Origin of the sequence: Tropicimonas omnivorans, assembly GCF_031846565.1 — a bacterium.
GTDB lineage: Bacteria > Pseudomonadota > Alphaproteobacteria > Rhodobacterales > Rhodobacteraceae > Tropicimonas_B > Tropicimonas_B omnivorans.
This window is the reverse complement of the sequence record NZ_JAVRHL010000007.1, coordinates 1-53,926: the sequence shown is the minus strand read 5'-3', so window position 1 is coordinate 53,926 and position 53,926 is coordinate 1. Positions and strand designations below refer to the sequence as shown.

Genomic DNA, 53,926 nt, shown 5'->3' with positions numbered 1-53,926 from the left:
GACGACACTGCACGCTGAGACGCCGCAACTGGCGATGCAAAGACTCGCCATTGCTGCCCTGAAAACAAACGTCCCGATGACCTACGCCGACATGGTGCGTTACATCGAAAACTCTATCGACGTGGTAATTCAGACAGGCCGTCTCGAAGGCGACCGGGGTATCACCGAATTTTTCCTGCCGGGCGCGGAAGAAAAGGAGGGCCAAGGCCATGATGAAGTTTGAGCATGAGGTCGATACCATCGACTTGCGGAAAAAGACGAAGGAAATGCCGGCTACTCTCGCGCGGCGGAGTGCAGAAGGCTGGGAGCTGGTATCGGTCGCGACGGCCGGGCCGACTGATCTGCACCTCTTCTTCAAGCGGCCGATGGCGGCTGAGCCAAAGGCGGTGGCATGATGGGACGCCACCTTGCCGCCCTTATGATGGCGGGCCTCATGGCTGGACCTGTGGCTGCGCAGGACTCGTTCATGCTGCCCGATCTAAACGAAGAGCCGGAGAACCCGGATTGCCCGGATGCGCCTGCGCGCCCGGAATGGGTCGCGAACCCCTCCAATGAGGGCCTGACGCGCTCGGAGCTGGCGACGGAACTGTATCAGCAGGAAGGCTATCGCAATGTGGTCGAAGCCGGGGAATGCACCTGCGAGCTGCGCTTCCCGTCCTGGGACGACGTGACAGAGGCGATGGAAACCGAATTTGCCGGAATCTCGCGCTTCGAGTTTCTGGAAGTCATCCCCGACATTCGGAAAGCGACGAAGACCTACAGGAATGAAGGTCGGCCGATCTGTAGAGACGCCGGGCTCTGGTAGAGCAGGAGAACGAAAATGGGCGTCGTAACGTTCTTTGTCGAGACGACTGACGGGTTTCTCAATGATGCGGCTGAGACGCAATTCGGAATGGTTGCGGCGACGGTCGGCACTATTGGGACGGTAGCCTGCACATTGGTCGTGATCCTCGTCTTCCTGAACCTCATATTCGGATTTCGGGACATGGACGGTCGGATGGCGTTTTGGCTCGTGGTCAAGATGGTGCTGATCTCGATCTTCGCGCAGAGCTGGACGCAGTTCGATCAATTCTCGTCGGCGCTTCTCAACGGCATCGACTCCATCGCGGGATCACTTGTCGCCTCGGTCGGCGGCGGCGGCGAAATCGGGCCTTCGGGCACCTTCGCGGAAGAGTTCGACGGTCTCATCGAGAACATGACGGAATATCTGGACGCGATTGCAGACAGCATGAATTGGATGCAGGGCGCGATCACGAACGGCATCGGCCTCGTTCTTCTCAGCCTTCTCGGCGGGATCGCCGCCTTCATCGTGGTTTTCTCGCGCGTGATCCTCACACTCATGCTGGCCCTTGCGCCGATCATGATCTTCCTGACCCTCTTCGACGCGACGAAAGACTACTTTCTCCGCTGGGTCAGCTCGACGGCCTCTTTCGCCCTCTATCCTGTGGTCATCGCGGGCATCTTCGCGACAATCATCGGTGTGGGTGGTTCCCTCATGGCAACCCTTGGCGATCCGGGCTCGGCCGAGAATATCGGGGCACTGATCCCTTTCTTCATGCTGGTTCTCATGTCCAAAGCCTTCATCTTGGCCACGCCGTTTCTCGTGCGCTCGATCTCCGGCAATGTGGTGATGCCGGCGATGCAGGCGGTCAGCCCCGAAGGCATTCGCTCCTTCACGGCGGGGGCCGCGAACACAAGCGGCTCGCAGGCTCGGGCGCAACGCGGGATGCGAAGCGGAACGGAGCTGGCCGGGTCGGCGTCGAGGTCGGCCGCCCTGGGCGCTGGCGCGCGAGTCCAAAGGATGATGCAGCGCAACAAGAGACTGTCCGAGACATAGAAAAATGCCCGCTTCAGCTGGCTTTTTTGGGGTCCATTGCAGGACGGTGTGAAATCCTACGGTAAGGCATCTGTCGAGAGGCACCGGAGGATCGCTTGGGATAGCCGACGTTCGCTGGACCACGAGTGAGCGGCGACTGTGCGGACTTTTTGGTCATTTGGCGACCAACCGATGCAGTTGCAGCATGACGATGGAGTTGCTCGCAGCCGCAGCAAGCGGGGTTCTGCGCCACAGCGCACATCACGTAAGCGGTCGTTCAAGGCTGCACCAGATCCAGAAACCGAAACCCACCATTCGCTGCGCCTCGCCGCAGCGCCGCCGATGTCGGACTTTCCGGGCCTTCGATGCAACTGCGCGGTGTGGAAATGCGCAGCGGCTTGACGGCGATCCTCGTGCCCTCAGGCAGCCTCGTAGCTTGAAAAGATTTCCGTGCTTCCATTCTTGCGGATCAGGAACACATCGTAGGCTTCTCGTTGGTCTTCCGGTCCCATGCCAGGTGATCCGTAAGGCATGCCGGGCACGGCGAGACCGACGGCATCGGGGCGCTCGGAAAGCAGTCTTCGAATGTCGCTCGCCGGCACGTGTCCCTCGATCATGTAGCCCTCGACCTCGCCGGTATGACAGGAGGTCATGTTCTGGGGGATGCCGTTCTCGAGCTTGTGCCGGATCAGGAGGGTGCCGAAGCTGCGCTCCGTGGTGACGGAAAAGCCGTCCTCCTTCAGGATCTCGATCCAGGCGGTGCAGCACCCACAGTTCGGATCTTTCAGGACGTGGATCGAGAGAGGCACCTGGGTCAGACCGGCGGTCGGCGCTGTCGCGGCAAAGCTCGCGGCGGAGGCTATCATGGCGCGGCGGGTGAGGATCATCCGTGTCTCCTTGTCAGGTCGTCGCGGCTGAGTGATCGGAGCGTGGCTCCTCAGTGGTAGGACTGACGCGTTCCTTGGATTCAGGCGCGCCGCTCGGCCGGAAGAACAACAGCCGGAGCGCGTTCATCGTGACCAGCACCGTGGCGCCGGTATCGGCGAGGATCGCGATCCAGAGGCCGGTGATCCCGAGCACGGTAGTTACGAGGAAGACTGCCTTGAGCCCGAGCGCAATCGCGATGTTCTGGTGGATATTGCTCATGGTCGCGCGCGCGAGGCGGATCTTGGCAGGCACGTCCGTCACCCGGTTGCGCAGGATCGCCGCGTCCGCCGTCTCCAGCGCGACATCGGTGCCCGAGCCCATGGCAACGCCGACATGCGCGGCGGCGAGCGCGGGCGCATCGTTGATCCCGTCGCCGATCATCATCACGCGGGCATCCGCCGTCAGGTCGCGGATCGCCGTCACCTTGTCTTCCGGCATGAGCTCCGAGCGATGCTCGATCCCGAGCCCTTCGGCGATGGCCTGGGCCGTGCGTGGGTTGTCCCCAGTCAGCATGACTGAAGTGATGCCAAGCTTACGCAGCTGCGTGACTGCGTCCGCCGCATCGGCGCGCGGCTCGTCCCGCAGCGCGATGAGGCCCATGGGCACGTCATCGCAGAGCACGATGACCACCGTCTTGCCGTCGGCTTCCAGCGCCGACACGCGAGTCCGGAGGTCGTCCTTGAGCGCACCGCGCTCGTCCGCCAGCCGCGGCGAGCCCACGCAGACGGTCGCGCCCTCGATGGACGCCTCCGCACCTTTGCCGGGGAGCGCGCGGCCGCCGGTCGCCGCCGCCGCGTCGACGCCTCGCCGCTCGGCCTCGGCGCAGATCGCCTGGCCGAGCGGGTGGCTCGCGCCGCTCTCGACGCCGGCGGCGAGCGCCAAGAGGTCTTCTTCGCGTCCGCTCAGCACTGCGACATCCGTCACGCGAGGCTTGCCGTGCGTGAGCGTTCCGGTCTTGTCGAAGGCGACACGGGTGGTGCGGGCGGTCGCCTCGATCACCGCCCCGCCCTTCATCAGCAGGCCGTTGCGCGCACCGGTGGAAAGCGCCGAGGTGATGGATGCGGGCACCGAGATGACCAGCGCACAGGGACAGCCGATCAGCAGCAGCGCCAGCGCGCGGTAGACCCATTCGCCCCATGCGAGGCCGAAGGCCAGAGGCGGGACGACTGCCACCAGGAGCGCGGCCCCCACGACGGCGGGCATGTAGATGCGGCTGAACCGGTCGATGAAGCGCTCCGTCGGCGCGCGGGCGCTCTCGGCCTCTTCCACGAGACGGACAATGCGGGCGATGGTGTTGTCCTCGGCCGTCTTCGTGACCCGCACGCGCAGGAGCGCTTCGGCATTGATCGACCCCGCGAAGACCTCCGCGCCCGGCTCCTTGAGGCTCGGGACACTCTCGCCCGTTACAGGGCTCTCGTCGACACCGGACGTGCCACTCATCACCTCGCCGTCGCAGGGCACGCGGTCGCCGGGGCGGACCTGCACGATCTGGCCAACCTGGAGTTCCTCTGCCGCGACTTCACGCGTTTTGCTGCCCACTTCGAGCCGCGCCGTCTTGGGCACGAGCTTCGAGAGCGCCCGGATGCTGTCGCGCGCCTTGCCCGCCGACACACCTTCGAGAAGCTCTCCCACGGCGAAGAGGAAGACGACCAGCGCGGCCTCTTCCGGCTCACCGATTATCAGCGCTCCGCCAGCGGCGATGGTCATCAGCATCTCGATGGTGAAGGGCATGCCGGCCCGCGTCATGGCGAAGGCGCGCTGCGCCACGGGCAATATCCCGACCAGCGTTGCCAGGACGAACGCCCAGTGGGCGATCTCTGCCGGGAGGACGAGACGGGACGCCCAAGCCGCCGCGAGCAATGCGCCGGTGCCGAGCACCAGACGACCCTTGGAGGATTTCATCCAAGAACTCGGCGCGTCGTCGGCCGGCTCGTCCATGTCCCCCGTCTCGCTGTCTGTCTCCGAGCTCTCCGCAGCATCTGGAAACGCGCCATCCGGCAGGACGAAACCGCCCTTGGGCTTTTCCGGTCGCGCGCCTTTGGGCGCGATGCCGAAGCCGACGCCGCGCACGGCCTCCTCGATGCTCTCGGGCGGTGTCTGCGTCTCATCGAGCGTCAGTCGCAGCCGCTCGGCCATGAGAGCCACATCGACATCCTCGACGCCAGGCAGGCGCTCGACCGCGCCGCGTACCTTGGCGGCGCATGATCCGCAATCCATGCCCGTCACGCGCCACTCGCGGTGGCCTGCGCTTACGTCTGCCATGATGGCTCTCCGTGGTGAGTCCTCGATCGGAACTCGATATACGACCTACAGCCGCTGTAGGTTCAAGGGCAAATAGCAATTTCACTAAACTCGAACGATTTCCGAGCTTTATCTGGAGCGGCGGTCTTATCTATCCCATCGCTGCACTCGCCAAGATTGCCGGTTGCTTCGCCATCTGGGCGTGGTGCCTCAAACCTCTGGCTATTACCGGGACTTGCAAGCCTTGCTGCGTTCGGCTGGCTGCTCGCGCAGGTCGACACCGATCTTGCCGGTCGGGCCTATACTGCCTATGACAGCGTCTATCTCGCCGCCTACGACCCATACCGTCGGCCCAAAGGTCTGCGGCGGCCAGACGCGACGGTCGGGTCTTGCAATGGACCATGTGACGGCAATCAACGTCAGTGCGAATGCCCGACATGTTCGTTAGCCGTGCCGTGCCCATAGAGATCGGCATCCTCATGGGCACAATCCTCATGCTCGAACTCGAGACTCGAATGAGCAATGCCGAAGCGATCCTGTAGCGTGTCCTTGATGCGCTTCTTGGTTGACTCGATGTTCTCCCAGCCTTTCCCCGTCAGGACGACATGGCAATCGAGTGCGACTTGGTGCTCTTGCATCTGCCACAGATGGACGTGGTGGACGTCGGCCACCCCCTCTGTGCCGCGCATTGTGTCTATGACACTCTCGCAATCGAGGTCAGGCGGGCTGCCCAGCATCAGCGTTCGGATCGGGCCGCCTATCTCGGTGAAGGCTAGATATAGAATGTAGAGAGCGATCCCGATCGTGATCGCCGGGTCGACCCAACGCAGGTCATAGAGAATGATGAGCGATCCGCCGACGATCACAGCGACCGACGCGAGCGCATCGGAGAGGTTGTGCAGGAACAAGGCGCGAATGTTCACGCTGCCCTTTTGCATGGAATAGGTCAGCAGCGCGGTAAGGGTGTCCACGACCAGTGCGACACCGCCCAGGATCACGACCGTCCAGCCTTGAACCTCTGGTGGGTCGATCATCCGCATGCCGCCCTCGTAGATCAGGTAGAAACCTATCAGAATAAGCGTGGTGTAGTTGATCAGCGCGGCGACGATCTCGATCCGGCCGTAGCCAAAGGTCATGCGCTCATCCGCCGGTCGCCGCGCGATTTTGCGCGCGGCGAAGGCGATCACAAGCGACGCCATGTCCGAGAAATTGTGTAGCGCGTCAGCGATCAGCGCCAGGCTGCCCGAAAGGATCCCGCCGACGATCTGCGCGACGGTCAGAAGTCCGTTGGCCCAGATCGCGACAGACACGCGGCGATCGCCGGATTTTGGGTCGATATGAGCATGGCTATGATCGTGCGGCACGGAAAGCTCCTCGAATCGGTCGAGGAGCAATTTAGTTGCTATAGTGGCTGTAGCTTCAATGCCTTTAACTACTTTCGACCGAGACCTTGGGCCTTCGGCTATCCGATGCTGCCAAGGACCGGGAAGGTTTCGAGCAACCAAAAGGCCAGACGGTTGATCTGACCGGTCATCACTCCGATCCCCATCAGCACCATCAGCCCGCCCGCGATGCGATAGAGCCACCGGCCTGTCGCGCCGATCCGTTTGAGTTTGCCCGCGATTTCATTGGTAAAGAGCGCGATCAGCAGGAACGGCACGCCCAGACCCACGGAATAGATGGCTAGAAGCGCCACGCCATCCGCGTCCGATGTCGCGCTCACCGCGAGGATCGAGCCGAGCACTGGCCCGATGCAGGGCGTCCAACCAAAGGCAAAGGCGAGGCCCAGAAGATACGCCCCCACCGCGTTGCCGCCTTTCGTTGCGACATCGGGCCTTGTGTCGCGCATCATCGCGGGGACCCGGATCGCCCCCATCATCACCAGCCCGAAAAGTACGATTAGAGCGCCCCCCGCAAGACCCAGTTCGTATTTCCAGCGCAGCAGCATTCCGCCCAAAAGGCTTGCCCCGGCCCCGAGCGCCACGAAGACCGTGGAGAACCCGAGCACGAACCAGAGGCTCAGGATCACACTGCGCACCCGGTCGCCGATGGCTGTCGCCGTTCCCGATGCCGGAGCAGGTTGCCCCGCGATATAGGATATATATCCTGGAGCCAGTGGCAGAACGCAGGGTGACAGAAACGAGACCGTCCCGCCCAAAAAGGCTGCGATGACTCCCACACCGGAGATTTCGAACATTCAGTTACCGCCTTTCCTGCACCTCAGTCGAACGGGCTTTGAAGGGCTACGACGGGTTTAGCTTCAGGAGAAGCTCCTAGACCTGGCGCGGCGCCGCCAGGATGATCGCTGCCCCGACAAGGCAGATTGCGGTGCCGATCACATCCCACCTGTCTGGCCGCTGTCCTTCGATCAGCCACATCCAGAGAACCGAAGCCGCGATATAGACGCCCCCGTAGGCCGCAAAAGCGCGCCCCGCCGCGGTGGCCTCGACTTGGGCGAGTAACCACCCGAAGAGCGCAAGCGCAATAAGACCCGGGGCCAACCAGAGCGGCGAGGTCCCGAGGCGCCACCATGCCCAGATGGCGAAGCAACCGGCGATCTCGGCCAACGCGGCCAGAGGATAGACGATCGCCGCGCCCATGCCTCACGCCCCGATCTCGTCGTGGTCGGTCAGGCATGCGGAGTGATCCCGCAGAACCTCGAGCACGCGGCAATCGGCCGTCCGCCCGCCGCTGCATTCGTGCACCATCCGATTCAGCTCCGTGCGCAGCGCCTCGAGCCGAGCGATCCGCCGCTCCACCTGCTTCAATTGCCGCCGCGCGATCGCATCGGCCTCATGGCAGGGCCGGTTGGGATGGTCGCCGAGGTCCAGCAGTTCCCGAATGGCATCGAGCGAAAAGCCAAGCTGGCGCGAATGGCGGATGAAGGACAGCCGGTCGAGCTCGGCATCGCCATAGCGCCGCTGCCCGCCTTCGGTCCGGCCCGGCTCGGGCATGAGTTCGATCTGCTCGTAGTAGCGGATGGTCTGCACCTTGGTGCCGGTCTTCTTCGCCAAGCTGCCGATCGTGAGCATCTACGCCTCCATAAAACGTACAGTCGTGGTAGATTTGATGGGCCGCTTTGGCAACGACGACATGGCTTTCACATGCATGTGACAAAGTGCGGCAGCCGCGACGAAAGTAGTTGAACCTCCAGTGGCTAGAGGATGTATCCGCGCCGTTATCAAAAACGGCAGGCAGGCGGTTTACGTGACGCTGACACTCCTTCGAAAAGTGCTTTGGGCGTCGGTGGGCGTTGCAGCCTTGGCATTGGTCTGGCTTCTTCTCTGGGCGGATTATCGTGCCGATCGTGCGCGCACCGAGACGGAACCCGTTTTCCGAGCGGATTTCGAGCTGACCGACCACAGGGGGATGGTCCGCACCCAGGAGGATTTTGCGGGCGAGTGGATGCTGATCTTCTTCGGTTTCGCCAATTGCCCGGATATCTGCCCGACCACCCTTTCCGAGGTTGCCGCGGTCATGGACGGTCTGGGGGAGAACGCGGAGCAGGTTCAGCCGCTCTTCATCTCGATCGACCCCGAGCGCGATACGCCGGAGAACCTTGCCGACTATGTGCCGGTTTTTAATGCTGGCATTCTCGGCCTGACCGGAACGTCCGACCAGATCGAACGAACGGCCGAGAACTTCCCCATCTTCTACGAGAAAATCGAGGAGGCCTCCGCGCCGGGCGGTTACACGATGAGCCACACGTCACACCTGTTTCTGTTCGGTCCAGATGCGGGCCTCGTCACGACCTGGAGCTATGGGACGCCAGCCGAGGAGATCCTCGCCGATCTGCGGAAACGGATCACCAGATGAAACCGAGAGTTTCCGCCGATACAGCACTCACCGCTGCATGGATCGTGGCGCTGGCTGCATCGCTCGCCGTCCTGTTCATCGGCGAGGTGCTGGGTCAGATGCCGTGCCTTCTGTGTTGGTACCAGCGCGCGTTCATGTTCCCGCTGGCCGTCGTTCTGGGTCTCGGGCTGTGGTGGCAGGACCGCCGCGTCGGGCGTTACGGCGTGGCTCTCGGCCTTGGCGGAGCAGCGATCGCGCTCTGGCACTCGGGTCTCTACGTCGGTCTCGTTCCCGAACCGATCCAGCCCTGCACAGCGATCGGTCCTTCGTGTACCGACGTCAACCAGTTGGTTCTCGGCATCCCGATCCCGTTTCTGTCGCTCATCGCCTTCGTGCTGGTCGTCGGGCTGTCGACGCTTTCCTTGAAGGAATCACATTCATGAACCGAAAAGCACTCGTCCTGTCAGTCCTGGTGCTTGCCCTCGCCGGCTTCGCGCTCGCTGCCTGGTTCGCCACTCGTCCCGCGCCAGTAGCGCAGACCGCGTCGGTTCCGGCGGAACAGGCGGAGGCCCTATTGCGCCCCTATTCGCCGATCCTGGGACCGGAACAGGCGCCGGTCACCATCGTCGAGTTCTTCGATCCGGCCTGCGAGGCCTGCCGTGCCTTCTATCCCGTGGTGAAGGACATCATGGCTGAGCATGGCGATGCCGTCCGTCTCGCGATCCGCTACACCCCGTTCCACGGGGAAGCCTCCGAAGAGGCCATTCGCGTCCTGGAAGCCGCCCGGATGCAGGATGTCTATGAGCCCGTTTTGGAGGCCATCCTGCGCGAGCAACCCCGCTGGGCGTCGCATGGCGCGCCGGAACCGGGGCTGATCCTCGAGGTCGCCGCCACGGCGGGTCTAGATGCTGAAGCCGCAGAGACGCAGATGATGGCTCCTGACGTCATCGGCATACTCAACCAGGACCGAGCAGACGTCGAGACCGTCGGCGTGAGCGGGACGCCGACCTTCTTCGTCAACGGCAAGCCGCTTGATCCATTCGGAGAGGCGCAACTCCGGGCGCTGGTCGCGTCGGAAGTCGCGGCCGCCGGAAGCTGATCCGACGGGCGCGCAATCGAGAATCGAGAAGGAGCTGCAATGAAATACACCATCCACGCCGCGTGCTCAGTCCTGATGCTGCCGTTCATGCTTGCGACGTCGGCAATGGCCGGCTCCGCCGATGTCGTCGTCGAGAACGCCTGGGCGCGGGCCTCGATCGGCACCTCCCGCCCCGGCGCAGCTTATATGGAAGTCCACAATGCGGGTGACGAGCCGGTCACGTTGACCGGGCTCCGGACAGACCTCGCCATGCTGCCCGAAGTTCACCGGACCGCGACGGACGAGCAGGGTGTGAGCTCGATGTCTCCGGCGGGCCAGATTGTCATTGCACCTGGCGAGACCGTCGCGTTCGAGCCCGGCGGCCTGCATGCCATGCTGATGCAGCTTCAGCGCCCGATGGAAGAGGGCGAGACCTTTCCGTTGACGCTGACATTCTCCGATGGCGGAGAGACGACGGTCGAGGTGCCGATCCTCGGGATCGCAGCGCGCGGGCCGGAGGATTGATGCAGAGCAGATCAGTTCTCGGCTACGGTGCCGCGGCGCTCGGTGTGCTCGGGCTCGCTCTATTCGTCGGCTGGTGGCAGGTCGACGGCCCCGGAGCGCCTGTACCGGACGACGGACGGCCGTTGCCGCTCACCGCGATGGAGTTCGACCTCACCGATCACGAAGGACGTCCGGTTGGACCGGATACGCTGGTCGGGTCGCCCTCAATGGTCTTCTTCGGCTTTACTTACTGTCCGGATGTGTGCCCGACGACGCTTGCAGACATTTCCGGTTGGCTGGACGCCTTGGGAAGGGATGCTGAACAACTGAACGTTGTCTTCATCACCGTCGATCCGGAGCGGGACAATGTCGATGCGATGGCGGAGTACGTCGGCTATTTCCACCCGGCGATCCGTGGCTGGACCGGTCCGGAGGAGCAGATTGCTCTGGCGGTCGAGGGTTTCCGCGCGACCTACGAAAAGGTCCCGACTGACAGCGGCGACTACACCATGAACCACACGGCGAGCGTCTTCCTGTTCGACGCCGAGGGACGCTTCGTGACCACTATCGACTACCACGAACCGAGAGAATTCGCGTTGCCGAAGATCCGCCGCGCAATGAACGAAAAAGACGCAGAGGGGGCAACATGAGGTTGAGATATTGGGCGGCCGCATTGGCGATGGCGGGCGGCGTCTCGGTAACGGCTCTTGCCTTGTCCAGTGCGGCGGTAAACGAGCCGGTGCCACCGGGTTTGACCGAGGCTGGCCGCTGGCGCCCCGAGCCTTTCACATCGCCTGTGGAGGCGAACCTGGTGGTGCCCCACGCTGTGTCCGCGGTTTCAGCTTCGCCTACCAGTGCTTCAGCTCCGGCTCTCCCGACCGCACCGGCGGCGAATGCTCCCTTGCCTGTGATCAAGCCGCCCCTCGCCGTATGGTCTCGTGAAATCGCCTCTGGGGATACGCTCGACGGCCTACTCGCCGAAGCCGGCCTCACCAGGCCGGACCGTGCGGAGACGTCGCTGGCGCTCGGCGCAGAATACGATCTGCGTCGCCTGCGTCCTGGGCACGTTCTGACAGTCGAGATGTCTGCCAATGGCAGTCCACGCCGCGTGGCGCTCGATGTGGACGAGGGCGTGCGGGTCGAAGCGACGTTTGGCGATACGCTCTCGACCCGCGTCGTGTCCCCCGAGCCCGAGATCGTGGTGTTGGCCGGAACGACCAAGATAGAGAGTTCGATCTTCGCCGCGCTAGAAGACTCCGGGATACCGCCGCGTTTCGCGGTCGATCTGGCGCAGATGTTGGGGGGTACGGTGGATTTCCGCCGTGACCTCGGCGGGGGCGAGACCCTTCGCCTTCTGTGGCGCGAGGCGCGTGTCGAAGGCGATACCATAGGACAACCCAAGATCGCCTTCGCTTCGCTCGATTTGGGGGACGCACTCTACGAGGTTGTCTGGCCCGAGGACGGCACGGGTCGCGCCACGATGTACCTCAACGGCGAAGTGGTTCGCGTCTTCGCTGAGCCCGTGAAGGGGGCTCGGCTTAGCTCCGTCTTTGGTCGGCGAAAGCACCCTATCTACGGCAATGTGCGCATGCATACCGGCGTCGATTTCGCGGCACCGCGCGGAACGTCGGTGCGCGCGACGGCGCCGGGGCGCATCGCCTTTATCGGGCGTCGGGGCGGCTACGGGCGCGTCGTCGAGATCGCTCACGGGACGGAAACCATGACACGCTATGCACATCTGAGCGCCGTTCCCGATAGCCTCGCTGAAGGTCAGCGGATCGCGGCGGGCGACACGATCGGCCGGGTTGGTGCGACTGGAACGGCGACGGGGCCGAATTTGCACTACGAGGTGCGCGTGGACGGCCGCCCGACCGATCCACTTTCTGACAAGCGCCTGTCGGAAGCCATCGAGGGCGAAGCGCAGGGCGACGCAGGCCTGGACCGGCTAACTGAGGCGCGTGCGCGCTTGGAGGACGCGCTCGCCAGCGATCTTGCATCCAACACTACGGAAAGGCTCTGACCCATGAGAAAGCTGCTCACCGCGGTGACAACCGCCATCGCCCTTCTTCCTGCCGTCGAGGTTTTGGCAAAAGCGACCCCAATTGACGTGCGCAAGACCAACGGCTGTGGCTGCTGCATCGCCTGGATGGAGCATCTGAAAGAGAACGGCTTCGCGCCGACCGGGCAGGACATGTTCGGAGGCGCGCTCGTGCGCTTCAAGCTCGACAACGCCGTGCCGCAACCGTTGGTATCCTGCCACACGGCGCTCGTCGACGGCTACGTGATCGAGGGACACGTGCCGGGGAGCGACATTCGCCGCCTTCTGGAGGAACGTCCCGAAGCCGTCGGCCTGGCCGTACCGGAGATGCCTCTCGGTTCCCCCGGCATGGATTTCGGCCAGCGACGCGAAGCCTACGACGTCTTTCTTATCCGCGATGACGGCTCGACTGAGGTCTTCGCAAGCTACAATGGAAACTGATCAATGCCGCAAGCGCACACCACCGGCAAGGTAACCCTTCTGTTCGCGGGCCTGCTTGTGCTCGGAGCCTGCACCGTTCCGGTGGTCCAGACTGCCGAACCGGAGGCAGCGATCTCGGAGGACGTGATGGCTCAATTGAGCGCCATGGCCGCCCCATATCAGAATGTGCAAACCGTAGTACTTCGGCCAGAGGACGGCTGTTACTGGTACCGCCATGTCGGGCCGGTCGAGACAACGATGCTGCCGCTCCGAACGCCGGAAGGGGGCCCGATCTGCACTGCGCGTACGGCGCAGGCTACGAGCTGACGGCATGTGCTTAACACCCTCATGGCACGCGACCTTAAATGGCCGTTGGTGCCTTCAGCCCCCGTGGACTGGGAGGTGCGTGGGAGACAGTGGCAGCCTAGCGCAACCGCCTTTCGCGAAAAGCGGTGCGTGTGGGCGCGCGAGGCGATCAGCTATGCGCCGTCACGGGGCCGTCGTTTTCAGCCGGATAGAGGACGGCTGTCACGCCGGTTTCGACCTGCTCGTAGAGGTCGTTGATGTGGGGCATCACCATGCGCACGCACCCCGAGCTCGCGCGGGAGCCGATCGAGCGCGGGTGGGGTGTGCCGTGGATCCGAAGGTAGGTGTCGCGCTCACCGACATAGAGATAGAGCGCGCGCGACCCGAGCGCGTTCTCGGGGCCAGGTTCCATCCCGTCCTCATACTGCGCGTAGGCTTCCGGCTCTCGGCGGATCATGTTCTGCGTCGGCGTCCAGTGCGGCCACCTCACCTTCCGGCGGATCGTGTAGGTGCCCGGCTCGTAGAGCCCACCCTCACCGATGGCCACGCCGTACCGCATCGCCGTACCGCCGGGCTCGATATGGTAGAGATAGCGTGCGGTGGCATCGACATGGATGTCGCCGGGCACGAGACCGGGCCGCGCCTCGACTCGCTGCGGCAGCAGTCGCGGGTGCAGACCCCAGGGGTTCGTCGTGGCCGGGTCGTAGTTCGCCGGCGTCACCTGCGCGTCCCAGGCGGCCTTCTGCGCCTCCGTCGGCCAAGTGCTTGCAAGAAGGGGGCCAGCGACCGGTGCGGAGAACATCGCGGCGGTCGTTGTGATGAAATGGCGTCTGCTCAGCATTGCGAAAGGTCGCTCCCGGGAGTCTTTGGTTGTTCAGAGCTTCCTGGGAAGCCGTTGGTGAGAATAGACAAGATGCCACTGAATGTCTTGTTCGGTCACATGGGTGTGACATCGCAGCAGGTCACAGCCGAGCATCGCTTCACGGACTGTTCCGCCGCGCAGGGATTGCGGGGCCGCGGGATGCGCGACTTGCCACCTCATTCGATTTCAGTGTTTTTTCAGGAGCGACCATGATCGAGCTGTCCCCGATCGCGCTCGGCTTCCTTGGCAGCCTCGCCGCCGGTCTAATGACCGCTGTCGGGGCGGTCCCGGTGCTTTTCGGCCAAATCCCGTCGCGTGCCACGCGGGACATGGCGCTCGGCTTTGCAGCTGGCGTGATGCTGGCGGCGTCGTTCTTCTCACTGATCATTCCTGCGCTCGATGCGGCCGAGCCGATGTTCGAGGGTGGCGCCATGCCGGCGCTGATCGTCTGCACCTCGATCCTGCTCGGCATGGGGGCGGTTGCGCTGATGAACGAGCGCTTGCCGCACGAGCACTTCAGGACGGGGCGAGAGGGACCAGAAGCCGCGTCGCTCAGGCGCGTCTGGCTTTTCATCATCGCGATCACAATCCACAATTTCCCTGAAGGCCTTGCCGTCGGAGTGGGCTTCGGTGCGGACGGTCTATCCGGCGGCCTGCCGCTCGCGATCGGCATCGGGCTGCAGAACGCGCCCGAGGGTCTGGCGGTTGCCGTGTCGCTCCTCGGCGAGGGTTACCCGAAGTTCCGTGCATGGGGCATCGCCGCCCTGACTGGTCTCGTCGAGCCGATCGGCGGGCTTCTCGGCGCCGGAATCATCACGTTGTCACAACCGCTCCTGCCTTGGGGTCTCGCCTTCGCCGCGGGTGCGATGCTCTACGTCATCAGCCACGAGATCATTCCCGAAACGCATCGCAGCGGGCATCAGAACCGTGCGACGCTTGGCTTGGCCGTTGGTCTGGTCCTGATGCTGTTCCTCGACGTCTGGCTGGGATGAGAGCAATGAAGCGTCCCACCTTTGCCTCAGCTGTTGCAGGCTGCATCGCTGTTGCGGCATTCGTAACCGATCAGGCAACGAAGGCGCTGGCCAGCGCCAATGCCGAAGCCCTTGCCGGCGGTCTCGGCGTCTTCCCCGGCTTCAACCTCGTCCTTCATCGCAACTCCGGTGTCAGCTTCGGCATGCTCAGCGACGTGTCCCCCTTCATACTGGTGGCGCTCGCCTTGGTCATCGCCGCGTGGCTTGCGGTCCTCGCATTCCGGACTGAACGGTCAAGTGATGCCGTGGGATACGGGCTCATCCTCGGCGGCGCGATTGGCAACGTGGCGGATAGGGTGCGGTTCGGCGGCGTGACAGACTTTCTCGACTTCTACATCGGTGAGTCGCACTGGCCCGCCTTCAACCTCGCCGATACCGCAATCTTCTTCGGCGTGGTGGTGCTTCTGTTCTGGCCCCGTCGCCACCTCCGGGGACAGAACGAGGCCACTTGATCAAACGTCTCATGCGGGTTGGTTCAAAACACATCATCCGTCATTCGGTTCTGCCACATGGCGTCGGGGCTTTCATGGCGGGTGCTGCAGCGGTTTTGACGCTACCTCCCTTTTCGATCCTCGCACTCGGTCCCGCCGCCTACGGCGCATTGTTTTTGCTAGTGCGGGACCGCATCCCGTTGGTAGCCGGTGCGATCGGATGGCTTTTCGGCCTGGGCTATTTCGGCTTCGGGCTGTCATGGATCGCCGAAAGCTTCCAGATAGAAGCCGAACGTTTCGGCGCGCTCGCGATCCCCGCCGTTGCCGGGCTCAGCGCGCTCCTTGCGCTCTTTCCGGCCCTAGCTATGACCCTGTTCGTCCTCCTTCGTCGACGTCGGCTTGTTGGCGGCGTGGTCGCGGCATTCCTGTTTGCGGCGTGCTGGGCCGGTGCGGAATGGCTACGCGGGCACGTCTTGACGGGCTTTCCGTGGAACCTTGCAGCCTATGCGCTGGCGGATTTCGATGCGCTCCGCCAACCCGCCGCGTGGCTTGGCAGCTATGGTCTGAGCTTTCTCGTTATTCTCGCCAGCGTGCTTCCGGCACAGGCGATCCTCGCGAGAGGTGCATCCCGCTGGCTGACGCCCCTGTTCTTCGCGCTCGTTGTCGGTGGCCTCTGGGTCTCGGGTCAGGCTCGCATTTCTCGGCCGATGCCGGAATCCACCGGCATCTCGCTGCGCATCGTGCAGGGCAACGTGCCGCAGGGAGCCAAGTGGGCGCCGGGGAGCGCCCCTGCCACGCTTACGAGATACCTCCGGCTTTCCGCGCAAGGCGACCCCGTCGACGTCCTGCTATGGCCGGAGACGGCCTATCCGGGTTTTCTGGACGAGAACGAGGATGCGAAACGCCGCATAGCAGAAGCTCTTCGAGGCGGAAGGGTTCTGCTCACCGGCGCCCCCGACCGGACCGCACGGGGGGCGGAGCCGCGCTACTTCAACACGATCCAGGCTTACGACGGGTCTGGCACAATCCTCACAGGCTACGCCAAACATCACCTCGTGCCCTTTGGCGAATATGTTCCGCTCGGGGACTGGTTGCCGATGGACCGCCTGACCGCGGGGCTTGGTGACTTCACGCCCGGACCCGGGCCGCGAACACTCGCGGTCCCCGGTTTGCCGGTCTTGGCTGCCGCAATCTGCTACGAAATCATCTTTCCCGGCCATGTCGTCGATGATGAGATCCGGCCGGACTGGATCTTCAACGCCACCAACGATGCCTGGTTCGGGACGTCCATCGGCCCCGAGCAGCACCTCGCGTCGGCTCGGATGCGCGCCGTCGAGGAAGGGCTGCCGGTGATCCGCGCGGCGAATACAGGCATCTCGGCGGTGATCGACGCGAACGGGACCATCATCCGGGCACTCGGGCTGGAAAAGACGGGGATCATCGATGCCAGCTTGCCTGCGGCTTTGCCTGCCACGCTCTACGCCCGCGCGGGTGACTGGGTGCTTCCGCCTCTCGGCATCGCCGTATGGCTGCTTGCGCTCGGACTGGATCGGCGTGTGTCACGCCGAAACGATTCTCACCGTCTCATCTCAAGGAGGTCCGAATGATCGTGATCGCAGCATTCGTCGGTGGTGCCGGATGGGGCGCCCGACTGGCAAAGAAACGTGGTGGAAACCGGCTGGACATCGCACACTACGCCACGGGTTTCGCCGTGGCCTTCGGGCTGCTCGCGCTCATCGGGACGGTCTTTCTCGAACGTATCGCCGCATGAACGCGCGACGCCTTACCGATGCCGCCATCATTTGGCGCGGGCGGCTTACCTTGCAAGGCGTGGCTCATCGTGGTGCCACACCATCGACTAAAGCAAGCAACAGAAGGGCGACTTTCGACAATGCCCGAGACCGAGGCCGACAACATGCCGATGCCGCGCGCGTCGATCCGCCCGCCAGCTATGGCGCGTCGATGGTCACTGCTCCAAGCTCGACCGCCTGCCACCAATCGGCAAGGCTAAATCCAGGCCTATGTCCGAGGCGCTCCGCCGCAGTGACCCGAGCCGTGCCGGTGCGCCGATGGTGTCGCGCAGGAACGACAAGGCTCCGGTGATGCGTAGATGACGAACATGCTCTCCTTCGATCCCCTCGGGGCGCAGCTTTCTCCGGTGTCGCTTTTCGTGATCGCCGCGCTGGCTGGGCTATACATGCGAGGTCTCGCGCGGCCGAGGCGCCTTCGCCCGCAACCTGCTCCCTGGCAAGCCGGGCTCTTCTTCGCCGGTCTCGGGTGCCTGCTGCTGGCCTTCAATGCGCCGCTTTCGCCACTCGGTCACTCGCTCTTTTCCGTCCATCAGATCAATCACCTTCTTGTGCGCCTTCTCGGGCCTCTGCTGATCGTTGTCGCGCAGCCATGGGGCGTCTGGACTGCGGGAGTGCCGCGGAATTTGCGACAGCAGATCGACGCTCTGTCGCGCCAACCGCTCGTGCGCGCCTTGCGAAGCCCATGGAGCGCAGCCGCTCTGCTCGTCGCTACCCTCTACGTCTGGCAAGTGCCGGTTGTATTCGGTCTTGCGCAGCGGGTCCCGTCCGTCGAGTTGACGGCGCATCTCGGCATGGCCGCGGCGGGGCTCTGGTTCTTCACGTTGCTGCTCGATCCGCGCGATCCCCCCGAGGGGATGCGACGTGGCGCGCGACTGCTCTGCGGGATCGTCGTCATCGTCTCGAATATCCTGCTGGGGTCGCTGATGACACTGAAAGAAGTCGTGCTCTACGGCGCGACAGACCCGGGCGCCGGCTTCACACCGCTGACAGATGAGACCATCGGGGGCTACACAATCTGGGTGCCGTCCTCGATGATCATGATCGTCGCCATCGTTCTGGTGTTCAACGGCTGGAACCGGGCCGAGGAACGCCGCTGGAACGCGCGTCATACGTTGATGCAGCAGTCGAACTCGGCCGCTCTCGAATTTCCCGAAACTGCCCAAGAACTTCGGCTCAAGGTCACGCGGCCCAACCGTGACCTAGGCCGTACGCTGGCCGTGGCGGCGCTTTCGATGTTCGTCGTCGTCATGGTGACGGCGATCACCGTGGTGTCACTTGGGTGAAGGCATGAAGGCTTGCCGCGCCTCGCGAGCCAACCGTCACTTGCCCCCCGGATGATGGAATGCCGGCGCGTCCGCTACACATTCGCCGACGTCAGTGGCCATGCGCCAGCACGCCCTCGGCCATTCGCCCGCCCATTTTTTCCCTACCTTTCGGTGTCGGGGCCTCCGACGTCGCGCGAAACTGGGCGAAGCGATCCCGCGCGAGGCCGGTCGATCCGAAACGCGTTCTTCTCGCAGACAGCGGCCGTGGGGCGGTTCGTGCATACCTGCCAGGCATCAGATCAACCAGCGCTGCCACCGCCGAACAAGGGGTTCCGACGCCAAATCATCCTCGACGAAACGGAAGACGCGGTCCGGCTTGAATGACCCTTCCGACCGCGTTGCGGTTGCTGCTCCCGAAGATTTTGCTGCGCCAAGCACGAACGACCGCATTTGTGACTGCGGCGGGGCGTGGAAAGCTGCCGCAGCACAGCAGACATACTTCTGCGAGCGCGCGCAGCGAGAACTTGGCATTTCCGCAACGGGCTCACTGCCGACCTTGGGTGCGGCTCTACCGAGCGTCGGCACTGCGGGACGAAGGGGCCGTTCAGAGGTCTGAATTCAACGGCCTCTTCAGATACCGACCTTTCGCTGATTTCTTAAGAATCTAGACAGTAAGTATGGCTCGGGTCTGCGAAGCCGCGGCCAAGCCTCCCCCATCGTTCGGCATTGTGATCGGCGACGGTTTGCTTCATATCAGCGGTTGCTGATACCTTATTCCTTCCAAGCATTGATGGCAGGCTATGAGTTCGAAGGATAACCAAGAACAGCGGCGCCGGAGCGGACGGCCGCTCATGATTTTGCCTATTCTTCTGTTTGGGTTGCTGGGCGTAGTCTTCTACTGGGGCCTCTGGAACAACGACGACCGGTTGCCCTCGACGCTGATCGGAAGACCAATCCCGGAATTCGCGCTCCCGCCCATCGAAGGGCGGCAGGACGGCCTAGCCTCGGCGAACCTGCTAGACCAGGTTTCTCTCGTCAACGTCTGGGCGTCGTGGTGCGTCCCCTGCCGCACGGAGAACCCGCTTCTCGTCGATCTTGCCGAAGCGGGCACCGTTCCGATCTACGGTATCAACTACAAGGACAATGCCGAGGAGGCGCTGGGTTTCCTCGAAGAGCTCGGCGATCCCTTCACCCGCATCGGCGCGGACCGATCAGGCCGCGTTGCGATAGACTGGGGCGTCTATGGAGTGCCGGAAACATACATAATCGACGCCGAGGGGCGCATTGCATACAAGCATGTCGGCCCCTTTGATCAGGCCTCGCTTGAGGAGGACATTCTGCCGGTCGTGCGCCGGTTGCAGGCTGAGAGCGACCCGTGAGGCGACGTGACGTCCTTGCCGGAGTCTTGGCGCTTGCGGCAAGCCCTGCCTCCGCCCGACCACCGATCCCTAATCACGGGACTCCGCGTGATCTCCTGTCGCCGCCTTTCGTGGATGGAGATGGACGGAATCTGACGCTGGCGGACTTCGAGGGACGTGTCGTGCTTCTGAACATTTGGGCGACCTGGTGCCCGCCTTGTCGCGAGGAGATGCCGACGCTCGACGCGCTGCAAGCGCGCCTCGGCGGATCGGATTTTCATGTTCTGCCGCTGTCGATCGATCGGGCCGGTCTCGAACCTGTGCGCCGCTTCTACCGAGAGACCGGCATTCGCAACCTCGATCTCTATATCGCGGAGGATACGCGCGCGATGCTGGCCTTGGCCGTGGTGGGCCTGCCGACAACGATTCTGATCGACCGCATTGGGCGCGAGCGCGGGCGCCTCGCAGGCCCGGCCGAATGGAACAGCCCCGAAGCCGTTGCGCAGATAAGCGCTCTTATTGACGAACGTAAGCAATAGGACATGGAAAAGCACGACGACCGCGCCAGCCGTTCCGCTCCGTGCGCACACGTGGTGGCGGTCTACCGATCAGTTTGGAGATGTGGATTTGATTGAACTTTCCGCTCTTGGACTAATGGCGGCATTGCTGGCCGGTGCCGTTTCCTTTCTGTCGCCCTGCGTGCTGCCGCTCGTGCCCGGCTACGTATCCTACGTTGCCGGACGTACGGTCACCGGCAGTGCAGCGCCTTCGAAGGGGCGGGCCGTCTGGCTCAGCTTCTGTTTCGTCCTTGGCTTCTCCACGATATTTATCGCGCTTGGGGCCTCTGCCACCGCGCTCGGTCAGGCGCTGCTGCAGTGGCGCTACGAACTCAACCTCGTCGGCGGCGCGATCGTGATCCTGTTCGGTCTGTTCATGATCGGGGCAGCGCGCCTGTCGGCCATGGAGCGCGACCTGCGTTTTCATCTCGACCTGCCGGGCGGGCAACCGGTCGCCTCCTACGTGCTCGGACTCGCCTTCGGTTTCGGCTGGACACCGTGCATCGGGCCGATCCTCGGCGCCATCCTAACCGCCAGCGCGACAAGCGCGACGATTGGCGAGGGCGTCGCATTGCTTGCCGTCTACTCGGCCGGCCTTGGGATCCCGTTTCTGGTCGTCGCGGGGTTCACCGACAGTATTGCCGGCAGGCTGCGCGGCATCGGTCGTTGGGGTCGCCGCCTGCATCAGGCTGCGGGCGGCGTCATGATCCTGATGGGTTTGGCGATGATGACCGGGCGGTTGAGCGCACTGGCCTACTGGCTGCTGGACACCTTCCCTGTCCTTGCGCGGATCGGGTGAACAGATGCGACTGTACGAGAAACATATCCTCCCTCGGCTGACGCATCTGGCGATGGGCCAGGATCAACTTCTTCCCTACCGGCGCCGCGCCGCCTCCGGGCTGCATGGACGTGTGCTGGAGATCGGGATCGGCTCGGGCCTGAACCTTGCGCTCTACCCCGAGGCCGTGCGTCAGATCATCGGTGTTGACCCGTCGCCCGAACTCCTCTCTCGGGCCGCGCAAACCTCCCATGGCCTGATGCCCGCGGCCGAGATGATCGAGGGCGTGGCCGAAGCATTGCCGCTGGAGGATCGCAGCGTCGACTGCGTCGTCGCCACCTGGGCGCTCTGCAGCGTGTCGGAGCCGGAGAAGGCGCTCGCCGAGATCCGGCGCGTTCTCAAGCCGGACGGCATCTTCCGCTTCGTCGAGCATGGTTTGGCGCCGGAAGCCCGTGTCCGGCGCTGGCAGCGCTGGCTCACGCCTGCCTGGAAGCGTTGCGCCGGGAACTGTCACCTTGACCGCCCGACGAACGCCCTTGTCGAGAAGAGCGGGTTTCGGATCGAGCGGCTCGACACCGGCTACGCGACAGGTCCGAGGCCATTCGTATTCATGTATGAGGGGCAAGCTCGCCTCTACTAAGGAAGCTTGGAAAAAGAACAACATCGGCTTTCGATTCGTGGCGCAACACTAATGGCAAGGCAATCAATTCCCGCCTCGAACTTTTGCTGCAGGCTCCGCATTATGAGGTATTATGAGTAGTCAGAAAGATAACCGGCAGGCCAATCTGACGCGCGGCATCCGCGTCGAGATCGCCAGCCTCGTCTACAACATCATCGAGGTCGTCGTATCCGTCACCGTGGGACTTCTGACCGGCAGCGCGGCACTGGTAAGCTGGGGTCTCGACAGCACGGTCGAAGCCACCTCAGCCGCGACGCTGATCTGGCGCTTGAAGGGGGAGAAGGACGGTGCCGGCAAGCGCACGGTCCTGCACCGCAAGAAGGTCGCGCTCTACGTGGTTGCCTGTGCCTTCTGGATCGTCGTCGCGGCGATCCTCTACGAGGCGGTCTCCGCCTTCATTTCGCAGAAGGCGCCGGGCTTCAACTGGTGGGGTATCGCGATTCTGGGTGCTTCGCTCGTGGTCAACCCGTTCCTCGCCTGGGGCAAGTATCGCTATGGCAAACGGCTCGATGCGCCCGCCCTGAAGTACGATGCCAAGGACACCATGATCTGCCAGTATCAGACAATCGTGGTGTTGGCCGGGATCGGTCTGACGCAATGGATGGGCTGGTGGTGGGCCGACCCGGTCGCGGCGCTTCTGATCGTGCCCTACGTTGCGTGGGAAGCGTTTGAGGCCACCAAGGATGCGCGGTCGGTCGAGCCGGAGGAGGCCGACGCTACTGCCGACGCCTGACGTTGCGCATGATGAACCGGGATTTAGGCATGGGCGGCAGTTCTTCGGTTTCCAGATCCAGATCCTGATCTGGCACTTCGTAGTCGATGGCGTTCACGAAGAAACTGCAAAACGCCTTCATCTGGCTGATCGCGATCCACTCGCCCGGACAACGGTGGTTCCTGTGGTGATCACCACCGCCCTGCGGAATGAAGTCGTAGGGGGTGACCTCCCGATCGTGAAACCGCTCGGGCCGGAACTCTTGCGGCGCGTCCCACGAGCGAGCGTCGGTATTTGTGCCGTAGAGGTCGAGCAGAACCCTGTACCCTTTGGAAAAGCGATATCCGCGCCACTCGAAATCACTCTTCACCCGTGCCGCGACCGCGGGAAAGAACGGATACAGACGGCGGACCTCTTGCACGAAAGGTTCGAGCTGTCCCTCGTCGTCCTTCAGCTTTTGCCGCCACTCGGGATGCCGATGCAGGGCATGCGCCGCCTGGGCGATGAACGCAGAGACGGCGACGATCGGGCGTACTACGTTCAGAAGCTCCACGGCGGCAACCTTGGAGGTCAGCAGCTCCCCATTCAGATCGCGCCACGTCGCGACGACATGGGCGGCGCTTTCCTGTCCTGTCTGAAGGCTTCCGTCGCGCAGCCGTTCAATAATCCCGGCTGTCCAACGCTCTGCGCGATGCCGCGCCAGACGCGCACCCCAGTGCTTCCAGCCGACCGCCCCGGCGTCTTGGAAGAGCGCCGTCATCTGCGCCGTCCGCGTCTCGACCTCCGCTTCGGGAAGCGGCACGCCCGACCAGGCGCAGGCAGCTCTGGTGAGGATTTCGCGCACTTCGTCGTAGAGAACGACCTTCTCCGCCGCTTGCCAGTCCCGTGCGTAGCGGTCCAACAGGTCCCGCGTCGTGTTTTCGAGAGCTTCGATCCGCTCCGACGCCATGAGTGACATAAACATCCGCTTCCGATGACGGTGGGCCTCGCCATCGAGCCCCTGGATGCCCTTTTCGCCGAGCAGGGTTCTCTGGATACGCTTCGGCATCGAGCCTGCGCGCACGAGCCCATCCTCGGAATAGAAGACCTCCGCAGCTGCGGCACCAGTCATGCAGATCGTCTTTTGAAAGAGGATGCGGGTCTCGAACAGGTCGCCCTCAAGATCGCGGCATGTGTCCGGAATGAACTCATATGGGTTGCGCAGCAGGGCAAGCGTGCTGTCGATGCCCTTTGCGGATGGAATGCTGGACATCGATTATTTCCCCGTAACGTTTTCTTCTCGGTGGTTACGTTCGGGCTTGTTCTGCGCCGAGCGGAAGCTGTCCCAGAACAGCAGGGCCGCACCGCAGAAAATCGCCACATCCGCAAGATTGAAGGACGGCCAGTGGTATGTTCCGTAATGGAAATCCAGAAAATCCGGGACGGCCTGATAACGCAGCCGGTCGAGGACATTGCCGAGCGCGCCGCCGATGATCAGACCGAGAGCGGCAGCCGTCAGCCTGTCCGGCGCGCGCCACAACCAGATCAGCAGCCATGCCACGATCACGCCAGCAAGCGCGATGAGACCCCACCAAGGCACGATCCCGCCCAGCATACCGAAGCTGACTCCATCGTTCAGAACCCGCACGAGATTGAGAAAGGGTAGAACCTCGACGCCGCGCTCAAGCGCCGGTGTGTTCAGCGCAAGCGCCTTGGTACCCTGATCGAGGCCGAACGCCGCGATCGCGCAGAGCCCGCCCAGAACGCGGCTGTTCATGCCGCTGCCTTCAGATCGGCCCGCGCATCGCGGATGATTGCCCAAGACGAGTGCAGGAACAGTCCGGCGATGCCGAAGGCGACGATGAGGTCCGGCCAGGCGCTGCCCAGCCACGCCACGAGACCGGCGGCAACGACAACCGCCGCATTGCCGATGGCGTCGTTGCGCGAGAATAGCCAGACGGCCCGCATGTTCGCGTCGCCCTTGCGGAACCGCAGCAGCGGCAGAACGGAGATGACGTTGACGACAAGGGCGATCATGCCAAGCAGGCCCATTAGACCTGCATCCGGCGTCGTCCGTTCGAAGACTCGCACGATGGTCGTGCCGAGGACGCCAAGGCCGAGCAGGCCGAGGAAGATGCCTTGGATCAAGGCCGACCGTGCCCGCCAGGCGAGGCTCCAGCCGATGGCCAGCAGGCCAAGGAAGGTGATCGCGCCGTCGCCGATGAAATCGAGCGCATCGGCCTTCACGGCCTGTGACCCGGCGATGAACCCGCCGATCATTTCAACGACACCGTAACCCACGTTCAGGATCACGACGATCCAGAGCGCGCGTCGGTAGGCCGGGTCCTGATGGGCGGGATTCGGCGGAATGTCTCCATCGCCTTCGATCCGGTCGAAGCCGTAGCCGGTCACCGCAACGGCCTTTTCGATGTCCGGCAGGCGCGCTTCGGGGGCGCTCAGTGTCATGATGTGCGTCGCCGCCGACACCTTCACATCGTCAGCCGCGACTCCGGCCGACTGCGCCGCCCGCTCGATCTGCGCGGCATCCTTCGCGCAGTCCATACCGGAAACCCGGTAACGGACGGGCGGAACATCTGCCGTCGGTCCGGCACTTTCGGTGTTGGCCATGGTCGCGCTATTCCTGCTAGAATGAATTGAAGAACAACGTATCAGCGAGGAGTGATATGGCCCAAATCGTCGATGACCGCAAGAGCGCGACCATCGAGCGACGGGCGAAGCTGTTCCGCGGCTTCGCGGACCCGAGCCGCCTGGCCATCCTCGGTGCACTTTGCAACGAGCCATTGGCCGTTCACGAGATCGTCGAGCGGACCGAACTATCGCAACCCAACGTCTCCAACCATCTGAGGTGCCTGCTGGACTGCGGGCTTGTCGCCAGCGACCGCGAAGGGCGCTTCATCCGTTACCGTATCAGCAACCCGCGCATCACGGTCCTTCTGAACGATGTGGACGCACTTCTCGACGTGGTCGCAAAGGGTGTTGAGGCGTGTGACAATTATCGTGAGGCGTGAGTCAGAACGGACGGCCGGTCGACTCGGCGCAGATCGGTTGGAAAGATGTTGTCCGTGTGCAGGGTCCGACCGGAATCCTGCTGAGGTTCGACAAGCTGGCTTCGGAAGAGACACCATTCATGTATCACTGCCACATCCTCGAACACGAGGATGCGGGCATGATGGGGCAGTTTACGGTCACATAACAGGACCCCACCCGCTCGACACCGGGCGTCGTCAAGAGCTTACGTCTTCTTGCGGCGTTCTATCAGGTGCCGGTGTCGCCTTGTTGAAACGCATTACGGAGTATGTCTAGACCCGAACGGAGAACACCTCGCTAAGCTGCGGGTCCGCCGAAGCGGCCGTCCAGTCGCTCGGCAGCATTCGTCAAAAAGGGCTCTCTAGAGCCATTCGCTGCGCGCTGCTTGAACGGCAGCTCTCGCGCGAACCTAAGACTCTACTCCGTTCTGCAATGGCCACCTTTCTCATGGTGGCAAGGCGCGGTCGCTATCACTCAGCCGCGCGGAGGTTCCCGCTCTCGTTTTCCCGGTCGAGCAACGCTTGAAGACTGCTGACGCCTTGCTCCAAGGTCTCTCGGTCGCCTTCACTCTCACCTTGGCCGCCCAAGGGTAACTCCGTCTGCGTGGCAAGATCGAAGGCCATCTGCTGATCGCTGACGGAGCGGGATCGCCGCCGCCTGCCGGGGCGGATCGTCCGGCCTTCCGGGGATTCAGTCTCCGTGGCCTTTTTGATGCTCATGCTCTCTTCGGAGCGGCCGGAGCCCGGCTGCGGGCCGGAAGGGTCGGTCGTCGCTTCTTCGTCGGGCTCGGGGCCATTACCGGAGAACGGCAGCTCCGGCTCCCCGCCCCCTTGGTCGCTCTCATCGGCGGGGTCGCGTGACAGCATTGATTGAAGGCTGCTGGCCTCTGGCTCCACCGCATCATCGGGCGCGTCAGAAGACAGTTCATGCTCGGCGGTTTCCGCTGGATCGACGGATACGACGCCCTCGTCGGGCAGAGGATAGGCGCCAGTCTGCGCCTCGTAGAGACGCTTGAAGTAGGAATCCTTGAAATACTGGATGCGCTTCGCGCGCACCGGCATTTGGGCGTCGATGACCATGACAATATCATCGAGCGGCATACGCCGCACCTGGTCCTCGGTCAGAAGCGGTGCTTCCTCGGTGCGCTCGGACGTGCTGCGCCCCTCGAAGGGGTTTCGGCCAACGGCGCGTGATCGGGTGACAACACGCTTGGTCGTCTTGCCGACGGCGCTACTCAATTCCTCGACGGTCTTCTCGTCGGAGGGCGTGAGGTAGAGCTTCACGCCGGCGTTGCCTTGTAGGGACCGCCGCGTGTTCTCGCCGTAGATTTCATCGAGTGCCGGGATCGTCTGCGTCACGATGGCGAGGTGGCCGCGATACGAACGCAGGGTCTCGATGCTATCGACCACGATAGGCATCTTCCCGAGGCGGTTGAACTCGTCCAGCATAATCATCACCGGCCACGGTTCGTCCTTGCCTGGCTGACGGTCCTGTAGCGAGGCGATCAGGTCGGAAAAGAAGAGGCGGATCAGGGAAGCCAGCGGCTTCACCATCAACGGGGCCACCACGAGATACACCGTAAACGGCTGCTTGCGGATCGTGCGAAAGTCGAAATCAGAATCCGCAGTGGCATGGTCGATCGCCGGGTTGCTCCATTGGTCGAGACCGGAGGTCATCAGGAGCGAGACGTAGGACGTGAGCGTATCGTTGTTGGTCGAAGCCATGCGCTCGAAGATTAACCGGGCCGCAGGGTTTTGAACCTCAAGGCGGCGCGCGTTGTATTCCTTCTGCTTGTCACCGCCAGACGCGGTGATCCGGTATATCTCGCCAAGGGTCGGTCTCTTGCGCTCGAAGGCAAGGAGTCCGGCCGCGACGAACAGGTCGATGCCGCCCTTCAAGAGCCCCTGCATACGGTCGTTGTCGCTTTGCAGGAAAAGCGAGGCCAACAGTTGCAGCTCCATTTGCTGCTGGTTGGGGTTTTCCAGCTCGTAGATGCGCTTAAGCGGGTTGTAGCGGTGCGTTCGGTTGTTCTGCCAGTCGGTCGGCGCGAAGCGGTAGACCTTATCGCCCTCCCCTGCCCTATGACGTGCGGTCGCGTCGAAAATCTCCCCCTTCACGTCCAGGACCACGGCGCTGCCCTTGAAGGTCAGCATGTTCGGAATGGTGAAACCGGTCGTCTTCCCTCGGCCCGTCGGAGCGACGATCAAGGCGTGCGGAAAGACCTTCGACATGATGAGGTTCGCGCGGCTTCCTGGCTTCCCCATCTTGCCAAGGATGAAGCCGGTCCCGACAGAGCCGAAGAAGCCATTGCGCTTCATCTCGCGCGCGGTTTGCCAGTGGGTTTCCCCGAATCTTGTCAGGGCCTCCCCTGCTAGAACGACGCTCAAAAGAAGACCGGCGGCTTCGAAGCCGCCGATGATGAGGTTGACGATGGTGAAGTCTTCCGGGCGGCTCGACGCCATGCTCGTGTAGTCTCGGGCGAGCATGAGAAAATCCACGTCGGCCGAGACGCCCGAATAGCGGAACGTCAGGAAGGCGGTCGCGATCACATAGCCGATGGCCGCACCCACCAGTGTCAGGCTGAGAACGGCTCCGGCGAATTTGCCGTTACCCATGGGTCTGCCCTTTCTCCGTGTCCGTAGCGGAATGACGCAGCCGTGCGGCATCGACTTCTTCGTTCGCGATCTCGTTGTTGATCTCCTGCATGACCTCGCCCTTGGCGGTGGCCGCGTCGGTTTGCAGGTAAGCTTTCGCCGCATAGAGGCGGTCGAGCCGGTCATCGGAAACCTCGGCCAGCGCCTCGTCGCTGCCGTGGCGAAGATCCTCGATCTGATCCTCGTCGAGCCGGGACTCGATCTCGGCACGGTAAGCGTCCCGCTCGTTGTCGCTGGCGAACGGATCGCGGGCGCTGTCCTGGCGCATCGCGGCAAGGACAGAAGCGGTGGGCGAAGCGGCATCGCCCTGCTCGACTAGCTCGGCGTCCGCGTCGCTGACTCCGGAATCTCTGAGCACATCCGCCTCATAAAGAGCTTCGCCAAGCTGGACATGAACGGCGTCGAGCCGGTCCACGGCAATCTGCTGATCCTCGGCGCGCGACAGGTCCAAGCCGTCATGCTCTGCAATCTGCCGTATGTCGTCGGTGAGCCACTGGCGCTCAAGAGCCTCGCTGTTCGCGCCCGCCTCAACGCGAGCCGCGACGGCATCCGCCGAAATGCCCGTCCCCTCAAGCGCGCTCTCGATCTGCGCGCGCGTGTCGGCTTCCTCGAGACGGCCAATTGCCTCCCGGTTGATATTGTTTTCGGCATAAATGCCCGTCTCGGTCGGCGCGTTCTTGTAGGTCTCGGAGCGCGACACGCTGGCGTAAATGTCGGACAACTCGCGCTCGAATGAGGCGCGGCGGTCAGGCGCCAACGTCTGAGCCTTTGCCTCCGCCTGCGTCGCAAGATCGGAAAAATCGCTCCGAAGCTCATCGAAGGTTTGCGTCTCGGCCATGTAAATCTCTCCATCAGGCTCTAGCGGCTCGCCACGTCCAAGCAGGGCGGCGGCGCGGTTCAGGGCGTTGGCAACGTCCTCTCGGTTCTCGGCCGTCGCTTCCACTGCGAGCGACCGATAAAGCTCCGCCGTGCTGGCAATGTCGGCCAAGGCCCGATCAAGATCGGGACCGACGCGCTCACGCGCTTGCGGCTCCCTGCCCTCTTCCTTGGCGCGATAGACTTCGCTCTTGTTGGGGCTGTAGCTCGCAACGCCGCGATCAACGCGACGGCTGGCCTCCAACCTGACCCCATGACGCTCTCCCGCTTCGACCATCGCCTGGCGGAAATCGTCGTAGTTGAAGTGATGATCGCGCCCGAGATAGAACAGCTCCCCTTCGGCAGACCGGCGGTTGAGGATGACGTGGGCATGAGGGTGCGCGCGATCCTCGTGGATAGCTACAATATAGTCAAATTGTTGTCCCTCTTGCATGAAAAATTGTTCGCAGACCTCGCCGGCCATATCGCGAACGTCTTCCCCCTTCGTACCAATGGGGAAAGCCATAATCATATGCGTGGTATGGCCGAGCTTCGGGCTGAACCGCTCGTTCCAGTTGCCGGAGAAACGATCTGCAATATCATTAATCTGTTGAGCGGTAAGAGGCCCGCTTCCATCATGAACACCCCGGCTGTCGATGATGTGCGATGCCTTGGTGCCGACGTAGCTTAACTGGCCCGAAAGCTGGGAGCGCGTACGGCACCCGCCTTGTTTCACCGGCTTGAAGATCGCGGGCGAGTGGCCCCGAGCGGCGCGCGTGAGCTGCTTTTGGCGGCGGGCCTGGGCGCCTGCCCCGCCCCTGATCTTGCTCCACCCGTCGCGAAACAGCTCGCCGGATACAGCCGACACGGCATCACTGCGAGCCATTGCTGAAGGCCCTCAAAGCATCAGAAACGCGAAGCGCAAGACCATTGCGGCGCTGTAGGATCATCCCTTGAAGCTGGTCGCCGAAGGTCATCACCATGCCGGCGAGGCCCCGAATTTGGGCCATGTCGTCCTGATGGATCGGCGGCTTCAAGCCTTTCAGCTTCGCCTCGTTCAACCGCTTTGCAATCTGACTGATGTTGTTGCCGATGCGATTCAGCGCAACGCGATGGCTGTGAAGTTCATCTTTTAGCTCGGCGTCAGTGACGAACAGACCGTCTGCGGCGTGCATCAACGCCCGCAATCCATCGTTTCGGTTCTCGATGCCGTATCGCTTCAAGACTTGATCGAAGGCAGTCAGTTCGTCCTCCGTCACTCTGGCTCCGATTGTGCGTGTCCTCGACTGGTTCTCGGTCTTCGCGTCTCGCACCGAACGAACGGTGTAGTGGATCGTTCGCGTCGACACTCCGTGACGCGCTGCAAGTGCCTTTGCAGACGCGCCTTTTTCGTATTCGCGAGCGATAGAAAATCGCTCTTGGGGGAGAAGTCGGCGTGTGCGAGCCATGCGAAGTTAACGCCTCTATTTCTTGCTACCTTCTCCCCCAATAAACCCTCACGCCCCACCGATCAACGGAAGCGCAAGCTTCCACTGAACGACTTGGGGCGTCTTCCGCTTGAGCGGGCCACAGGCCCGCGAACGTCGAGCCCCACCGGGCGAGACCACGCCGCCGAAATCGAAGATGAGGTGGCCGCACTGAAAAGCGCGCCCTGACAGCCGCCAAGGGGCGCATCCGTAGGGAAGCCCGCGCAAGCGACGGAACGGCACTCAGCGGCCAGCACAGGCGCTCTCACGGGCATTGCCGAGGCGCGCCCACCCTGCCCTCGGCGCCGCACGGCCGAAAATCACCACCACGGGAGGGGGCAGCAGCATCGCCGCACACCGCAGACCGCAGGCCGCAGCCATCAGACCGCAGGCCGCAGCCATCAGACCACAAACCGCAGGACGTTCGCCGCAAAGCGCAGCCCGTGCACCGCATACAGGCAAGCCGCACGCCTCAAGACGATCCCCGCGACACGCACACCGCAGATAGCACACCGTAATATCATTAACTGCACACCACAAACCGTTAGCCGCCGACCGCACACCAAAGGCCGCAGACCACAAACCGCTAATCGCACCCCTCACACCGCAGCCCGCACACTTTTTACCGCGTCGCGCAGACCGCATGCCGCGATATTGACACCGCAGACCGCGACCTGCAAAAATCAGACAGGATGCCTCAAACCGAGTGCAGCACACCGCAAACCACAAGCCACAAATGGCAGACAGCAGGCCGCGCGCCGCAAAACGCAGGCCACATCGAGCAGATAGAAGGACGACTTGCGATGATAGTCATCACGGCACTTTCGAGAAAAGGCGGCAGCGGAAAGACGACGCTGATGCGGGCGCTGGCCGACGCCGCCGTTTCCAACGGACACGAAACACTGGCTATCGACGCTGACCCTCAAAAGGCGCTGTCCCGCTGGCATCAAGACCTGGGGCGAGAAACGCCGGGACTGACTGTGAAGGAACTGGACGACCCGAATGCTCTCGAAGCGATGCTCGATGAAGCGGAAAAGACCGCTGCCTACGTCTTCATCGACACGCTGGGGGCAGGGGGCATGTGGGCCGATATTCTGGTTGAACAGAGCAACTTTCTGATCTGCCCGATGATGCCGAGTGAAACCGACGTGAAGATCACGCGCGACACCTACCAATACTATCGGCGCGCATGTGAGGCCGCAGATGATCCGTCCCTGATGCCCCCGTTCTCGGTCGTCTTGACCCGGATGCCGTCGAAGCCGACGAAATCTATGGTCCTTGCCGCTCAAGCTGCATTTGAAGCCTTTCCGGTCATTGATGAAATGTTCCTGGATCGGGCTCAGCACGGCGACGTGGATCGGGAAGGGCCGATGCACGAGCTGGCAGAAAAACGGCAGAATGATCCTAACGCGCTCATGCGGGGCCACGCTCGGTATTACCTCGATGCACTGCGCGAAGCGCGCACGATCCTTGAGCAGATTGAGGCGTCCCAATGAGCAGCGAATATCGTCGCAAGAAACCTCAGATCAAACGTCCGAATGTGGACCGCTCTCAAGGGTTCGGCGGGCAGTATGAAGCGGAGCCGACACCCGCCCCGAAGCCGACTGAGAGCGAAAAGAAGACCAACCCGGAGGCGAAAGCTCCCGAAGAAACCAAGACGACTGAGACGCCGCCGACAGAGAAGCCACAAGCCGGCTCGACGGCCAGCGCCCCGGCAGCAGAGCCGCAGGTGACGGCACCAACGCCGCAACCGCCACAGAAGCCCGTAGCAGACAAACCGGCGCCACAGGCGGCGCGCAGCGCTTCTACGAAGCGCCCGAGACGGCAAACGGACAGCAAGGAGCCCAAGCCGATGAAGAAAGTCGCCTTGACCGCTTACCCAAAGGAAGATCATCGCGCGGCGCTGGAAGCGGTTCAGTCCGATGCGGTCTCGATCATGGATATGGTCAAGCTGGCGGGACGCCGCGCGCTCGCGCAGTTTGAACCGAAAGCGGAGTTTAAGGCCGCGCCCGACGTAGAGCGGATGGGCTCGACGCACCGCTACACGACAACGAAACAGGTCAGTCAACCGGTGCTTGAAAAGCTCCACGAGTCTATGAACCCGCTGGGCCTCAAGTCGGACAACGAAATGCTACGCGGGCAGTTCGAGCCGCTGTTCTGGTCGGAGCTGGACTCGATCATTGAGGACGTGAAGAAACGCAAGATGAAGTAGGGCAGGGGGCTTTCAGCCCCCGCGCCTGCGGCGCTCCCCCGAGGATATTTTCGGAAAGATGATGGGCAGGCCGGGGCCTAGCGGTTCAGAAACCGCGCGGCGCTGAGACCGGCGCTGATGATGTAAGGGGGCAGGGTGAGCGAGTAGTGCCCGCAGTTCATCCGGTTGACCCGTGATCTGGCGCCGAAGCGGTCCAGCTCAGAAACCAGACGCTCCGAAAGAGCGGGCAGGACAACCTGGTCCCGCTCGGCCAGAACCATTTGTAGCTCAAGGCCGTGACGGGCCAGCTTGTCGGCGTAGCTCTCAAGGCTGAGCGGCGCCCAAGCGCGGCGTAGCTCGGCAAGCTCGATCTCGCCTTCAAGGCTCGCGCGAATGTGGCGCGTGGCACTGCCGGTCCAGACCATATCGGCAAGGCTTCCGGCGGTGAGAAACAGGGTAGCTTTCGCGACCGCGGGCTCGTGCGCGGCAAGTATGCCAGCCACCCAAGACCCCAAGCTGATCCCGAGAACCGAGACCTTTGCATATCCGCGCCGATGCAAGATGGCGGTGAGCTGCCGCCCGTCTAGCACGGCCTGGCGCATCGACTGGATCGTGCGGCCGAGGTTGGGGCTGAGCATGTAGTCGGCGTGCGAGGAGCCGGGGCGGCTGCGTTCGAGGTGATAGGGCATGGCGATCTCAACAACGGTGAAACCGCGCCATGCGAAGAAGCGGGCGAGCTGGGCGTTGCGCGAAGTGGCGTTCCAGTGATGGAAGACGATCAGGGCATGATCGGATGAACCGGCTTCTGTCACCTTGGCCCGAACCGTGTTGTTCTCGGGTGTTTCGGTGAGAAGGCTCGATGGGAAGCTAAGCCAACCGTCTTCCCAGCTCGCGGCGGGGGGCGCGTCGTCCAGCCCATAGAAAGAGGCCGAGTCCGCGACGGCCGCCAGCGCGCCAAACTCGGCCGTGGTGGTGGCACCCTCGGATGCGGGAAACGCAAGGTCGGCGCGAAGGTCCAGCCCCGTCACCTCCTTCACGTCATCGCTGCGCCGAGTGCGGCGCTCATCCCAGCGGTCCAGCCACCTATGAAACATGCTGAGGGTCCTCCTGCCTCTTGGAACGAATGCCGAAGTCGGGATCGAAGAAACCGTAGACGGAGACGACGAGGGCGAGCGCCAGCATGATTGAGAAGCCAGTGACCACGCCCACCAGCAAGTAGACGAAAGCAAGAAACAGCACGGAAATCGTCGTTCTAACCAAGGGCACGTGGAAGGGCGTGGTTAGGCCGACGCGGATGGCGCCGTAGAGATACATTGCGCCGACCATGAGCGCGACCAGGAGGCTCGTGAAGTGGGTCGGCATACTGTAGTCGCCCCAATCGACCGGGTCTCCGAAGCGGGTTGTGATCGAAGCGGCGTCCAAGAAGATCCAATGCCAGACGCTCGGCGCAGCGGTGACGACATAAAGGCTCTCTAGTTTCATGCACATGGCGACGAGGAACCCGGCCACCGTGGCCCGGAAAATCCCACGCATGATCTTCGATCCGGCCGCCTGGGCCTCGTGCGTTGGTATGATGTTCGGTTGCCGATCCAAGGTCTTGCCAATGTGCGCGTAGTCTTCGGCCACCGTCGAAAGTAGGATCAGGCCCGCGATGAACAGGTAGAAACACAGGCACATATAGAAATATGCGGCCCCGGTGAACGCGACTTGCTCAATGATCCCGATCTCGTCGGGGCGGGCGAGGGCGAGCGAGCCCCAGTCTATCGCGTAGTCACCGCCACCGTTGAGAACCGGCAGCAGGCGGACGCTGACCCACTGGAAGACGCCCGCGAACCCGGTGCAGAGCAGGAAGACGGCCCAATATGTGTAGGACGATGCCTGGACCCGCTGCATCCAGCCGTCGGGGCGGTCGTGTTCGGGAATATGTGCCAGCAGCGCGCAGCGGCCCCCACTCTTCCAGCTCGTCACCTGATCGACCACGAATGAGAAGAAGAGGGGCATGAAGACGATGAACAAAAAGGTCCAGTTTGGAGCCCAAAGGAAGCCGACCTGCTTGGTGATGCCGTCGTCGCGAACGTATGTGATGTCGTGGATCGACAGGAAGTAGGAGACGAATTGCAGCGCGACGGCTCCGGCGAAGACGGTGGCGGGTAGGTTGAGGGGCGATCCTCGACTGAAAATCCCTTCCGAGACGCGCGCGAGGCTGAAACCGTGTCGGGGATCTTCGCCTCGCGCCGGTGTCGGGGCATACTCCGGCGGGCGATCATCCTTCTCTGTCTCTCGGGGGGCGTCCTTCTTACGACGCGAGCGCCGCCGGGCGGTTAGCCGGGTTTGCGACTTGCTCAACGCGACTTGCCATGCACTCGCACCCTCCGGGTCGTTGCAGCCTAGCACCCTTGCAAGCCACCGAATGTTGGCGGTGCTAATCCCCTTCTCGTTGTCCTCGAACCAGAGCTGAACCGTCCGCAGCTCGATCCCGGCGTGGTTGGCGTCGAGCTGTGAAATGGCCTGAGTCAGCAGCTCGGGTGTCCACGGCCCCTGCGGGCAGCCGTCGTTATCGACGGGGCGCCCGATGCCCTCGGCCGCGACACGGGCGAAAAGCGTCTTGAAATCGTCGTCGCCGCCATCCGGGGGGACAAAATATTTGCCGTTTTTAATCAATGGTCTAAGCGGCCATATTTCGTTCTGGTTCGTATCCATTCGTCGTAGGACGTGATGTAGTGGGTGGTCAAAGGCATCCAAGGTGAAGGCAAGGTAGTGGCGATCTAACGCTCATTACCGCCAGCGCGGCCGGTCACGGTCGCTTCAGGGAGGCCACCGGCGGAAGGAGGGCATCAAGACCCCACCGCCTCACCACGACGGAGGCCGCAGAATGGCGAAGACGAAGAAGACACACGGCGAGGTTGTCGGGAAAATCATGACCCGCGAGGCCCGCGAGCATGTTGGCTATCTCTACGAGTGGAACACGGGTGAACGTCAGCACGCTTGGTTCGATGAACCCGTGACTGATTTCGTGTTCGAGGAATTGGAGACCTCCAATGCTAAGCGTCTGGAAAAGGTGTAGCGCGCTCGGCCTGGCAATTTGGCTAGGACTGCTTGGCGCAGCTCCGGCGAGCGCCTGGCAGCATGACTTCGAGCGTGGCGTCGATCTCTACCGCGTTGCCTCCGGCGGCGCGGTCCTCTCGTTGGTGTGCGACCCTAACAAGGTCTACGGCGATCAATCCGAAAGCGCCCTCATGGTACAGCTCGGAGCCGATGACGATTTCAGCGGACCGGTGCGGATCTCATTTCCCGACGAGATGGTGATCGACGTGCAAGCGGAGCGCGGGCGCATCGCCAAGCGAGTTGTTGCAGCCGGGACTTGGGGGACGCTGCTCGATGGCCTGCGCGGGCATGACACGCTCGAACTGACGATGAAGGGCAGCGCCCGAAGGATCGAGACGGGCGAGGGCCAGAATTTCACCTGCAACTGATCGCGGCCGCGCAAGCGGCCATCGGCGCGATAGCGCCGGGACGGGCCGGGGCAGGGCGCGAGACCTGCCCCGGCCCGTTCATTTCATGGGCGGCTCCTTCCTCGACCCCGCCTAGCCTGACGCGGACATGAAAAAGCGCGGCCCCGGAGGGCCGCGCCGGGTGCCCCAAGCGGCGGGCGGGACCGCCTATGCGGCCACCCGCGCGGCGGGTGCTCCGCGGCTCGCCTTTTCGGTGATGTAGTCCACGGCCTTCTGAGCCTCGGATGCGGCTCGGAAGATCGCGCGCTTGTCGTCCTTCATGGCTTGCAGCCAGCCTTCGACGTAGGCGGCGGACTGGTCGAACTCGGGTTCAACACCGATCTGCACGCCCAACATGCAAGCGCCGATCTCCGCGACCAATTCTTCGAAGGCGTAGGCTTTACGGTCATTGAACCGCTTGAAGCGTTCCAGCCGTTTGTCGGCCCCGGTCCAGTGGGTCAGCTCGTGGGCGAGCGTGCCGTAGTAGCCTTGCGCGGCGTGGAACGTGCCAATCGGCGGCATGTGGATCACGTCGCGGCGGAGGTCGTAGAAGGCGCGCGGCTGGTCGCTCGTCTCGATGGTTGCACTGGAGCGGGCAAAGAAAGCCTCAAGCTCTGGGTCGGCCTCGGTGCCAAGGTCGCGCGGCGGCTCGGGCCGGATATAGAACTCATCGGCCAAGCCCTCGATCTGGTCGGCGTTGAAAACGCGGTAAGCGCGGCAATAGGGGATGCGCTGCTCGTCGCCGTCCTCGTTCTCCTTCTCGATGGTCCCATATTTGACCACCGTTGCGGATTTCTCGCCCTTGCGGACCTGCCCGCCAAGCTCGTGCGACTGCCGGTAGGTCATCCAGCGCGCGGACGTGTAGCCCTTCGCGGAAGCGGTCGCCCACAACATCAGGACATTGATGCCGCGATATTCCTCGGCGTTGAACCGCAGGGGCATATGCGCGCCACCACCGCCGCCGGTCCACGGCTTGCGCCACGGCGGCGTGCCCGCCTCGATCTGCGCAATGATTTCGTTGGTGACGTGCTGGTAAACATCGAATTTCGATCTAGCCATGTGTGGCCTCCTTCGTGGTGAGGCGGCGGGGTCTAGGTGCCCTCGTTCCGCCGATGGGCTGCGCCTCGGCCACCTGATCCGACCGAAAACGCATGTTTTCGGCGGAACAAGTGGGAGAGGGCGAAGCCCGACCCACGGTCCTGGCCCGGACAGTCAAAGGATCGAAGACGGGGGTTGGTGCGGCCCGCAGGCGAAGCCGAGGACACGGCCCCCGGCGGAGACGACGCCGCAGGCGGCGCTTGTCTTTTGACTTTCCGGGGCAGGACTGTTGGGCGGACCAACTGATAGGAAGATGGCAGGGCGGGGGTGAGCGGGCATAGCCCGTCGATCTCCCGGCCTGTCTCCTGATCTCATGCGAGCCGCGCGCCCCGCGCGGCTCTCTCCCGACTATTCAGCCGCCAGAGTGGCGGCATCGCACAAGCGACCGTCACCCGAATGGGCCGAGACAGACCGGCCCGGGCGACCATGCGGCCGCGACGGCGGGCGGCTCGGGACGAGACGGACGCCGGCGCACCTGGGCCGCAGGAAGAACGGGACGGGCAGGCTCGGGGAGGACCGAAGGGACGACTAGGGCGCGCTCCCGCGCTCGCGCGGGATGGGCCATGCCACGCCTTTCGGCCTCACTCGAAATGCTATCACTTCGCCAGACTTGAAAGTACCTCGTCTCGATGCCATCATTTGTTATAATCTGCCATCACGCCGGAGGTCATCATGGCGAACATGACGGTTAGGAACCTGCCGGACGAGATACACGACCGCCTCCGGGCCCAAGCCAAGTCGAACAAGCGGAGCCTGGAAGCCGAAGTGCGCTCGATCCTCATGCAATCCGCCATAGCTTCGAGCGACGGTGGGTTCGGTCATCGCATCCGCGAACGCTACGGCCCCTACCTGGGCGACGACTTGTCGGTGGAAAGGGACCAGACGATGAGCCAGCCAGGCCTCTTCGATTGATTATTCTCGACACGAACGTGATCTCGGAGACGCAGAAGAAAGCGCCCGACGACGCCGTGATGGACTGGCTCGACGCGCAAGATCCCACGAACCTCTATCTCAGCACGATTACGGCGGCGGAGTTGGTCTTCGGGGTCCAGTCGATGCCCGAGGGCAAGCGGCGTGACGGTCTTGCAAAAGCCGTCGCAGGACTCCTCGAGGAAGACTTCGCGGGCCGTCTGCTGCCTTTCGATGATGTGGCGGCATGGGTCTACGGCGAGCGGATCGCGGCCGCGCGCAAGCGCGGCTACGCGATCTCGATGGCGGACGGCCAGATTGCGGCGATCGCGCTCTCGCATCCGGGAGCGATGGTCGCCACGCGCGACCGGACGCCCTTCGTGGCCCTGGGAGCGGATGTACTTGATCCGTGGGCGCTCGGCGGGCCGGGACGCCGGTAGGCGTCTGCCGGGTCGGGAGCCACGGGTGAAGGCCCCGCCGGTAGGCGGGGTCGTTGGCGTCACGCCGCCTTGTCCTCCTTCTTCTCGACGGTGACGTGGTAGCCGATCTCGAACTTGGCGATGAAAGGGATGCTGAGCGTCAGTCCGATCCGCAACTGACCCTTTCGGGTCAGGTCGCGGGCCAACCTATTGACGAACCGAGACAAGACGCGGCCGGTTTTGCGACAAAAAGCGATGAGTGTTTTCATAAGGCGCTCCTCCGAAAATGGCTGTTTGTGCGTAATCGCGAAGCCCGACTGCGGCCCGGGGCCGCCGGGCGCACCGCGAAGCGGTCGCAACGGAGCGCAGCGAAGTGGAGAACCCCTTGCGGGTTGCGCCCATGAAGGCGGCAACGGGCCGTATCGTGCGAAGCAATAGGATTACGCACAAACAGCCATTTTCCGAACGCCTGAAAACACGGTCCTTCGGTCGCAACGGACGCACCTGAAACCGTCAATAGGCTGGCTCTGCCCGGAGGGCAGGGTCGGGCTTACGCTCTGCATCCCGAGCCGGAACGGCCAGCGACTGCTCCAAGAGAACAAGGCGGCGTGACGCGGCCCGCTGAAAGCGGGCGTTCGCCCGTGGCGGGAACAGGGAGCGCGAGGGAAGGGGCTTTAGGGGCTTCCCTCGTAGTCGTCCTGCCCGGCCTCGACGGCCGGCGGGGCGACCCGGCACGAGGCGCGAGCTGGGAGCTGCCGCCCTATCCCCAAAATAGTCCACGGTTTTTGTGGATAAGAGGGGGCTATCTGCCCCCGCGCCCTTGGCGCCCCCCGAGGATATTTTCGGAAAGATGATGGGGCGACGGCGGCAAAGCCGCGGTGCTTGGGCGATAAAAGGGCGGCCGTGGACCTATTCGCTCAAACGCGCACACGCTGCTGGAGCCGCGCATACAGACGCACTGCCGGCTGATGTTCGAGTTCAACCACTACCGCGAAATTCTGGGCAACTTCTTGGGGCTCGGCCCAGCCGCCGGCGCAACGGACTACAAGAAAATATTCATCACCGTAGCCTGACGTGTCTTGGACAAAGGTCTTCGCTGCGGTTTGCAGCGTCTGCCCGTCCCGGCTGTTTGGACCGGGCTCGAGTCCGCACTTGAACCTGTTCGGAATATTGGGCGGATCCCCTTCGTCGGCCGTTCTCGAGCGGAAATGTGAGAATACTTCGGCGGAGGGGCAACCGCGCAGCAGCCGGAAGTTCATCTTCGTGCCGATGTACTCTGCGCGGGTCCGCCTGACAGGGGGATCGAACGCCAGAGACACGCGGATCGTGCGGCGACCGTTCCCCTGAAACTCCAGCGGCACCGGCACGCGATAAACCGCGAAATGGTTGATACTGAGGCGATCCTCCGCATACAGCACCACCCGGTGATCGTCGGAATAGGCGGCCCGCAACGTGTCTACCATCCCGTGGCCGCAGACGCGTGCTTGGTCCGCAGCATCCATACCTGCCAGGCGACGGGCGCATGCGTCGGGAACGCTGGATGCCCCCGCAAGAAGTGCCCGGATCAGGTTCGCAGAAGCTGTCGGGAACAGCCGAAGGAGCTCCGCGGCTTTGTTGGCGAGCAGCGGCGCAGCGTAGGAGGTGCCCATACCGCTTGTCAGAAGCTGCCTGGTGAATTCATGGTTCAGCGTGATGACGCCGGCTTCCGGAATGTGCGGTGCCGACTGCAGCCGGGCTGAGGGAGCGTCAAAAACCAGCGTTCCGCCAATGTCAGCGAAATCGGGTTTGCGGATACCGCCTGCGCCGGGTCCCGAGCGCGAGAAGGGAGACGGCTCGAGTGCCTGAGTGATCGGCCGGATATGGGCATCCCGTTCATGCCTTGCTCCGAGACCGGTCCCGTTGGCCAGTGCCCCCACCGTGATGACGTTACTGGCTCCGGCCGGTTCGCAGAGCCGGTTCGCAGCCTCGAGCAGATATGCCGGATATTCCGTGATGGCCTGCTCGACTGACGATCCGCCGCGCGGGGCACGATTGCCGGCTGATACGAATATCAGCACGTCGAGTTCGCGTGCCAGTTCATCGAGCGTTGCGGCCCAGGGGCCGACCCGTCTGGGTTCGTTACGTGCGCGGACATCTCCGAGCGAGATGACAAAAAGGCGGCAGTTATGGTCCCGGTGCAGCTGAGTAATTGCCTCACGCATCTGACGCGGGAGCGTCCGGCGCTCATAAAAGGCACCGTTGTCCTGCACCACTTTGGCGGAAACCAGCTGCCCGGCCGGTTGCAGCCTTCCGTCCCTCAGCCGGTCTCTCAGGTCGCCAAACAGAGCAACGCCACCGACCCGCGTGCCGTGGCCCCAAACATCGGCTGTCCCGAGTTCTGACGGGAACGCTCTTCGTTCCACGACGATCCCCTCAAGGAAGGGATGCTCGTTGAGACCGCTGTCCAGCACACCGATGACCGGAGCGCCGGCTTCCGGCGGCAGAATCTCCGGCGCGTCCTCGAGGGTCATCTGCACAAAGTCAGACGCTTCGAGGTCCGGCTCGGGCGGCAGATCAATGAATGCCACCTCGGGCACAGCCAGAAGCGGCCGTAGCACCCGTCCGGGAGCCCGTACCCGCATCATCGTAATCGACGGACCTATGTAGACATCGAAGACTTCCGCATCGCTGCCGGTGATGAAGTCCTCAATTTCCCTGGCCTTGCGCTCCCGCGCAAGCCGTCCGCCGAAGTCCCAGAGTTCCATATCGACCGTGTAAACCTCGTTGCTTACCAGGTCATCAGCTTCGCTGAACCCGGCTTCCCTGAGGCGAATGCCGAGCCGGTCGCGGGGCGTAAGTGTGCCGACATCCTCGATCCGCGTGACAAATCCTTCATAGCGTCTCCCCCGCTGGCCTTCCGGAACAGGCCCGTCATAGGCTTCGAGCCGCTGCAGAAACGCGGAGAGATCGCCTTCGGATGAGAACAGGACGATGTTGCGGTCTTCGTCGCTGGACAGAAGCGTCAGGCCGAGCGCCTCCCAGTCCTCTTCGAGCAGCATCCCCTGCATCTGCACCCGCAGGATCAGCGAAGGATCAACGAACTGAGGCGGCCGGCTTTCCTGCTGGATCCGGACGGCTTCATCAACTTGCCTGCGAACGCGGCCGCCATAACCGCCGCCGCGGGATGGTATCGGGCCGGGAAAGCCGGTTTTCCGTCGTTCCATCGTCTCCGGCAGCCGCAGAAGCGGCAGATGCTGATGACGCGGCACGGCTTACTCCCCGGCCTGCGCTTCCAGCTTCTGTTTGCGAGTCAGCCGTCGCCTCGCATCCCGCATCGCTTCACAGAAGTCCTTGTCCGAAACTGCCTTGTTGCCGCCGAGGACCGACAGCTTCATTGCCTGAACGCAGACCCGCTCGAGGTCTGCATAGGAATACCCCAGAAGCTGGCCGGCATAACCAGCCGGATCAAAGGACGCCCGGACATTGCGGAAAGCATGAACCAGGTATTTGCGCACCATCGCCGCGTCCGGCGCATCGAACCAGACGATTTCATCGAACCGCCGCCAAACGGCCGGATCGAGATGTCCGTCCAGATTGGTTGCCGCAATCAGAAAGCCGCCTGGCTGAATCTGTTCGATGAAGATCAGCAGGCTGTTGACCACACGGCGGAGTTCGCTGTGTTCACCGGCCTCCTCACGGGAGCGGGCAATCGCATCAAATTCATCGAAAAACAGCACGCAGGGCTGACGGCGGGCGAATTCAAACGTCTTGCGGATATTCGTCGCGGTCTCGCCCAGATAGGAGGAAATCAGACTGTCGAGCCGGACATGAAAGAAGGGAAGGCCGAGTTCATTGGCGAAGACTTCGGCACAGAGGGTCTTGCCGGTGCCCGGCGGACCGCAGAACAACAGCTTGGACCGCACCGGCAGCCCGTGACGCCTGATCCGGTCCGCCTGCCGGAATTCCCGGATCAGCCCGAGAAAGAGTTCAGTGTTCTCCGGAGAGAGCAAAATATCCTGAGGGCCGTGTGCCGGCTCTACCCGCTGGATGAAATCATTGGCCTCATCCGGGAAAGGAACCAGACGTGATAGTCCCCCGGACGGTCGCGCAGCCGCACCAATATTGTCCAGTGTCTTGCGCAGACTGCGGGCCAGTACGCGATTATTCTTCTTCTCCTCTTCGGAGATTATCTGCTCGACAACCGCGCGGAATTCTTCCTCATGGCCGTAACTGGCGAGCAGCTTTTTCATCAGCTCACCGCGTGCCATAATGCCCTCCTTTTCTGCGACTCTACTCTGAAAACAAAGCCCTGAACAGAAAAATGGGGACGAAAGCACGGGCCTAGTGCCGCATTTGTGGCCGAGTAGCAAAGATGCCGCATATCAGGCTACCCTTCGGGATGCAGCATAGCCCCGACCTTCGCCGGGATGCGGTTCGTGCTCGCCTTTGAGGCCGACATATTTTTTTGGCAGGCTTTTCACAGGATTTGCTTCCGGGCAGTCGTCGCGGAACGGCGGTTCGAGTTCCAACGCTCCCCCATGGTGCATGTTTCCGAGCAGTTGCTCCCTGATCGCGCGTGCCATCACTTCGGCCAGTACAGAAGGAACCGCGTTTCCGACCAGGCGCTGAATGTCGCCTCGGCTTCCTTTGAGGGTCACGCTATCGGGAAATGTCTGCAGGCGGCAGAGTTCACGTGATGATAATTTCCGGTTCTTCCAGTGGAAGGGTCCAGTCGCGGAGCCGGGCTGCGCCTGGATTGTCCAGGACGGCCTGTCCTTTGCCAGCTTGAGCAGGAAGTTCCAGTACCGCCTGCGCCAGCCGAACAGTGGTTCACCGCCCCCGCGTTCGGTATGCCAGAGATAATTCTGTCCTTCCGGAATCGTCGGGAGCAGATCGGCCCATTTGCCCGTCATCTTGAGGCCCGTCTCGTTCGGCCGCTCCGGGAGGTCGCCAAGTGCATCCCAGACGGAATGATGCCGCGCTATGCGTCCAGGGCCATGTGTCGGCTCCGGAAACTGAAACTCCCGGCCATCCCGGCTTCCGATCATCACGACCCGCTCGCGCATTTGCGGAGCTCCGTAGTCGGCCGCGTTCACGATCTGCCACGAGACCCGGTAGTCCGTGCCGTGAAGCTTGTTAATTGCCGCAACGCCATCGAGCACCCGCTCCAGGCCTTCCGATTTTCCCTTGAAGGCGAGACCCGGGACATTCTCGAGCAAAAAGGCTTTCGGCCGGGTGTCTCGCAGCACGCGCAGATAGGCGTCCAGTGTATCCGCCCGCGGATCGTCCAAGCGGCGGGCATCCCCCTTGGCCCAGTAACCCGATTTCGAGAAAGGCTGACACGGCGGCCCGCCGATCAGCACGTCAGCGCTGCCGGCTTCCAAGTCGGCAGCGCTGAGGATCGCATCTGATCCGAAGTCGTGAATGTCCCCCTCAAGGACGGGCCAGTCACGATTTGAGCGCAAGTTTGCGCAGCATGCCTTGCTCATCTCGACGGCAACCGCCGTTGCGAAGCCGGCAGCCTCAAAGCCGAAGTCGAGCCCCCCTGCGCCCGTATAAAGAGAAATTACCCGGTACATCTGCCCGCTTCTTGTTGCTATCAGTTGTCTCGTCCATACAATATATGGAAGACAAAACCAAGGTTAGGTCGCATATATTGTATCGTCAATACAAAAGAGGGCAGGCGTGATTATCATTCATCTCCGGCAGGCGCTTGACGCTTACGAAGCCCGGACCGGTGAGCGCCTGACGCATGAAGACTTGGCTGCGCGGACTGGCCTGTCCCGCGCGACACTTGACTCAATCGCTTCCCGGCGCGGGTACAACGCCAGCCTCAGGGCGGTGGACGCGATCTGCCGCGCACTGCGCTGCTCGCCCGGTGAACTCCTCGAGCTTACCGATGACGACATGCCGGAGGCGACATGAGCGGACGTGAGGATGTCCTGAAATGGCTGCGGGGTCTGTGTGATGCATACGAGCTGGCCCCGGTCGCAATCTTCCGGCGAAAAGGCGATCATGCCTGGCCGTTGAGCGCATCCGACGCGTCGGACCTCGAGCAGAAGCTTGAAGCCGGCGGGCATTTTCTTCCGCTCCCGAAAGAGTCAGCGGCGCTCGCCAACATTATGGAGGTGTCTCTGGTCGATTATCTGCTGGAAGCAGTATCAACCCTCAATGACGTAGAACTCCAGCGCGGTACTGAACGCGGCTATCCCGATCTCGAACTCTCGGGCAGCCGTTTCGGCGACCGGCCCTATGCGGTTGATGTGAAGGCTGCCCGCCGGAAGGTCGGAGCACGGGGGCGCGTGAACCCGCGCAAGACCCAGAGCCGCATCACGCTCTACACCGGTAACACCTACTTCAAGTACCCGCAGCTGCACTGGCCCAACACGTTCCGTCCCTTCCAGGACTATGAGGCGCACCTCGATATCATTGCTATCTACACGTTGGACGAGAGCCGCCCGTCCCGGATCGCGGACCTCGAGCTGATCGTGCAGGAATCGTGGAAGATCGGTTCGAGGCAGCGTTCTTCCACCACTCGCGAATATATCGGCGCGGTGGATGACATTCCGCGACTACGCGCCGGTGAAGGTGACTTTGACACAGAACAGGCATTCTACAAATTCTGGCGCAACTACCCCTTCAAGATTGGGGTGTCCGTGGCCAAGCAATTGGAGAAGCTCCTGCATCAGCGAAATCGTGATTGAGGCTAGACTTGTCTGTCCAATCTCACATTTCCGTATTTCTTTCGGATGCAGCACAGGCCGGGCGCCTTGCCGCAGTCGGGGCAGCGCGCGGCTAGAACAGGGTGACGGTGGGCGCGAAAATCAGGCATCGAGTTGATCCTCCTTCGGATGGGGCAGGGCGCTCGCGCGCCCTGCCTGTCGATCTCAGGCCATGCCCTCTGGCAGCCACTTGGCGATCCGCTCGGCCTGCGCCTCGGTCACGCTGAACGCCTCGCGCGTCTCGGCATCGGTAAAGAGCTTTTCGAGCCGGTCGGCCTTCTCGCCCTTTTTCAGCTTCGCGAAGCTGGTCGCGGTCGGGTGATCTTCGGAAAGGTCCAGAAGCTCGAACCACAGGGCATTGAGGTAGGGACCGCCCACGCGGCTGAAAAAGTTGGCAGCGGTCGGGGTCCAGACTTCGCGAATGTCGGTCCCGGCCTCCTTATCGACCAGCGCGCCCAGCTTCTCGTCACCCACACTGATGAGGGCGGCAAGGTGGCGGGTCAGTTCGGCCATGACATGATCATGCCCCCGCTTGCGGAAGGCCCGAAAGCCTTTGGCGAGGTCCGAATTGAACGGATCGGAGGGCCGGTCGGCGGGCGTCGTCAGCCGCTTGTCGAGCGTGTAGCCCTCGGCCTCGGTGGTCGGAAAGTTCGGCACTTCATCTTCGCGGAGTCCAAGGGCGCGGCGATACCCCATCTTGCCGGTCATCTGGTAGGCCAGAAGGGACAGGATCAGCTCAGGATCGCAGAGCATGGCGTCCTGCCGTGCGCCGGTTGCCACGCGAACAAGATCGTCGGCCAGCTTTGCGGAAATGGGCGATTTCGGTGCATCGTCGCCGGTCGTATGGCGGGACGGCTGGATCAACCCGGCTTCAATAGCCGCTGCCTTGTCCTCCTTGCGCACAAGCCCCTCAGTAGTGCGAAGTTCGCCGCGTTGATCGACGTAAACGATCACGCCAGAATGTGCCTTCTGCTCGTCGGTGAACGTGCCTTCGAGGATGCCGTGAAGCTCCAAGAGTTCGGCGTCTGCGGCCTCGTCCGTCGCATCGCGGGTTGAAAGCTCGGCCAGCTCGTCATAACGCTCCGACTGCTCGGGCGTCAAAACCCCTTCTTCTCGGTAGAGGCGGGCCATTTTGGCGTCCTCGATCTGGAAATAGCCAATATAGGGGTCGGCGGTTGCCTCGGCCCACTTCCAGCCATCAGCAGTGCGCTCCTGCGCGGCCTCGTCCAGCTTCGCGGTGAAAACCGCGTCCAGAATGTCGGGATCATCCAGAAGCGTTTCGTCCGCAAATAGGTCGCCGCTGATCCGGCCTTCCTCGGCCTTGTAGGCGTCCAGCCCCACGAAAATCACGCGGCGGTCGGTATCGCGGATGCTCTCAGGCTTGAGGGCCTTCTTGATCTGATAGTCGCTGAGGTTCCGGCCCCGGCACTCGTCTAGCACTTCGAGGGTGCGGGCCTCGTCGGTGCTGATCGTAAAGCAAGCGGCCATGCTAAGACTGATCTCATTCGCGGCGAGTGCGTCGATCACGGCGTCGGGCAAGCCTGCCAGCGCGAGCCGCCGGTAGACGTGCTTTTCCGTCACCGCGAAGGCGCGGGCGATCACGGCGGGCGTGGCCCCGCCCTGCTCCATCTTGCCATAGGCGCGGATTTCGTCGGCGGGATGCAGGTTGCGCCGGGCGGCGTTCTCGGCAACCGCCCACGCCTGCGCGGTCGTCTGGTCGGGGGCGATCTTCACCGTTGGGTGCGTCAGGTCCGGGTTCTTCGCCCCGCTCTCGGGATAGTGCTGCGCGAGGTATTGCAGGGCGCGGAGCCTCCGGCCCCCGGCGACGATTTGGACGCCGCCTTGGCCGTCCTCGATCCCGGCCATGTTCTGAATGAGACCCGCCGTTCTGATGCTCTCGGCCAGTTCCGCAACCTCGTCCTCGGGGATGTGCTGGCGCGGGTTCATGGGCGAAAGGCTGAGGCTATTGAGTGCGAAGCGGCCTGCGGTTGCGTCGATGGTCTGGTGCTTGGTCATCTGTCTTTTCCTTCGTGGTGATCCCCGTTCCGTCTTGGCGCCGAAAATCGAGGCTGGGTTTCTGGCGAGGACCGCGAAGCGGCCCTCTCCTGAAAGCCTGCCTCCCGGCGAGGGCAGGAGGGGGGCCCACGCAAGGTTGCCGACAAGGAAGGGGGGAGGGGGATCACCCGGCGACGCAGCCCGGAGCGCAGCGGAGGGACCGTCGTTGGGGACACCCCCCTGACGCCGCTCGGTGGCCTTGCATGGGGGAACCGGCGGTTCCCTGATCGGACAGGGCGCGCTCGCGCGACCTGGCCCAAGGATGCGGGCGGCGTTCGGCTTGTCCGAACCCCCCGCCTGACGTGATCCCCGCGCTCGCGCGGGGATCTCCGAACCCGCACAAGCGACCGTCACCCGAATGGGCCGAGACAGACCGGCGCCGGCGCACCTGGGCCGCAGGGAGAACGGGACGGGCAGGTTCGGGGAGGACCGAAGGGACGACTAGGGCGCGGTCCCGGCCGTTCGTGTCCTCGAGCGAACGCACGAGGTCACGAACGGATGGGATGGGCGAGAAGCGCGCGTCTTATCTCAGTCGTCGTAGTGCGGCCCGTCCACCGTGACGTTGGACAGGTCAATCCCGTCCTGCATCAAGACAAGAGAGAAGCGTTTGAAAAACGAGAAGAATTTCGGGCCGGTCATCTCAATATCGACGGCTCGAACAACCTTGTCAGGATCGTCGAAGCTCCCTTTTTGCAGGTAGACCAAGACGCTGGGCTCATATTCATTGCCGTGATTGCCATTGAAGGAAATGCGATACCCAATGACCCTCTCGTCGTCTGCGGCCAGACCCTCACCAACGAGATATTGAGCCATGCTCTCGGTATCGGACCTATCTGCGGCGACAGTCCCTTTAAGATCGTTATACTGAACAGAGGCGACGAAATCGGACATAGCTAACTCCCGGCAGTCGAAAAAATTTACCCAACATAGCTATCTCATCGAGCCGCAAGTTCACGCAAGGCTTGCACCTGGAAAGCTCTATCTCGCCCTCGATGCTCGCTTTATGACGCAGTATGAGGTCAATATTGTTATATTGAACGGGGGTAGAGTTGAGGCGCAGAAACCTTTTCGGTCTCCGGAGGCATAGCAAGGCGCCGGGCGCGATTGTGTTCGTGGCAGCTCTTGTGGTGTTGGCCGGGCTCGCGCCCGGCGGGCTTGAGTTGATCCGGTGGAATGACCAGCTCGGCAGATGGTTCGATAGGTTTGAAAGCGACCGTGAGCCGGCGACGACCGCAACGCTGTCGGGTCGTGCAAAGGTGGTAGATGGAGATACGCTGCGGGTCGATGACGAGCGGGTTCGCCTCTTCGGCATAGACGCCCCGGAATCTGACCAGAGCTGCGCGCGGCCAGACGGCACGGCCTGGCAGTGTGGTCAGGCGGCGACGCAAGCCTTAGAAGCGATGATCGTTGCCGGGCAGGTCGATTGCGAGGTGCGTGACGTGGATCGCTACGGCCGGTCGGTTGCGATTTGCCAATCGGGCAGTGTGGAGCTGAACCGTGAGATGGTGGCGCAGGGCCTCGCGGTTGCCTACCGCGAATACTCGCGGCGCTATGTCGGAGACGAACGGGCCGCGCGTGAGATCGACCGCGGCATTTGGGCTACGGAGTTCGTCATGCCGCAGGAGTGGCGGAGCCGCTGAACGGCAACAAGACGCGATGCAAGCCGCGCACCTGGCGCGGCTTTCCGCTGTGAATCTGCCCGAGCTTTCCAGCGCGAGGCGTCAGCCTCGCGCCATGCAGGCGACGAGCTGGACGCGCCCCCATAGAGCGAAGGTAAGCGAGAAGTCCTGTGGGAAGGTCGGGCCAACGGCCCGGCCCCAAGGCCGGGCACCGCTCGATTTCTGGTTTTCACAAAGAGTCCATATCCTTCTCAGGACACTCGAAAACAAGAAAGGATCGAGCATGACCGAAACCAACAACATTGGCGCGCACAACCCGGTGGCCGACGGCTATCGCAGGGGAATGAGCGACTTCGCCCTCGCTCTCACGGGACTGGCTGCGGCCTATGTCATTGCGATGAAGGCCGGGGTCTACGGCGCGATGATGGGATCATGGGGCTTCACCGCGTGGTGCGTGATGGTGCTGTTCGCTCTTGCCGTCGGGACTTTCGCCGCAATGGGCTTGGTCCTGGCTTTGAGCCACATCGTTTCCGACAGGACTCAGAAGGTCTTCATCTGCCTGATCGCCTTCTCGTCGGTCTTTTTCATCCCCGGCACCATCCTGGAATCCTTGCACAAGCTGGAAACGACGCGCGCCGAGATCAGCGAGCTTGAGGCCCCCGGCGAAAGCTCGGTCGGGACTTAGATCGGCACGAAAAAAGGCCCCCTGCCGGAGCAAGGGGGCCGAAGTGCCTCTTCACCACGAAGAGATCGGGAGAATGCATCAAGGTAAGGTTCGAAACAACGGCCAGCCTTTCCGAAACACTACTTGGCGCCAGACAATATTACAATGTTCATCATGGGGCTGTCTGCCCCCAAAGCGCTACTGCGCTTTTCCCCGAGGATATTTCGGGAAAGATGATGGGGTTGATCCGGCGCAACGTTGCAGTATTGTCAAAGGTGCGGAACAGGCGGGGACGCCGATGGCCGCGAAAGGTGATAGCACCGGGCCGGGACCGCGAGGTTCCGGCCTTTTAGCGTCGTCACCGTTTCTCTCGTTTAGCCACCGTTGCGGCGAGTGTTGCGGTTCGGTCGATCAAGCCTGCTATCTGGCCGTTGAGCTGATGGGTGAAAGCTGAGGTCAAAGCGATGGGGGCTTTGCCGCGCTGGATCATCGGGACGAGATTGAACACCTGGTCTTTGTCGTTCAGCTCGGGGTGAAACCAGAATGGCTTGTGAGCCATAGAGTTGCGAATGGTGCGGAGCGCGTTGAGGTCCCCCTTAAGCGCCTTCACTTCATCATCGGATAGAAAATGTGGGGCAATAAGCATTGCGACGTTTATGCGACGCTCGAAAGAGAGCGGCGTCAGCAGCCCCTCATCAAACGCGGACTGTACGTCGTCCCGCTCTAGCCGGTCCCCGAGCATGAAATAAACGATGGCAGCGCTCAGATGGCGCTCGACGGTAAAGGCTCCACCCAGAACACCACCGCGAACCTGTCGCACCCATTCATAGATGGACTTCGAACGGGCCTCTATATCGAACCCTTCTGCGGCTGGTCGCGGGCCGCCATTGCCCCAGTTGGTTGCACCATCTTCAATCATGCTCATCCGATCTATCCTAGGGCTATGTGCCGGGTTTAGCGTGGCATCTTGTCGACAACCCGATGAGCCCGCCGACAAGATTCAGCGATCCCTCTCGATGCTTCGCGATCATGCCGCGCAGATACCCTCCGGGCGATTTGATTTGCGGTCGGGGGCCGCTGGTCTTCGCGTCGATGATGAGGACCGCGAGAGTGGCCGCGCCACCTTGTAGTTCGTCTCTCGCTTTGGCCCAGGCGCTCGGACTGATCCCAAGCTCTGGTACTCGCATTTCTGCGGCGACCTCGAAAGCGCGGAGGTCGAAGGGATAGCCTGCCCCTACTCGGCCGTCGATGTAGAGCTGCATTTCTTCGGAGCATAGCCGGTAGAGTTGCTGCGGGCTGAGCTTGGCGAGATATTCGGTGTTGCGCTCGATCGCTCCCCGCCGATCCTCTTTTTCATAGCAGGATGTGCCGCCGGCAGGCGGTGCATCTACTGAATTCGAGTGCGCGGGTTTGCCCGCGCTCCGTATGATCGCGTGAGCGTTACAAGTTACAAGATTGGGATCTTGGCTTGTATCTTGTATATAGGACCGCTCGTTTTCGACCGGTCCACCGCTCGATTCTGGCGCGTTGGAGAGAAGATCGTAGGCACTTGTGCACAGCTTGTCAGCCTCTTCGACATGGGCTTCGAGATCAGCCAGCGGGAGCCGATGAAGCGCGTCTGCGTCCGGCCAGCTCTGATAGGCGTCGATGATCGCCTGAACCTCGGCCGTGACGCCTAGAGCGTCGATCAGGTCGGACAGCGCCGCCTTGATGTGGCGCTTGTGGACGCTGCGCAGGCCCCGGAGGGTCGTGTGGGCGCGGCGCTCGGCTTCGAGCTGGTCGCGCATGGCTAGGAAGTCGTGAGCGCGGGCAATGGCGCGTGTGAAGTAGACGCCGCATCCGGCGAAGCCGGAGCGGGCACCGTTCGCCATAGTGCGGCGCTCGATGAGTCCTGCGGCCTCAAGCTCCCGCTCATGGGCGCGAATGCGCGAGGGATTCACCATGCGCTTGTGCGCGATCTCGCATTGACTGGCGTAGCAACACGGCTCTTGAGAGCCGCCCTTGAAGGCGCTCGGCTTGGTCATGGCGATCATGGTGCGAAACGTGCTGAGCGCCGCGTTCCCGACCCCGAGAAGCGGGGCGATGGTATCGACCAGGGCGACGAAGCCGTCGCGCTCCATGCCGGTCGGAAGGATAGGTTGTCGAGGCTCTGACGGAGCCACGGAATATAGGTGTGCTGCCTGCATTGGTTCGGTTCTCGCTGCTGTTGGAGCGAGGCGGCGACAGACAAAGCGGGGTGGTTCGCACGAGTGCGTTTTTCGCTTGCCTGCGATGTAGGGGAGCTGGTAGAACCGAACCTGACAGATAGGTTAGCTGGGTTTGCCGACCCTGGCTCTATAGCCCCCCCGTGATGGTTGCCGCCGTCGCGGGGGCTTTACTTTGTGCTGGTGTTACTGCTCCTTTGCCTGCGACTCTCTGGCCGCACTATTATGTGATAAGGCATACAGGGTTTCGTGGGGTGTCGCAATTCTAGGGTTGCACGCCCGGCATGGGCACAAAGCCTAGTAATTCACCTGCTCGAAGCCGTAGTTGCCTTGGTAATCGCGCCAATCCACGAAGACCGCGCGGACGAAAACGGTCGGGCAGTTGTCTCCCCACCGTTCATCACCGACGAAGGCATCCGGTAGGTCGCTGGGATCGGCGCCGTGCCATGAGAATGATCCCTGCTCGCCATAGGTGCCCAAGCGGACGCTCTCGTACCTGCGGCAATACTCGTCTCCATCCCGACCGGCTTCGCGCTGACGCATATGTTCAACGCTGTAGACGCGGATCGAGCGCACGTAGTCGAAAGTCGGGTCGCTGATGTCGATGTCGGCGCGGCCGCTGCCATCCGTGTAGTCCTGGACGAATTGCAGAAGATCGGTGGGCTCGAAGTCATCACCGCCCAAGTTGCGCAAGACCGCCGGGACAGCCTCGGGTGCGCCGGAGTCGGCTGGGAGAGGCTGCGGATCGGTTCCCGCGTCGATCACGGGGTTATCCAGCCACGGGCTCTGTGCGGGGGCGCTCTGCAACTGGACGCCGCCCCCCATTGGACAGCGCCAGATTTGAAGTGGCGGCTCGACCGGCCACGGCGTAATCCGCCGGATGAACTCAGCCTTGGCGGCGGCGCAAGGCGCTGAGGCCGGCCAGCCGTGAGATAGGCAAAGCAGGATCGCGCAATCGATCGGGTAAGACTGAGCCCGAGCGGGCGGCGCCGCGACGGCGGCAACGCCTGCTGCGGCGGCGAGGGTTGTTGTCCTGAGTGTAGACAGCATGGAGCGGGCCTCCTCTGAAGGGTCAGGAAATACCTGCCACAATATTGTTAGTTTGTCATCCTTAGATGAGCAAGCTGGGGCAATTCGATGAGTCGGGCGGCGCCACGGGTGGCCCATTCAGACAAATGACTATATGGTCCAAACGCGAGGCCAGTGTGTGAAGGGCCTGACGAGGGTTCTCCGCAAGGGGGTTCAAATGGGCCACAAGATTGCCATTTATGCGCGGGTCTCGACGCCGGAGCAAAACGGCGAGCGCCAGTTGCGCGAGCTGCGGGCTTTTGCAGAGCGGGCAGGCTACGAGATCGTCGCGGAAGAGTGCGAGACAGCCAGTGGACGGCGGGACAGTCGGCCCGGTCGTGCGCGGCTTCTGGCGATGGCAAAGCGGCGCGAAGTGGATGCAATCGCGGTCGTGGAATTGTCGCGATGGGGGCGTTCGACCTCGGACCTTCTCTCAACACTGAGCGAGCTGGAAGCGAAGAAGGTTTCGCTTCTGACGTTGAACGGTCTTGAGTTGGACGTGTCGTCTCCGATGGGAAAGATGATCTCGACCTTCCTCGCGGGCGTGGCGGAGTTTGAGACGGCACTACTCTCTGAGCGTGTCAAATCGGGGCTGGAAGCCGCTCGGGCCAAAGGAAAAACCTTGGGGCGGCAGGAAGGCGATGCGCCGGTCGTGCGGCGGCACGGTCGGAAAATCCGGGCGTTGGCGGCCGAGGGCCGCAGTCAAAGATGGATTGCCAAGGAGCTACAGATCAGCCGAACCACGGTTGCCAAGGCGATCCACGAAGGCTCCGGCGACAGCTAGTCCCTGACAATCTCGATGAACCGCTGATACTGCTCTGTGACCTCTTGGGCCTCGCGGAAGGCGCGCGCGCGCTCCTGATCCAGACAGCCGATGTAATCCGAGACTTCGGACA

General features: G+C 62.8%; 59 protein-coding genes and 1 pseudogene (1 of these 60 cut by a window edge). 35 read left to right on the top strand and 25 right to left on the bottom strand.

Annotated features, from left to right (window positions below; translation table 11 throughout):
* The 4 genes in view from RM543_RS18550 to RM543_RS18535 are tightly spaced (at most 15 nt apart) and all read left to right on the top strand, a layout consistent with a single transcriptional unit that may run on beyond the window.
* On the top strand, positions 1-223 hold the end of the coding sequence (locus RM543_RS18550) for an ATPase, T2SS/T4P/T4SS family (RefSeq protein WP_311694367.1). The gene continues 776 nt to the left of window position 1, outside the view; only the last 223 of its 999 coding nucleotides appear in the window; the start codon falls outside the window, past its left edge; it ends in the stop codon at positions 221-223.
* Positions 210-395 carry a DUF4177 domain-containing protein gene (locus RM543_RS18545; protein ID WP_311694365.1) on the top strand — a complete coding sequence of 62 codons (186 nt, stop codon included), beginning with the start codon at positions 210-212 and terminating at the stop codon, positions 393-395. Before RM543_RS18550 ends, RM543_RS18545 begins: the two co-directional genes overlap by 14 nt.
* The gene (locus RM543_RS18540; protein ID WP_311694364.1) at positions 392-805 is read left to right on the top strand and encodes a hypothetical protein; all 414 of its coding nucleotides are present in this window, start codon (positions 392-394) and stop codon (positions 803-805) included. Before RM543_RS18545 ends, RM543_RS18540 begins: the two co-directional genes overlap by 4 nt.
* 15 nt (positions 806-820) lie before the next feature.
* Positions 821-1,837: a TrbL/VirB6 family protein gene (locus RM543_RS18535; protein ID WP_107978099.1), complete on the top strand. Its 1,017-nt coding sequence runs from the start codon at positions 821-823 to the stop codon at positions 1,835-1,837.
* A 398-nt stretch (positions 1,838-2,235) separates the two neighbouring features.
* Here the strand turns inward: RM543_RS18535 and RM543_RS18530 are convergent, their stop codons facing one another.
* Together RM543_RS18530 and RM543_RS18525 are read right to left on the bottom strand one after the other, a co-directional pair.
* Positions 2,236-2,703 carry a DUF411 domain-containing protein gene (locus tag RM543_RS18530; protein ID WP_092810097.1) on the bottom strand — a complete coding sequence of 156 codons (468 nt, stop codon included), beginning with the start codon at positions 2,701-2,703 and terminating at the stop codon, positions 2,236-2,238.
* 13 nt (positions 2,704-2,716) lie between these two features.
* Positions 2,717-5,005, bottom strand: coding sequence for a heavy metal translocating P-type ATPase (locus RM543_RS18525; protein WP_311694360.1), 2,289 nt, complete (start codon positions 5,003-5,005; stop codon positions 2,717-2,719).
* A 110-nt stretch (positions 5,006-5,115) separates the two neighbouring features.
* On the opposite strand from RM543_RS18525, the pseudogene RM543_RS18520 reads away from it, so the two are divergent.
* Positions 5,116-5,317: pseudogene (locus RM543_RS18520) on the top strand (YnfA family protein); the annotation flags it as partial.
* An 86-nt stretch (positions 5,318-5,403) separates the two neighbouring features.
* On the opposite strand, the gene RM543_RS18515 reads toward RM543_RS18520, so the two are convergent.
* The 4 genes from RM543_RS18515 to RM543_RS18500 form a co-directional block, all read right to left on the bottom strand.
* Positions 5,404-6,348, bottom strand: a complete 945-nt coding sequence (locus RM543_RS18515) for a cation diffusion facilitator family transporter (protein ID WP_043844004.1) — start codon at positions 6,346-6,348, stop codon at positions 5,404-5,406.
* A 98-nt stretch (positions 6,349-6,446) separates the two neighbouring features.
* On the bottom strand, positions 6,447-7,181 hold the full coding sequence (locus RM543_RS18510; protein WP_092810101.1) for a cytochrome c biogenesis CcdA family protein: 735 nt from the start codon (positions 7,179-7,181) through the stop codon (positions 6,447-6,449).
* Positions 7,182-7,257: 76 nt separating this feature from the next.
* Positions 7,258-7,584 carry a YnfA family protein gene (locus tag RM543_RS18505; RefSeq protein ID WP_092810103.1) on the bottom strand — a complete coding sequence of 109 codons (327 nt, stop codon included), beginning with the start codon at positions 7,582-7,584 and terminating at the stop codon, positions 7,258-7,260.
* Between the two features lie 3 nt (positions 7,585-7,587).
* Positions 7,588-8,016: a MerR family transcriptional regulator gene (locus RM543_RS18500; protein ID WP_043843748.1), complete on the bottom strand. Its 429-nt coding sequence runs from the start codon at positions 8,014-8,016 to the stop codon at positions 7,588-7,590.
* 175 nt (positions 8,017-8,191) lie between these two features.
* Between RM543_RS18500 and RM543_RS18495 the strand changes: the two genes are divergently transcribed.
* From RM543_RS18495 to RM543_RS18465, 7 genes are all read left to right on the top strand, one after another.
* On the top strand, positions 8,192-8,800 hold the full coding sequence (locus RM543_RS18495; protein ID WP_092810105.1) for an SCO family protein: 609 nt from the start codon (positions 8,192-8,194) through the stop codon (positions 8,798-8,800).
* Positions 8,797-9,222, top strand: coding sequence for a disulfide bond formation protein B (locus RM543_RS18490; RefSeq protein WP_043843750.1), 426 nt, complete (start codon positions 8,797-8,799; stop codon positions 9,220-9,222). The genes RM543_RS18495 and RM543_RS18490 overlap by 4 nt, the downstream gene beginning before the upstream one ends.
* Positions 9,219-9,878, top strand: coding sequence for a DsbA family protein (locus RM543_RS18485; RefSeq protein WP_311694354.1), 660 nt, complete (start codon positions 9,219-9,221; stop codon positions 9,876-9,878). The genes RM543_RS18490 and RM543_RS18485 overlap by 4 nt, the downstream gene beginning before the upstream one ends.
* Positions 9,879-9,953: 75 nt before the next feature.
* Positions 9,954-10,382 carry a copper chaperone PCu(A)C gene (locus RM543_RS18480; RefSeq protein ID WP_240094712.1) on the top strand — a complete coding sequence of 143 codons (429 nt, stop codon included), beginning with the start codon at positions 9,954-9,956 and terminating at the stop codon, positions 10,380-10,382.
* A complete protein-coding gene (locus RM543_RS18475) occupies positions 10,382-11,011 on the top strand; it encodes an SCO family protein (protein ID WP_311694352.1) in 630 nt (209 codons plus the stop codon). The genes RM543_RS18480 and RM543_RS18475 overlap by 1 nt, the downstream gene beginning before the upstream one ends.
* Positions 11,008-12,381 (top strand): M23 family metallopeptidase, encoded by a 1,374-nt coding sequence (locus RM543_RS18470; RefSeq protein ID WP_311694350.1) that lies wholly within the window; start codon positions 11,008-11,010, stop codon positions 12,379-12,381. Before RM543_RS18475 ends, RM543_RS18470 begins: the two co-directional genes overlap by 4 nt.
* A 3-nt stretch (positions 12,382-12,384) precedes the next feature.
* On the top strand, positions 12,385-12,840 hold the full coding sequence (locus RM543_RS18465; protein WP_311694348.1) for a DUF411 domain-containing protein: 456 nt from the start codon (positions 12,385-12,387) through the stop codon (positions 12,838-12,840).
* 454 nt (positions 12,841-13,294) lie between these two features.
* Here the strand turns inward: RM543_RS18465 and RM543_RS18460 are convergent, their stop codons facing one another.
* Positions 13,295-13,966 (bottom strand): L,D-transpeptidase, encoded by a 672-nt coding sequence (locus tag RM543_RS18460; protein ID WP_092696149.1) that lies wholly within the window; start codon positions 13,964-13,966, stop codon positions 13,295-13,297.
* Between the two features lie 230 nt (positions 13,967-14,196).
* Between RM543_RS18460 and RM543_RS18455 the strand changes: the two genes are divergently transcribed.
* From RM543_RS18455 to RM543_RS18410, 10 genes are all read left to right on the top strand, one after another.
* The gene (locus RM543_RS18455; RefSeq protein ID WP_311694344.1) at positions 14,197-14,979 is read left to right on the top strand and encodes a ZIP family metal transporter; all 783 of its coding nucleotides are present in this window, start codon (positions 14,197-14,199) and stop codon (positions 14,977-14,979) included.
* A 5-nt stretch (positions 14,980-14,984) separates the two neighbouring features.
* Positions 14,985-15,470 (top strand): signal peptidase II, encoded by a 486-nt coding sequence (gene lspA / locus RM543_RS18450; protein WP_092810117.1) that lies wholly within the window; start codon positions 14,985-14,987, stop codon positions 15,468-15,470.
* Between the two features lie 11 nt (positions 15,471-15,481).
* On the top strand, positions 15,482-17,056 hold the full coding sequence (lnt, locus tag RM543_RS18445) for an apolipoprotein N-acyltransferase (protein WP_081749702.1): 1,575 nt from the start codon (positions 15,482-15,484) through the stop codon (positions 17,054-17,056).
* A complete protein-coding gene (locus tag RM543_RS18440; protein WP_043843765.1) occupies positions 17,053-17,220 on the top strand; it encodes a hypothetical protein in 168 nt (55 codons plus the stop codon). Before lnt ends, RM543_RS18440 begins: the two co-directional genes overlap by 4 nt.
* Before the next feature lie 339 nt (positions 17,221-17,559).
* Complete coding sequence (locus RM543_RS18435; RefSeq protein ID WP_043843767.1) at positions 17,560-18,543, top strand: cytochrome c oxidase assembly protein; 984 nt, start codon at positions 17,560-17,562, stop codon at positions 18,541-18,543.
* An 833-nt stretch (positions 18,544-19,376) separates the two neighbouring features.
* Entirely contained in the window at positions 19,377-19,904 is a 528-nt protein-coding gene (locus RM543_RS18430; RefSeq protein ID WP_064260187.1) for a DsbE family thiol:disulfide interchange protein, read from the top strand.
* Positions 19,901-20,422 carry a TlpA family protein disulfide reductase gene (locus RM543_RS18425; RefSeq protein ID WP_035746432.1) on the top strand — a complete coding sequence of 174 codons (522 nt, stop codon included), beginning with the start codon at positions 19,901-19,903 and terminating at the stop codon, positions 20,420-20,422. The genes RM543_RS18430 and RM543_RS18425 overlap by 4 nt, the downstream gene beginning before the upstream one ends.
* Before the next feature lie 115 nt (positions 20,423-20,537).
* On the top strand, positions 20,538-21,239 hold the full coding sequence (locus tag RM543_RS18420) for a cytochrome c biogenesis CcdA family protein (RefSeq protein WP_203561098.1): 702 nt from the start codon (positions 20,538-20,540) through the stop codon (positions 21,237-21,239).
* Between the two features lie 4 nt (positions 21,240-21,243).
* Positions 21,244-21,858: a class I SAM-dependent methyltransferase gene (locus RM543_RS18415; protein WP_099278771.1), complete on the top strand. Its 615-nt coding sequence runs from the start codon at positions 21,244-21,246 to the stop codon at positions 21,856-21,858.
* 112 nt (positions 21,859-21,970) lie between these two features.
* A complete protein-coding gene (locus tag RM543_RS18410; RefSeq protein WP_082379096.1) occupies positions 21,971-22,630 on the top strand; it encodes a cation diffusion facilitator family transporter in 660 nt (219 codons plus the stop codon).
* Here the strand turns inward: RM543_RS18410 and RM543_RS18405 are convergent.
* The 3 genes from RM543_RS18405 to RM543_RS18395 all read right to left on the bottom strand — a co-directional run bounded on the left by RM543_RS18405 (position 22,614) and on the right by RM543_RS18395 (position 25,216).
* On the bottom strand, positions 22,614-23,672 hold the full coding sequence (locus RM543_RS18405; RefSeq protein ID WP_311694331.1) for a cytochrome P450: 1,059 nt from the start codon (positions 23,670-23,672) through the stop codon (positions 22,614-22,616). The two genes, RM543_RS18410 and RM543_RS18405, sit on opposite strands and share 17 nt — an antisense overlap.
* A gap of 192 nt (positions 23,673-23,864) precedes the next feature.
* Positions 23,865-24,365, bottom strand: coding sequence for a signal peptidase II (gene lspA, locus RM543_RS18400; protein WP_009807499.1), 501 nt, complete (start codon positions 24,363-24,365; stop codon positions 23,865-23,867).
* Positions 24,362-25,216 (bottom strand): cation efflux transmembrane domain-containing protein, encoded by an 855-nt coding sequence (locus RM543_RS18395; protein WP_064260189.1) that lies wholly within the window; start codon positions 25,214-25,216, stop codon positions 24,362-24,364. Before RM543_RS18395 ends, lspA (RM543_RS18400) begins: the two co-directional genes overlap by 4 nt.
* Positions 25,217-25,272: 56 nt before the next feature.
* On the opposite strand from RM543_RS18395, the gene RM543_RS18390 reads away from it, so the two are divergent.
* Positions 25,273-25,617: an ArsR/SmtB family transcription factor gene (locus RM543_RS18390; RefSeq protein ID WP_036708219.1), complete on the top strand. Its 345-nt coding sequence runs from the start codon at positions 25,273-25,275 to the stop codon at positions 25,615-25,617.
* Positions 25,614-25,802: a multicopper oxidase domain-containing protein gene (locus tag RM543_RS18385; protein WP_035746442.1), complete on the top strand. Its 189-nt coding sequence runs from the start codon at positions 25,614-25,616 to the stop codon at positions 25,800-25,802. Before RM543_RS18390 ends, RM543_RS18385 begins: the two co-directional genes overlap by 4 nt.
* 304 nt (positions 25,803-26,106) lie before the next feature.
* On the opposite strand, the gene RM543_RS18380 is transcribed toward RM543_RS18385, so the two are convergent.
* The 3 genes from RM543_RS18380 to mobC are packed head-to-tail and all read right to left on the bottom strand — an operon-like array spanning position 26,107 to position 30,404.
* Positions 26,107-28,251, bottom strand: a complete 2,145-nt coding sequence (locus tag RM543_RS18380; RefSeq protein WP_311694318.1) for a type IV secretory system conjugative DNA transfer family protein — start codon at positions 28,249-28,251, stop codon at positions 26,107-26,109.
* The gene (locus tag RM543_RS18375; protein ID WP_311694316.1) at positions 28,244-30,031 is read right to left on the bottom strand and encodes a relaxase/mobilization nuclease domain-containing protein; all 1,788 of its coding nucleotides are present in this window, start codon (positions 30,029-30,031) and stop codon (positions 28,244-28,246) included. The genes RM543_RS18380 and RM543_RS18375 overlap by 8 nt, the downstream gene beginning before the upstream one ends.
* Positions 30,018-30,404 (bottom strand): plasmid mobilization relaxosome protein MobC, encoded by a 387-nt coding sequence (gene mobC, locus RM543_RS18370; protein ID WP_311694314.1) that lies wholly within the window; start codon positions 30,402-30,404, stop codon positions 30,018-30,020. The genes RM543_RS18375 and mobC overlap by 14 nt, the downstream gene beginning before the upstream one ends.
* A 1,010-nt stretch (positions 30,405-31,414) precedes the next feature.
* On the opposite strand from mobC, the gene RM543_RS18365 reads away from it, so the two are divergent.
* Positions 31,415-32,107 carry a ParA family protein gene (locus RM543_RS18365; protein ID WP_311694312.1) on the top strand — a complete coding sequence of 231 codons (693 nt, stop codon included), beginning with the start codon at positions 31,415-31,417 and terminating at the stop codon, positions 32,105-32,107.
* Complete coding sequence (locus RM543_RS18360; RefSeq protein ID WP_311694310.1) at positions 32,104-32,823, top strand: hypothetical protein; 720 nt, start codon at positions 32,104-32,106, stop codon at positions 32,821-32,823. Before RM543_RS18365 ends, RM543_RS18360 begins: the two co-directional genes overlap by 4 nt.
* Before the next feature lie 77 nt (positions 32,824-32,900).
* On the opposite strand, the gene RM543_RS18355 is transcribed toward RM543_RS18360, so the two are convergent.
* Together RM543_RS18355 and RM543_RS18350 are read right to left on the bottom strand one after the other, a co-directional pair.
* Positions 32,901-33,896, bottom strand: coding sequence for an alpha/beta hydrolase family protein (locus tag RM543_RS18355; RefSeq protein ID WP_311694308.1), 996 nt, complete (start codon positions 33,894-33,896; stop codon positions 32,901-32,903).
* A complete protein-coding gene (locus RM543_RS18350; RefSeq protein ID WP_311694306.1) occupies positions 33,886-35,502 on the bottom strand; it encodes an RcgA family putative transporter in 1,617 nt (538 codons plus the stop codon). The genes RM543_RS18355 and RM543_RS18350 overlap by 11 nt, the downstream gene beginning before the upstream one ends.
* Positions 35,503-35,674: 172 nt before the next feature.
* Between RM543_RS18350 and RM543_RS18345 the strand changes: the two genes are divergently transcribed.
* Both RM543_RS18345 and RM543_RS18340 read left to right on the top strand, forming a co-directional pair.
* Positions 35,675-35,866: a hypothetical protein gene (locus RM543_RS18345; protein ID WP_311694304.1), complete on the top strand. Its 192-nt coding sequence runs from the start codon at positions 35,675-35,677 to the stop codon at positions 35,864-35,866.
* Positions 35,841-36,275, top strand: coding sequence for a hypothetical protein (locus tag RM543_RS18340; RefSeq protein ID WP_311694302.1), 435 nt, complete (start codon positions 35,841-35,843; stop codon positions 36,273-36,275). Before RM543_RS18345 ends, RM543_RS18340 begins: the two co-directional genes overlap by 26 nt.
* A gap of 186 nt (positions 36,276-36,461) precedes the next feature.
* On the opposite strand, the gene RM543_RS18335 is transcribed toward RM543_RS18340, so the two are convergent.
* A complete protein-coding gene (locus RM543_RS18335) occupies positions 36,462-37,352 on the bottom strand; it encodes an ArdC family protein (RefSeq protein ID WP_311694300.1) in 891 nt (296 codons plus the stop codon).
* 711 nt (positions 37,353-38,063) lie between these two features.
* On the opposite strand from RM543_RS18335, the gene RM543_RS18330 reads away from it, so the two are divergent.
* Together RM543_RS18330 and RM543_RS18325 are read left to right on the top strand one after the other, a co-directional pair.
* Positions 38,064-38,303: a FitA-like ribbon-helix-helix domain-containing protein gene (locus tag RM543_RS18330; RefSeq protein ID WP_311694298.1), complete on the top strand. Its 240-nt coding sequence runs from the start codon at positions 38,064-38,066 to the stop codon at positions 38,301-38,303.
* Positions 38,300-38,740 carry a type II toxin-antitoxin system VapC family toxin gene (locus tag RM543_RS18325; RefSeq protein WP_311694296.1) on the top strand — a complete coding sequence of 147 codons (441 nt, stop codon included), beginning with the start codon at positions 38,300-38,302 and terminating at the stop codon, positions 38,738-38,740. Before RM543_RS18330 ends, RM543_RS18325 begins: the two co-directional genes overlap by 4 nt.
* Positions 38,741-38,799: 59 nt before the next feature.
* Here RM543_RS18325 and RM543_RS18320 read toward each other — a convergent pair whose 3' ends face one another.
* The 4 genes from RM543_RS18320 to RM543_RS18305 form a co-directional block, all read right to left on the bottom strand.
* Positions 38,800-38,988: a hypothetical protein gene (locus tag RM543_RS18320; RefSeq protein ID WP_037267465.1), complete on the bottom strand. Its 189-nt coding sequence runs from the start codon at positions 38,986-38,988 to the stop codon at positions 38,800-38,802.
* 648 nt (positions 38,989-39,636) lie between these two features.
* Positions 39,637-41,967 (bottom strand): S8 family peptidase, encoded by a 2,331-nt coding sequence (locus RM543_RS18315; RefSeq protein WP_311694291.1) that lies wholly within the window; start codon positions 41,965-41,967, stop codon positions 39,637-39,639.
* A 3-nt stretch (positions 41,968-41,970) separates the two neighbouring features.
* Complete coding sequence (locus tag RM543_RS18310) at positions 41,971-42,966, bottom strand: AAA family ATPase (protein ID WP_311694289.1); 996 nt, start codon at positions 42,964-42,966, stop codon at positions 41,971-41,973.
* 114 nt (positions 42,967-43,080) lie between these two features.
* Entirely contained in the window at positions 43,081-44,277 is a 1,197-nt protein-coding gene (locus RM543_RS18305) for a DNA cytosine methyltransferase (protein ID WP_311694287.1), read from the bottom strand.
* A gap of 106 nt (positions 44,278-44,383) precedes the next feature.
* On the opposite strand from RM543_RS18305, the gene RM543_RS18300 reads away from it, so the two are divergent.
* Together RM543_RS18300 and RM543_RS18295 are read left to right on the top strand one after the other, a co-directional pair.
* A complete protein-coding gene (locus RM543_RS18300; RefSeq protein ID WP_311694285.1) occupies positions 44,384-44,623 on the top strand; it encodes a helix-turn-helix domain-containing protein in 240 nt (79 codons plus the stop codon).
* Positions 44,620-45,402 carry a type II restriction endonuclease gene (locus RM543_RS18295; RefSeq protein ID WP_107978145.1) on the top strand — a complete coding sequence of 261 codons (783 nt, stop codon included), beginning with the start codon at positions 44,620-44,622 and terminating at the stop codon, positions 45,400-45,402. The genes RM543_RS18300 and RM543_RS18295 overlap by 4 nt, the downstream gene beginning before the upstream one ends.
* Before the next feature lie 183 nt (positions 45,403-45,585).
* Here the strand turns inward: RM543_RS18295 and RM543_RS18290 are convergent, their stop codons facing one another.
* Both RM543_RS18290 and RM543_RS18285 read right to left on the bottom strand, forming a co-directional pair.
* Positions 45,586-47,436, bottom strand: coding sequence for a ParB/RepB/Spo0J family partition protein (locus RM543_RS18290; protein WP_311694281.1), 1,851 nt, complete (start codon positions 47,434-47,436; stop codon positions 45,586-45,588).
* Positions 47,437-48,003: 567 nt separating this feature from the next.
* Positions 48,004-48,366, bottom strand: coding sequence for a hypothetical protein (locus RM543_RS18285; protein WP_311694279.1), 363 nt, complete (start codon positions 48,364-48,366; stop codon positions 48,004-48,006).
* Positions 48,367-48,581: 215 nt separating this feature from the next.
* Between RM543_RS18285 and RM543_RS18280 the strand changes: the two genes are divergently transcribed.
* Positions 48,582-49,115, top strand: a complete 534-nt coding sequence (locus RM543_RS18280; RefSeq protein ID WP_311694278.1) for a thermonuclease family protein — start codon at positions 48,582-48,584, stop codon at positions 49,113-49,115.
* A gap of 262 nt (positions 49,116-49,377) precedes the next feature.
* Positions 49,378-49,779: a hypothetical protein gene (locus tag RM543_RS18275; RefSeq protein WP_311694276.1), complete on the top strand. Its 402-nt coding sequence runs from the start codon at positions 49,378-49,380 to the stop codon at positions 49,777-49,779.
* Between the two features lie 337 nt (positions 49,780-50,116).
* Here RM543_RS18275 and RM543_RS18270 read toward each other — a convergent pair whose 3' ends face one another.
* The 3 genes from RM543_RS18270 to RM543_RS18260 form a co-directional block, all read right to left on the bottom strand.
* The gene (locus tag RM543_RS18270; protein ID WP_311694275.1) at positions 50,117-50,683 is read right to left on the bottom strand and encodes a hypothetical protein; all 567 of its coding nucleotides are present in this window, start codon (positions 50,681-50,683) and stop codon (positions 50,117-50,119) included.
* A 16-nt stretch (positions 50,684-50,699) separates the two neighbouring features.
* Positions 50,700-51,878, bottom strand: coding sequence for a replication initiation protein RepC (repC, locus tag RM543_RS18265; protein WP_311694273.1), 1,179 nt, complete (start codon positions 51,876-51,878; stop codon positions 50,700-50,702).
* Between the two features lie 381 nt (positions 51,879-52,259).
* Positions 52,260-53,012, bottom strand: coding sequence for a hypothetical protein (locus RM543_RS18260; RefSeq protein ID WP_311694272.1), 753 nt, complete (start codon positions 53,010-53,012; stop codon positions 52,260-52,262).
* 196 nt (positions 53,013-53,208) lie between these two features.
* On the opposite strand from RM543_RS18260, the gene RM543_RS18255 reads away from it, so the two are divergent.
* Positions 53,209-53,814 (top strand): recombinase family protein, encoded by a 606-nt coding sequence (locus tag RM543_RS18255; RefSeq protein WP_108896030.1) that lies wholly within the window; start codon positions 53,209-53,211, stop codon positions 53,812-53,814.
* Positions 53,815-53,926 lie beyond the last annotated feature (112 nt).

What these genes read in the sequence shown, in the direction of transcription:
- RM543_RS18505 (WP_092810103.1), bottom strand. Translation starts at nt 7,584, where the DNA reads ATGGGCGCGGCGATCGTCTATCCTCTGGCCGCGTTGGCCGAGATCGCC.
- RM543_RS18355 (WP_311694308.1), bottom strand. Translation starts at nt 33,896, where the DNA reads ATGTTTCATAGGTGGCTGGACCGCTGGGATGAGCGCCGCACTCGGCGC.
- RM543_RS18290 (WP_311694281.1), bottom strand. Translation starts at nt 47,436, where the DNA reads ATGACCAAGCACCAGACCATCGACGCAACCGCAGGCCGCTTCGCACTC.
- RM543_RS18380 (WP_311694318.1), bottom strand. Translation starts at nt 28,251, where the DNA reads ATGGGTAACGGCAAATTCGCCGGAGCCGTTCTCAGCCTGACACTGGTG.
- RM543_RS18485 (WP_311694354.1), top strand. Translation starts at nt 9,219, where the DNA reads ATGAACCGAAAAGCACTCGTCCTGTCAGTCCTGGTGCTTGCCCTCGCC.
- RM543_RS18350 (WP_311694306.1), bottom strand. Translation starts at nt 35,502, where the DNA reads ATGGATACGAACCAGAACGAAATATGGCCGCTTAGACCATTGATTAAA.
- RM543_RS18465 (WP_311694348.1), top strand. Translation starts at nt 12,385, where the DNA reads ATGAGAAAGCTGCTCACCGCGGTGACAACCGCCATCGCCCTTCTTCCT.
- RM543_RS18320 (WP_037267465.1), bottom strand. Translation starts at nt 38,988, where the DNA reads ATGAAAACACTCATCGCTTTTTGTCGCAAAACCGGCCGCGTCTTGTCT.
- RM543_RS18310 (WP_311694289.1), bottom strand. Translation starts at nt 42,966, where the DNA reads ATGGCACGCGGTGAGCTGATGAAAAAGCTGCTCGCCAGTTACGGCCAT.
- RM543_RS18330 (WP_311694298.1), top strand. Translation starts at nt 38,064, where the DNA reads ATGGCGAACATGACGGTTAGGAACCTGCCGGACGAGATACACGACCGC.
- RM543_RS18530 (WP_092810097.1), bottom strand. Translation starts at nt 2,703, where the DNA reads ATGATCCTCACCCGCCGCGCCATGATAGCCTCCGCCGCGAGCTTTGCC.
- RM543_RS18470 (WP_311694350.1), top strand. Translation starts at nt 11,008, where the DNA reads ATGAGGTTGAGATATTGGGCGGCCGCATTGGCGATGGCGGGCGGCGTC.
- RM543_RS18430 (WP_064260187.1), top strand. Translation starts at nt 19,377, where the DNA reads ATGATTTTGCCTATTCTTCTGTTTGGGTTGCTGGGCGTAGTCTTCTAC.
- RM543_RS18360 (WP_311694310.1), top strand. Translation starts at nt 32,104, where the DNA reads ATGAGCAGCGAATATCGTCGCAAGAAACCTCAGATCAAACGTCCGAAT.
- RM543_RS18420 (WP_203561098.1), top strand. Translation starts at nt 20,538, where the DNA reads ATGGCGGCATTGCTGGCCGGTGCCGTTTCCTTTCTGTCGCCCTGCGTG.
- RM543_RS18500 (WP_043843748.1), bottom strand. Translation starts at nt 8,016, where the DNA reads ATGCTCACGATCGGCAGCTTGGCGAAGAAGACCGGCACCAAGGTGCAG.
- RM543_RS18275 (WP_311694276.1), top strand. Translation starts at nt 49,378, where the DNA reads ATGACCGAAACCAACAACATTGGCGCGCACAACCCGGTGGCCGACGGC.
- RM543_RS18375 (WP_311694316.1), bottom strand. Translation starts at nt 30,031, where the DNA reads ATGGCTCGCAGTGATGCCGTGTCGGCTGTATCCGGCGAGCTGTTTCGC.
- RM543_RS18525 (WP_311694360.1), bottom strand. Translation starts at nt 5,005, where the DNA reads ATGGCAGACGTAAGCGCAGGCCACCGCGAGTGGCGCGTGACGGGCATG.
- RM543_RS18480 (WP_240094712.1), top strand. Translation starts at nt 9,954, where the DNA reads ATGCTGCCGTTCATGCTTGCGACGTCGGCAATGGCCGGCTCCGCCGAT.
- RM543_RS18305 (WP_311694287.1), bottom strand. Translation starts at nt 44,277, where the DNA reads ATGTACCGGGTAATTTCTCTTTATACGGGCGCAGGGGGGCTCGACTTC.
- RM543_RS18340 (WP_311694302.1), top strand. Translation starts at nt 35,841, where the DNA reads ATGCTAAGCGTCTGGAAAAGGTGTAGCGCGCTCGGCCTGGCAATTTGG.
- RM543_RS18390 (WP_036708219.1), top strand. Translation starts at nt 25,273, where the DNA reads ATGGCCCAAATCGTCGATGACCGCAAGAGCGCGACCATCGAGCGACGG.
- RM543_RS18285 (WP_311694279.1), bottom strand. Translation starts at nt 48,366, where the DNA reads ATGTCCGATTTCGTCGCCTCTGTTCAGTATAACGATCTTAAAGGGACT.
- RM543_RS18510 (WP_092810101.1), bottom strand. Translation starts at nt 7,181, where the DNA reads ATGTTCGAAATCTCCGGTGTGGGAGTCATCGCAGCCTTTTTGGGCGGG.
- lspA (WP_009807499.1), bottom strand. Translation starts at nt 24,365, where the DNA reads ATGAACAGCCGCGTTCTGGGCGGGCTCTGCGCGATCGCGGCGTTCGGC.
- RM543_RS18295 (WP_107978145.1), top strand. Translation starts at nt 44,620, where the DNA reads ATGAGCGGACGTGAGGATGTCCTGAAATGGCTGCGGGGTCTGTGTGAT.
- RM543_RS18435 (WP_043843767.1), top strand. Translation starts at nt 17,560, where the DNA reads ATGACGAACATGCTCTCCTTCGATCCCCTCGGGGCGCAGCTTTCTCCG.
- RM543_RS18415 (WP_099278771.1), top strand. Translation starts at nt 21,244, where the DNA reads ATGCGACTGTACGAGAAACATATCCTCCCTCGGCTGACGCATCTGGCG.
- repC (WP_311694273.1), bottom strand. Translation starts at nt 51,878, where the DNA reads ATGGAGCGCGACGGCTTCGTCGCCCTGGTCGATACCATCGCCCCGCTT.
- RM543_RS18440 (WP_043843765.1), top strand. Translation starts at nt 17,053, where the DNA reads ATGATCGTGATCGCAGCATTCGTCGGTGGTGCCGGATGGGGCGCCCGA.
- RM543_RS18395 (WP_064260189.1), bottom strand. Translation starts at nt 25,216, where the DNA reads ATGGCCAACACCGAAAGTGCCGGACCGACGGCAGATGTTCCGCCCGTC.
- lspA (WP_092810117.1), top strand. Translation starts at nt 14,985, where the DNA reads ATGAAGCGTCCCACCTTTGCCTCAGCTGTTGCAGGCTGCATCGCTGTT.
- RM543_RS18260 (WP_311694272.1), bottom strand. Translation starts at nt 53,012, where the DNA reads ATGCTGTCTACACTCAGGACAACAACCCTCGCCGCCGCAGCAGGCGTT.
- RM543_RS18255 (WP_108896030.1), top strand. Translation starts at nt 53,209, where the DNA reads ATGGGCCACAAGATTGCCATTTATGCGCGGGTCTCGACGCCGGAGCAA.
- lnt (WP_081749702.1), top strand. Translation starts at nt 15,482, where the DNA reads ATGCGGGTTGGTTCAAAACACATCATCCGTCATTCGGTTCTGCCACAT.
- RM543_RS18345 (WP_311694304.1), top strand. Translation starts at nt 35,675, where the DNA reads ATGGCGAAGACGAAGAAGACACACGGCGAGGTTGTCGGGAAAATCATG.
- RM543_RS18535 (WP_107978099.1), top strand. Translation starts at nt 821, where the DNA reads ATGGGCGTCGTAACGTTCTTTGTCGAGACGACTGACGGGTTTCTCAAT.
- RM543_RS18545 (WP_311694365.1), top strand. Translation starts at nt 210, where the DNA reads ATGATGAAGTTTGAGCATGAGGTCGATACCATCGACTTGCGGAAAAAG.
- RM543_RS18460 (WP_092696149.1), bottom strand. Translation starts at nt 13,966, where the DNA reads ATGCTGAGCAGACGCCATTTCATCACAACGACCGCCGCGATGTTCTCC.
- RM543_RS18365 (WP_311694312.1), top strand. Translation starts at nt 31,415, where the DNA reads ATGATAGTCATCACGGCACTTTCGAGAAAAGGCGGCAGCGGAAAGACG.
- RM543_RS18490 (WP_043843750.1), top strand. Translation starts at nt 8,797, where the DNA reads ATGAAACCGAGAGTTTCCGCCGATACAGCACTCACCGCTGCATGGATC.
- RM543_RS18475 (WP_311694352.1), top strand. Translation starts at nt 10,382, where the DNA reads ATGCAGAGCAGATCAGTTCTCGGCTACGGTGCCGCGGCGCTCGGTGTG.
- RM543_RS18410 (WP_082379096.1), top strand. Translation starts at nt 21,971, where the DNA reads ATGAGTAGTCAGAAAGATAACCGGCAGGCCAATCTGACGCGCGGCATC.
- RM543_RS18335 (WP_311694300.1), bottom strand. Translation starts at nt 37,352, where the DNA reads ATGGCTAGATCGAAATTCGATGTTTACCAGCACGTCACCAACGAAATC.
- RM543_RS18270 (WP_311694275.1), bottom strand. Translation starts at nt 50,683, where the DNA reads ATGAGCATGATTGAAGATGGTGCAACCAACTGGGGCAATGGCGGCCCG.
- RM543_RS18455 (WP_311694344.1), top strand. Translation starts at nt 14,197, where the DNA reads ATGATCGAGCTGTCCCCGATCGCGCTCGGCTTCCTTGGCAGCCTCGCC.
- RM543_RS18540 (WP_311694364.1), top strand. Translation starts at nt 392, where the DNA reads ATGATGGGACGCCACCTTGCCGCCCTTATGATGGCGGGCCTCATGGCT.